The sequence below is a fragment of the Arthrobacter sp. YAF34 genome (genome assembly GCF_052113245.1).
In the GTDB taxonomy this organism is placed as follows: Bacteria; Actinomycetota; Actinomycetes; order Actinomycetales; family Micrococcaceae; genus Arthrobacter.
The window spans coordinates 56,868-114,538 of record NZ_JBFRCV010000008.1 but is presented as its reverse complement, the minus strand read 5'-3'; the positions used below and the strand labels follow the sequence as shown (position 1 = coordinate 114,538).

The 57,671-nt window shown below is 66.6% G+C and carries 43 protein-coding genes (2 of these 43 cut by a window edge); 32 read left to right on the top strand and 11 right to left on the bottom strand.

What is annotated here, in order from left to right:
* Nucleotides 1-876: the 5' portion of an NAD(P)/FAD-dependent oxidoreductase gene (locus AB4Y72_RS11600; protein ID WP_441426311.1), read on the bottom strand. Its footprint begins 375 nt before the window's first position; 876 of the gene's 1,251 nt are visible here — the first part of the coding sequence; the start codon lies at nt 874-876; its stop codon lies beyond the left edge, outside the window.
* Nucleotides 877-1,056: 180 nt separating this feature from the next.
* Here AB4Y72_RS11600 and mnmA point away from each other — a divergent pair, with 180 nt between their 5' ends.
* From mnmA to AB4Y72_RS11565, 7 genes are all read left to right on the top strand, one after another.
* A complete protein-coding gene (mnmA, locus tag AB4Y72_RS11595; RefSeq protein WP_441426310.1) occupies nt 1,057-2,169 on the top strand; it encodes a tRNA 2-thiouridine(34) synthase MnmA in 1,113 nt (370 codons plus the stop codon).
* A 288-nt stretch (nt 2,170-2,457) separates the two neighbouring features.
* The gene (locus AB4Y72_RS11590; protein ID WP_441426309.1) at nt 2,458-4,086 is read left to right on the top strand and encodes an ABC transporter substrate-binding protein; all 1,629 of its coding nucleotides are present in this window, start codon (nt 2,458-2,460) and stop codon (nt 4,084-4,086) included.
* A 133-nt stretch (nt 4,087-4,219) separates the two neighbouring features.
* Nucleotides 4,220-5,311 (top strand): ABC transporter permease, encoded by a 1,092-nt coding sequence (locus AB4Y72_RS11585; RefSeq protein ID WP_441426308.1) that lies wholly within the window; start codon nt 4,220-4,222, stop codon nt 5,309-5,311.
* A 2-nt stretch (nt 5,312-5,313) separates the two neighbouring features.
* Nucleotides 5,314-6,345 (top strand): ABC transporter permease, encoded by a 1,032-nt coding sequence (locus AB4Y72_RS11580; protein ID WP_441426307.1) that lies wholly within the window; start codon nt 5,314-5,316, stop codon nt 6,343-6,345.
* Entirely contained in the window at nt 6,342-8,057 is a 1,716-nt protein-coding gene (locus AB4Y72_RS11575; RefSeq protein WP_441426306.1) for a dipeptide ABC transporter ATP-binding protein, read from the top strand. The genes AB4Y72_RS11580 and AB4Y72_RS11575 overlap by 4 nt, the downstream gene beginning before the upstream one ends.
* Nucleotides 8,058-8,209: 152 nt before the next feature.
* Nucleotides 8,210-8,629 (top strand): chorismate mutase, encoded by a 420-nt coding sequence (locus tag AB4Y72_RS11570; protein WP_441426305.1) that lies wholly within the window; start codon nt 8,210-8,212, stop codon nt 8,627-8,629.
* Nucleotide 8,630: 1 nt separating this feature from the next.
* The gene (locus AB4Y72_RS11565) at nt 8,631-9,674 is read left to right on the top strand and encodes a hypothetical protein (RefSeq protein ID WP_441426304.1); all 1,044 of its coding nucleotides are present in this window, start codon (nt 8,631-8,633) and stop codon (nt 9,672-9,674) included.
* A gap of 49 nt (nt 9,675-9,723) precedes the next feature.
* Here AB4Y72_RS11565 and AB4Y72_RS11560 read toward each other — a convergent pair whose 3' ends face one another.
* Complete coding sequence (locus tag AB4Y72_RS11560; protein WP_441426303.1) at nt 9,724-10,431, bottom strand: DUF4166 domain-containing protein; 708 nt, start codon at nt 10,429-10,431, stop codon at nt 9,724-9,726.
* Between the two features lie 178 nt (nt 10,432-10,609).
* Here AB4Y72_RS11560 and mtrA point away from each other — a divergent pair, with 178 nt between their 5' ends.
* From mtrA to secA, 7 genes are all read left to right on the top strand, one after another.
* Nucleotides 10,610-11,284 (top strand): MtrAB system response regulator MtrA, encoded by a 675-nt coding sequence (gene mtrA, locus AB4Y72_RS11555; protein WP_441426302.1) that lies wholly within the window; start codon nt 10,610-10,612, stop codon nt 11,282-11,284.
* The gene (mtrB, locus tag AB4Y72_RS11550) at nt 11,256-13,340 is read left to right on the top strand and encodes an MtrAB system histidine kinase MtrB (RefSeq protein WP_441426301.1); all 2,085 of its coding nucleotides are present in this window, start codon (nt 11,256-11,258) and stop codon (nt 13,338-13,340) included. The genes mtrA and mtrB overlap by 29 nt, the downstream gene beginning before the upstream one ends.
* A complete protein-coding gene (locus AB4Y72_RS11545; RefSeq protein WP_441426300.1) occupies nt 13,337-15,055 on the top strand; it encodes an LpqB family beta-propeller domain-containing protein in 1,719 nt (572 codons plus the stop codon). The genes mtrB and AB4Y72_RS11545 overlap by 4 nt, the downstream gene beginning before the upstream one ends.
* A gap of 87 nt (nt 15,056-15,142) precedes the next feature.
* Nucleotides 15,143-16,084 carry a ComF family protein gene (locus AB4Y72_RS11540; protein WP_441426299.1) on the top strand — a complete coding sequence of 314 codons (942 nt, stop codon included), beginning with the start codon at nt 15,143-15,145 and terminating at the stop codon, nt 16,082-16,084.
* Nucleotides 16,085-16,227: 143 nt separating this feature from the next.
* Entirely contained in the window at nt 16,228-16,953 is a 726-nt protein-coding gene (gene hpf / locus AB4Y72_RS11535) for a ribosome hibernation-promoting factor, HPF/YfiA family (RefSeq protein ID WP_441426298.1), read from the top strand.
* Nucleotides 16,954-16,985: 32 nt separating this feature from the next.
* Nucleotides 16,986-18,206, top strand: coding sequence for a winged helix-turn-helix domain-containing protein (locus AB4Y72_RS11530; protein ID WP_441426297.1), 1,221 nt, complete (start codon nt 16,986-16,988; stop codon nt 18,204-18,206).
* Between the two features lie 101 nt (nt 18,207-18,307).
* Nucleotides 18,308-21,046, top strand: coding sequence for a preprotein translocase subunit SecA (gene secA, locus AB4Y72_RS11525; RefSeq protein ID WP_441426296.1), 2,739 nt, complete (start codon nt 18,308-18,310; stop codon nt 21,044-21,046).
* A gap of 123 nt (nt 21,047-21,169) precedes the next feature.
* Here the strand turns inward: secA and AB4Y72_RS11520 are convergent, their stop codons facing one another.
* Both AB4Y72_RS11520 and AB4Y72_RS11515 read right to left on the bottom strand, forming a co-directional pair.
* Nucleotides 21,170-21,652, bottom strand: coding sequence for an Rv3235 family protein (locus tag AB4Y72_RS11520; protein ID WP_441426295.1), 483 nt, complete (start codon nt 21,650-21,652; stop codon nt 21,170-21,172).
* A 165-nt stretch (nt 21,653-21,817) separates the two neighbouring features.
* Nucleotides 21,818-22,609: a LysM peptidoglycan-binding domain-containing protein gene (locus tag AB4Y72_RS11515; protein ID WP_441426294.1), complete on the bottom strand. Its 792-nt coding sequence runs from the start codon at nt 22,607-22,609 to the stop codon at nt 21,818-21,820.
* A 221-nt stretch (nt 22,610-22,830) separates the two neighbouring features.
* On the opposite strand from AB4Y72_RS11515, the gene AB4Y72_RS11510 reads away from it, so the two are divergent.
* Nucleotides 22,831-23,400 (top strand): hypothetical protein, encoded by a 570-nt coding sequence (locus tag AB4Y72_RS11510; RefSeq protein ID WP_441426293.1) that lies wholly within the window; start codon nt 22,831-22,833, stop codon nt 23,398-23,400.
* Nucleotides 23,401-23,410: 10 nt separating this feature from the next.
* On the opposite strand, the gene AB4Y72_RS11505 is transcribed toward AB4Y72_RS11510, so the two are convergent.
* Nucleotides 23,411-23,632: a helix-turn-helix domain-containing protein gene (locus AB4Y72_RS11505; RefSeq protein WP_441426292.1), complete on the bottom strand. Its 222-nt coding sequence runs from the start codon at nt 23,630-23,632 to the stop codon at nt 23,411-23,413.
* Nucleotides 23,633-23,782: 150 nt separating this feature from the next.
* On the opposite strand from AB4Y72_RS11505, the gene AB4Y72_RS11500 reads away from it, so the two are divergent.
* From AB4Y72_RS11500 to AB4Y72_RS11485, 4 genes are read left to right on the top strand one after another with little or no spacing between them, the layout of a single operon-like run.
* Nucleotides 23,783-24,427 (top strand): hypothetical protein, encoded by a 645-nt coding sequence (locus tag AB4Y72_RS11500; RefSeq protein ID WP_441426291.1) that lies wholly within the window; start codon nt 23,783-23,785, stop codon nt 24,425-24,427.
* Entirely contained in the window at nt 24,424-25,755 is a 1,332-nt protein-coding gene (locus AB4Y72_RS11495; protein WP_441426290.1) for an AAA family ATPase, read from the top strand. Before AB4Y72_RS11500 ends, AB4Y72_RS11495 begins: the two co-directional genes overlap by 4 nt.
* Before the next feature lie 57 nt (nt 25,756-25,812).
* Nucleotides 25,813-30,678 carry an NAD-glutamate dehydrogenase gene (locus tag AB4Y72_RS11490; RefSeq protein ID WP_441426289.1) on the top strand — a complete coding sequence of 1,622 codons (4,866 nt, stop codon included), beginning with the start codon at nt 25,813-25,815 and terminating at the stop codon, nt 30,676-30,678.
* A 35-nt stretch (nt 30,679-30,713) separates the two neighbouring features.
* The gene (locus tag AB4Y72_RS11485) at nt 30,714-32,183 is read left to right on the top strand and encodes a sensor histidine kinase (RefSeq protein ID WP_441426288.1); all 1,470 of its coding nucleotides are present in this window, start codon (nt 30,714-30,716) and stop codon (nt 32,181-32,183) included.
* A gap of 88 nt (nt 32,184-32,271) precedes the next feature.
* Here the strand turns inward: AB4Y72_RS11485 and AB4Y72_RS11480 are convergent, their stop codons facing one another.
* Nucleotides 32,272-32,520 (bottom strand): WhiB family transcriptional regulator, encoded by a 249-nt coding sequence (locus tag AB4Y72_RS11480; protein ID WP_003804966.1) that lies wholly within the window; start codon nt 32,518-32,520, stop codon nt 32,272-32,274.
* A 255-nt stretch (nt 32,521-32,775) separates the two neighbouring features.
* Here AB4Y72_RS11480 and AB4Y72_RS11475 point away from each other — a divergent pair, with 255 nt between their 5' ends.
* The gene (locus tag AB4Y72_RS11475) at nt 32,776-33,381 is read left to right on the top strand and encodes a hypothetical protein (RefSeq protein ID WP_441426287.1); all 606 of its coding nucleotides are present in this window, start codon (nt 32,776-32,778) and stop codon (nt 33,379-33,381) included.
* Here AB4Y72_RS11475 and AB4Y72_RS11470 read toward each other — a convergent pair.
* On the bottom strand, nt 33,378-37,634 hold the full coding sequence (locus AB4Y72_RS11470) for an FtsK/SpoIIIE domain-containing protein (protein WP_441426286.1): 4,257 nt from the start codon (nt 37,632-37,634) through the stop codon (nt 33,378-33,380). The two genes, AB4Y72_RS11475 and AB4Y72_RS11470, sit on opposite strands and share 4 nt — an antisense overlap.
* Nucleotides 37,635-37,924: 290 nt before the next feature.
* Here AB4Y72_RS11470 and glf point away from each other — a divergent pair, with 290 nt between their 5' ends.
* The 9 genes from glf (at nt 37,925) to AB4Y72_RS11425 (ending at nt 48,016) form a co-directional block, all read left to right on the top strand.
* Nucleotides 37,925-39,112 carry a UDP-galactopyranose mutase gene (gene glf, locus AB4Y72_RS11465; protein ID WP_441426285.1) on the top strand — a complete coding sequence of 396 codons (1,188 nt, stop codon included), beginning with the start codon at nt 37,925-37,927 and terminating at the stop codon, nt 39,110-39,112.
* Nucleotides 39,109-41,127 carry a glycosyltransferase gene (locus AB4Y72_RS11460; RefSeq protein WP_441426284.1) on the top strand — a complete coding sequence of 673 codons (2,019 nt, stop codon included), beginning with the start codon at nt 39,109-39,111 and terminating at the stop codon, nt 41,125-41,127. Before glf ends, AB4Y72_RS11460 begins: the two co-directional genes overlap by 4 nt.
* Nucleotide 41,128: 1 nt before the next feature.
* A complete protein-coding gene (locus AB4Y72_RS11455; protein ID WP_441426283.1) occupies nt 41,129-42,010 on the top strand; it encodes an ABC transporter permease in 882 nt (293 codons plus the stop codon).
* On the top strand, nt 42,011-42,736 hold the full coding sequence (locus AB4Y72_RS11450) for an ABC transporter ATP-binding protein (protein ID WP_441426282.1): 726 nt from the start codon (nt 42,011-42,013) through the stop codon (nt 42,734-42,736).
* Nucleotides 42,737-42,836: 100 nt separating this feature from the next.
* Nucleotides 42,837-44,126, top strand: coding sequence for a nucleotide sugar dehydrogenase (locus AB4Y72_RS11445; RefSeq protein ID WP_441426281.1), 1,290 nt, complete (start codon nt 42,837-42,839; stop codon nt 44,124-44,126).
* Nucleotides 44,127-44,174: 48 nt separating this feature from the next.
* Entirely contained in the window at nt 44,175-44,771 is a 597-nt protein-coding gene (locus AB4Y72_RS11440) for an acyltransferase (RefSeq protein WP_441426280.1), read from the top strand.
* Nucleotides 44,768-45,859 carry a DegT/DnrJ/EryC1/StrS family aminotransferase gene (locus tag AB4Y72_RS11435; RefSeq protein ID WP_441426279.1) on the top strand — a complete coding sequence of 364 codons (1,092 nt, stop codon included), beginning with the start codon at nt 44,768-44,770 and terminating at the stop codon, nt 45,857-45,859. Before AB4Y72_RS11440 ends, AB4Y72_RS11435 begins: the two co-directional genes overlap by 4 nt.
* Nucleotide 45,860: 1 nt before the next feature.
* Nucleotides 45,861-46,856 (top strand): Gfo/Idh/MocA family oxidoreductase, encoded by a 996-nt coding sequence (locus AB4Y72_RS11430; RefSeq protein ID WP_441426278.1) that lies wholly within the window; start codon nt 45,861-45,863, stop codon nt 46,854-46,856.
* Nucleotides 46,853-48,016 carry a glycosyltransferase family 4 protein gene (locus AB4Y72_RS11425; RefSeq protein WP_441426277.1) on the top strand — a complete coding sequence of 388 codons (1,164 nt, stop codon included), beginning with the start codon at nt 46,853-46,855 and terminating at the stop codon, nt 48,014-48,016. Before AB4Y72_RS11430 ends, AB4Y72_RS11425 begins: the two co-directional genes overlap by 4 nt.
* A 75-nt stretch (nt 48,017-48,091) precedes the next feature.
* On the opposite strand, the gene wecB is transcribed toward AB4Y72_RS11425, so the two are convergent.
* The 3 genes from wecB to AB4Y72_RS11410 form a co-directional block, all read right to left on the bottom strand.
* Nucleotides 48,092-49,168, bottom strand: a complete 1,077-nt coding sequence (gene wecB / locus AB4Y72_RS11420; protein WP_441426276.1) for a non-hydrolyzing UDP-N-acetylglucosamine 2-epimerase — start codon at nt 49,166-49,168, stop codon at nt 48,092-48,094.
* A 79-nt stretch (nt 49,169-49,247) separates the two neighbouring features.
* Nucleotides 49,248-51,254: a DUF6541 family protein gene (locus tag AB4Y72_RS11415; protein ID WP_441426275.1), complete on the bottom strand. Its 2,007-nt coding sequence runs from the start codon at nt 51,252-51,254 to the stop codon at nt 49,248-49,250.
* Nucleotides 51,255-51,363: 109 nt separating this feature from the next.
* The gene (locus AB4Y72_RS11410; RefSeq protein WP_441426274.1) at nt 51,364-52,548 is read right to left on the bottom strand and encodes a glycosyltransferase; all 1,185 of its coding nucleotides are present in this window, start codon (nt 52,546-52,548) and stop codon (nt 51,364-51,366) included.
* Nucleotides 52,549-52,588: 40 nt separating this feature from the next.
* On the opposite strand from AB4Y72_RS11410, the gene AB4Y72_RS11405 reads away from it, so the two are divergent.
* The 3 genes from AB4Y72_RS11405 to AB4Y72_RS11395 all read left to right on the top strand — a co-directional run bounded on the left by AB4Y72_RS11405 (nt 52,589) and on the right by AB4Y72_RS11395 (nt 55,915).
* Nucleotides 52,589-53,695, top strand: a complete 1,107-nt coding sequence (locus AB4Y72_RS11405; RefSeq protein WP_441426273.1) for a glycosyltransferase family 2 protein — start codon at nt 52,589-52,591, stop codon at nt 53,693-53,695.
* 74 nt (nt 53,696-53,769) lie between these two features.
* Nucleotides 53,770-54,891 carry a glycosyltransferase gene (locus AB4Y72_RS11400; RefSeq protein ID WP_441426272.1) on the top strand — a complete coding sequence of 374 codons (1,122 nt, stop codon included), beginning with the start codon at nt 53,770-53,772 and terminating at the stop codon, nt 54,889-54,891.
* Between the two features lie 16 nt (nt 54,892-54,907).
* Complete coding sequence (locus tag AB4Y72_RS11395) at nt 54,908-55,915, top strand: glycosyltransferase (RefSeq protein ID WP_441426271.1); 1,008 nt, start codon at nt 54,908-54,910, stop codon at nt 55,913-55,915.
* A 6-nt stretch (nt 55,916-55,921) separates the two neighbouring features.
* Here AB4Y72_RS11395 and AB4Y72_RS11390 read toward each other — a convergent pair whose 3' ends face one another.
* Nucleotides 55,922-57,671, bottom strand: partial view of an ABC transporter ATP-binding protein gene (locus AB4Y72_RS11390; RefSeq protein WP_441426270.1) — the 3' portion only. The gene runs 101 nt beyond the window's last position; only the last 1,750 of its 1,851 coding nucleotides appear in the window; its start codon lies beyond the right edge, outside the window — the gene reads right to left on this strand; the stop codon is at nt 55,922-55,924.

Genomic DNA, 57,671 nt, shown 5'->3' with positions numbered 1-57,671 from the left:
GTGGTGTTCGCCGGTGAACGGGTGCAGGGCATTGGCAACGTCCCCGGCGGCGAAGATCCCGGCGGTCCCCGTGCGCAGCGAGGCATCGGTGAGGATGCCGTTGCGGAGCCCAATGCCGGCCGCCTCCGCCAGCGCCACCTCCGGAACCACCCCCACGGCAACGACCACGTGGTCGGCCGGGAGGAGTTCGCCGGCGTCCGTGCGCACGCCGGTGACCCGTCCGGAGGCGCCCGTGATCTCGGCCGCGGAGGCTGGCAGGCGGAAACGCACGCCGTGGGCCCCGTGCAGGGAGCGGAAGAAGCCGCCCAGTTCGGGGCCGACCGCCGCGGCGAGCGGCACATCCTCGAGCCCCAGCAGGGTGACGGTATTTCCGTAAGTGCTGGCGGCGGCGGCCAGTTCCATCCCGATCCAGCCGGACCCGATCATGACCACATTGAGGCCACCGCCGGCGAGGCGGGCGTGCAGGCGTTCGCTGTCCTCGACCGTCCGGAACGTACTGACGCCGTCGAGTCCGCCGCCGGGCAGTGGGATGCTGCGCGGGCGGGCTCCGGTCGCGAGTAGCAGGGACGCGTACTCCAGGCGGCTGCCGTCAGCCAGGACCACGGCCCGGGCGGCAGTGTCCAGTTCCGTGACCTTGACCCCGAGCCGAAGGTCGACGTCGTTCGCGTCGTACCAATCCCCGGGCACCACCGGCAGGGCGTCATCGCCGGCCTTGCCCAGCAGATATTCCTTTGACAGCGGCGGGCGCAGGTACGGCTGGTGGGACTCGGCGGCCAGCAGCACCACCGGGCCGCCGAAACCCTCCGCCCGCAAGGTTTTGGCTGCGGTGGCACCGGCCAGTCCGCCGCCCACGATCACGATGTTCTCAACGGCCACGTCCGCTCGATTCCCATGCCTGTGCACCTGTTTTTCTAAAACCGCTTGTCCTGACGCTAGAAGGGGAAGGCGCCCCCGTCAAGGCCTTTTGGGGAGGAATCGGCGCGGCGATAGAATGGCGGGGCAGGCATTGTGCTATTTCCGGTGCCTGCGACACCCCGATGCCTAGAGAAAGCCAGTATGCGAGTTCTTGCAGCCATGAGTGGCGGCGTTGATTCAGCCGTTGCCGCCGCCCGCGCCGTCGAGGCGGGACACGACGTCGTCGGGGTCCACCTCGCGCTGTCCCGGATGCCCGGCACCCTGCGAACCGGCAGCCGCGGCTGCTGCACGATCGAGGACTCCCGTGACGCCTGGCGTGCCTGCGACATCCTCGGGATCCCGTACTACGTCTGGGACTTTTCCGAGCGGTTCAAGGAGGATGTCGTCCAGGATTTCATCGACGAATACGCCGCCGGCCGCACACCTAATCCATGCATGCGGTGCAACGAGCGCATCAAATTCGCCGCGCTGCTGGAGAAGGCCATCGCGCTGGGGTTCGATGCTGTCTGCACCGGCCACTACGCCAAGGTCATCACCGACGCCGACGGCAACCCGGAGCTGCACCGCGCCGCGGATTGGGCCAAGGACCAGAGCTATGTGCTCGGCGTGCTGACCCACGAACAGCTCAAGCATTCGATGTTCCCGCTCGCCGAGACCCCGTCTAAGGCTGAGGTCCGCGCGGAAGCGGAGCGCCGCGGCCTCTCGGTGGCTAACAAGCCCGACAGTCATGACATTTGCTTCATTCCCGACGGCGACACCGCCGGCTGGCTCGCCGAGAAGATTGACATGACCACGGGTGACATCGTGGACGAGTCGGGCGCGAAGGTCGGCGAGCACCCCGGTGCCAACGCGTTCACCGTAGGCCAGCGCCGCGGCCTGAAGCTGGGCACCCCGGCCGCGGACGGCAAGCCGCGGTTCGTGCTGGAGATCCGGCCGAAGGAAAACAAGGTAGTGGTGGGCCCGGAGGCGCTCTTGGCGATCGACGAAATCCGCGGCATCAAAGTCTCCTGGGCGGGGCTGCCCATCGCCGAAGTGGCGACCGGTGAGGACTTCGACTGCTACGCCCAGGTCCGTGCCCACGGCGACCCAGTCCCTGCCCGCGCCCACATGGCCGGGGACGGGCTCGTAGTCACCTTGGCGGAGCCGCTGCGCGGCGTGGCCCCCGGCCAGACGGTGGTGCTCTATCAGGGCAGCCGCGTGCTGGGCCAGGCCACGATCGATGCCGCGCGCTCGCTGCAGCGGGCCGCGCTCTAGGCACCGCGACACCGAATCCAGCAAAGGGCCCCGCCGTATGGCGGGGCCCTTTGTCGTGTTGCCGCCGCGACCCCGGCGGCGCGCCGCCCTGCCGAAGATCCGGACGTAAACCTGAAGAAAATGGCAGAATCCTTCGTTTCGTGTAAATTTTGTGTCTCAACTCACAAAATGCAACGTTTCACCGAATGATTGTCTGGTTGAATCTAGGAATCAGCAAAGCGTGCCGCCCGTCGGGTCACTCGTTTCACTTCGGGCTGCGCTAGAACGCATCGAACAGAAAGTTCACAGATGGCAATGAACAAAAAGGCCTGGCAGGGCGTCATCGCGCTGGCCGGGGTTTCCGCCTTTGCACTGACGGCCTGCACGGGGCCGTCCGGCGGCAGTGGCGGGTCATCAGCCGCCGCGACCGGTCCAATCGCCTACGGCACTACGGACAAGGTCACTGCGTTGGATCCGGCGGGCTCGTACGACAACGGTTCATTCATGGTGATGAACCAGGTTTATTCCTTCCTGCTTAACTCGAAGCCTGGCAGCGCCGATCCCGTTCCGGACCTGGCCGAGTCTGCATCCTTCACCTCCCCGACCGAGTACACGGTCAAGCTCAAGCCCGGACTGAAGTGGGCCAACGGGCACACACTGGACTCCAAGGACGTCAAGTTCTCCTTCGACCGGCAGATCAAGATCAATGATCCCGCCGGCCCCGCAAGCCTGCTGGCCAACGTGGCAGGCGTCACGGCGCCCGATGCCAACACCGTGGTCTTCAAACTGAAGCTGGCCAATGACCAGACCTTCGCGCAGATCCTCAGCAGCCCTGCCGCGCCGATCGTGGACGATGAAGTCTTCCCGGCCGACAAGCTGCTTGATGATGACTCGATCGTCAAGGCCAAGGCCTTCTATGGCCAGTACACGATCGACACGTACAAGAAGAACGAGCTGATCAGCTTCAAGGCGTTCCCGGACTACAAGGGAGTCCTTGGCAAGCCGGCCAACGATGCCGCCACGATCAAGTACTACGCGGACCCCACCAACATGAAGCTGGATGTCCAGCAGGGCAACATCGACGTCGCGAACCGGAGCCTGAGCGCCACGGACATCGATGACCTGAAGAAGGACTCCAAGGTCAAGGTCAACGTGGGCCCCGGCGGCGAAATCCGCTACATCACGTTCAACTTCGACACCATGCCGTTCGGTGCCAAGGCCGCGGACGCCAACCCGGCCAAGGCGCTGGCCGTGCGCCAGGCCATCGCCAACCTCGTTGACCGCCAGGCCATCGCGGACCAGGTCTACAAGGGCACCTACCTGCCCCTGTACTCCAACGTTCCCAGCGGCTTCCTCGGAGCCAACGAATCGTTCAAGGACGCTTACGGCGACGCCGGCAAGCCCAGCCTGGACAAGGCCAAAAAGGTCCTGACCGACGCCGGCGTGACGTCCCCCGTGTCGTTGAACCTGCAGTACAACCCGGACCACTACGGCAAGTCCTCCGGCGACGAGTACGCCATGATCAAGGACCAGCTGGAGAAGTCAGGCCTGTTCAAGGTCAACCTGCAGTCCACCGAGTGGGTCACCTACAGCAAGGCCAGCCGCGCTGACGAATACCCGCTGTTCCAGTTTGGCTGGTTCCCGGACTTCAGCGACGCGGACAACTACCTGACGCCGTTCTTCCCGGAGGGCGGCTTCCTGAAGAACCACTACAACAACCCGAAGGTCAACGAGCTGATCAACAAGCAGCTCACCACCGTCGACAAGACTCAGCGCGAGTCCACGATCAAGGATGCCCAGAATGCCCTCGCGAAGGACATCTCCACGCTTCCGTTGCTCCAGGGCGCGCAGGTTGCCATTTCCGGCACCGGTGTCAAGGGTGTCGATAGCACCCTCGATGCCTCCTTCAAGTTCCGTTTGGGAACTGTTTCCAAGTAAGGCTGCACCTGTGCGGTTCTGACCAGCCTGCGAGGCGGGGCGCCCTCGAGGCGCCCCGCCTTTGCTGGTCAGTGCCGCACCTTGCAGTTCACGGGGCCGGCCCATGGCCGCGAAAGCACAACTTTAGGTACCAATGACAACACTGATAGAGGCGCCGCCAAGCGACGCCGACGGACTCCTTCCGTCGAAGAAAAAATCCTCGGGCGGGGGCTTGGGGACCTACATCCTGGTCCGGTTCTTCCTGATCATTCCGACCATTTTCATCCTGGTGACCCTGGTCTTCTTCCTGATGCGGGTCATCGGCGACCCCATCACCGCCGCCCAGGGCGGCAGGCTTCCCCCGGAGGCGCTCGCACAGCGCATCCACGACGCCGGCTACGACCGCCCGATCTTGATCCAGTACCTTGAATACATTGGGCAGGTGGCGACCGGCAACTTCGGCACCACCATCACCGACCGCCGACCCGTTGTTGAAATGCTCGCAACCTTCGGCGCGGCAACCCTTGAATTGGCCATCAATGCCCTCATCGTGGCGCTGCTGGTCGGCATCCCGCTCGGCCTCATCGCCGCCTACAAGCGCGACAAGGCGCCCGACGCCGTCCTGAGGTTCTTCGCGATCCTCTGCTACGCCACCCCGGTGTTCTTCGCCGGCCTGCTGATGAAGCTGACCTTCTCCGTCTGGCTGGGCTGGCTGCCTGTGGCGGGAAGGGCCTCCACGAGGACCGAACTGGCCATGGGAAGCCTGGCCGCGCCGACCGGGATCTATTGGCTCGATGCGCTGCGCAGCGGCAACATGGCTGCGCTCGGCGACATCGGGGCGCACTCGATCCTCCCCGCGGTCACCTTGGGTCTGCTGACGGCAGGGGTCTTCCTCCGGCTGGTCCGCACCAACGTCATCGGCACGCTGGGCAAGGATTACGTGGAGGCCGGCCGGTCCCGCGGCGTCAGTAATTTCCGGCTTGTGACCAAGCATGCCTACAAGCCCGCCCTCATCCCGATCATCACGGTCATGGGGCTCCAGATTGCCCTCCTGCTGGGCGGGGCCGTCCTGACGGAGTCCACCTTTGAGTGGAAGGGCCTCGGCTATCAGCTGGTGCAATACCTGAACTCCCGCGACTTCGTCGCAGTCCAGGGCATCGTCGTTCTGCTGGCAGTCATTGTTGCCATCACGAACTTCATCGTCGACGTCGTCGCAGCCCTGATCGACCCGCGAGTGAGGTACTAGCCATGAATGCAACCACAGTAAGCGCGCGCAAGCAGCCCCTCATCTACCGGCTGCCGGTCATCTCGCACTTCCGGACGAGCGTCGGGCTGCAGCGCGGCATGCTCGTCACCGGCCTGGTGCTGGCTGTCCTCTTCCTGCTGACGGCGGCGTTCGCGCCGGTCATCGCCCCTTACGGCTTTGCCCAGCTCAGCGATGCGTCCGGGACCTTCCCCGCGCAGCAGCCGCCCAGCCCTGCCCACATTTGGGGCACCACGGTGAGCGGCTACGACGTCTTTTCCCGTGTGATCTGGGGCGCCCAGACGGCGTTCGTGGTGATCATCGTCGCCGTCGTGATGTCGATCTTCCTTGGCGTCGCGCTTGGCCTGCTCAGCGGCTACTTTGGCGGCTGGCTGGACCGGACGCTGGTGGTGATCGCCGACGCGATCTACGCTTTCCCGTCGCTCCTGCTGGCCATCGTGATGTCCATCGTCATCAACCACGGCCAGTCCAGCTTCTGGGGCGGCATCGTTGCCTGCTCCGTCTCCATCTCCGTGGTGTTCGTCCCGCAGTACTTCCGCGTCATCCGTGCCGAGACCATCCGGCTGAAGGCAGAGCCGTACGTTGAATCTGCCAAGGTGGTGGGTGCCTCCAGCATCCGCATCATGGGCCGCCACATCTTCAAGAACGCGACCCGCACGCTGCCGCTGATCTTCACGCTGAATGCCTCCGAGGCGATCCTGACCCTCGCCGGGCTCGGCTTCCTGGGGTTCGGCATCGAACCGTCCTCCGCGGCCGAATGGGGCTACGACCTCAACAAGGCCATCGCCGACGCGTCGTCGGGCATCTGGTGGACGGGTGTCTACCCCGGCATGGCGATTGTCCTGACAGTACTTGGGCTGACCCTGGTCGGTGAGAGCATGAACGATCTTAACGATCCACGGCTCAGGGGCCGCAAGAAAGCCGGCAGCAAGAAGGCTACCGGCCCCGCCCCCACCGCCGGCCCCGTTTCCACCGCCGGCGGCCAGGCCCCTGAAGCAGAATCGAGCAGTTCATGACCACCAACATCCGCTCCGTTTCAGACCAGCACGCCACCGGTTCCGGCCCCGTCCTGGATATCGACCACCTCAAGGTGACGTTCGCTACCGACGGCGGCGACGTCTTCGCAGTGAAGGACGTCAGCCTCGAAGTCAACCCCGGTGAGGTTGTCGCCATCGTCGGCGAATCGGGATCCGGCAAGACCGTGACGGCCAAGACCATCCTGGGACTGCTGCCGGAAACGGCTACCAGCCAGGGGGCCGTCCTGATCAACGGCAACAACGTCATCAGCGTCAGCGCGGCCAAACTGCGGCAGATCCGCGGCCGTGACGTCGCCATGGTGTTCCAGGAACCCTCCACCGCCCTCAACCCGGTCTACACCGTGGGCTGGCAGATCGCCGAGGGCATCCGGGCGCATGCCGACATCGAAAGCGGCCACAAGATCTCCGCCAAGGAGGCCAAGACCCGCGCCATCGATGCCCTCCGCAAGGTGGGCATCCCGGATCCGGAAACGCGGGTCAATTACTACCCGCACCAGTTCTCGGGCGGCCAGAAGCAGCGCGTGGTCATTGCCGCCGCGCTGGCACTGAATCCCGGGCTCATCGTCGCCGACGAGCCGACGACCGCCCTGGACGTTACCGTTCAGGCGGAGATCCTGGAACTGTTGCGCGATCTCCGGGACCTGTACGGGACATCGATCGTGCTGATCACCCACAACATGGGCGTCGTCGCCGACCTCGCCGACCGCGTGGTGGTCATGTATCAGGGCGACGTCGTGGAAGAGGCATCCGCACGGGTCCTGTTCGCCGAGCCCAAGCAGGACTACACCAAGAAGCTCCTGGCCGCCGTCCCGCACCTGGGCCGCAACTCCGCATCCGCCGGCATGACGGAACGCGCCCACCAGGGCGGGAAGGTGCTGGTCGAGGCGAAGAACCTGACGATCGAATACCCGGGGAGGCTGGGAACCCCGGCCTTCAAGGCGGTCGACGGCGTCAGCTTCACCGTGTCCGAAGGCGAAGTTTTCGGCCTCGTGGGGGAGTCGGGCTCCGGCAAGACCACCATCGGCCGGGCGATCGCGGGCCTCAACCGCACAACGGGCGGCAGCCTCAAGGTGCTGGGCTACGAAATGCTGAACTTCAAGGAGCGCACCTTCAAACCGCTCCGCAAGGAGATCGGCTTCGTGTTCCAGGACCCGGCGGCCTCGTTCAACCCGCAGCTCACCATCGGCGACTGTGTGGTGGAACCGCTGATCATTCACTCCAACCCGTCGCCGGCGGAGGCGCGCAAGCGGGTCGGCGAGCTGCTCGAATCGGTGCAGCTCCCGGCGTCCTACGCTGACCGGTTCCCGCACGAACTCTCCGGCGGCCAGCGCCAGCGTGCCTCCCTCGCGCGGGCCCTGATCCTGAACCCGAAGCTGCTCATCGCCGATGAGCCGACGTCGGCCCTTGACGTGTCGGTGCAGGCGGTGGTGCTGGAACTGTTCAAGGAGATCCAGAAGGAATTCGGCTTCGCCGCCCTGTTCATCAGCCACGACCTCGCCGTGGTGGACATGCTCTCCCACTGGGTCGGGGTGCTCTACAAGGGCAAGATGGTGGAGCAGGGGCTCGGCAACCAGGTCATGGGCAACCCGCAGCACGACTACACGAAGAAACTCATCGCGTCGCTGCCCGTACCGGATCCCGACGAGCAAGCCAGGCGCCGCGAGGCGTTCCGGGCCGTGCTCCACGGTTAGAGGCCACGGACACTGCCACTGGACATGCCCACCGTTCGCCGCGAACGGTGGGCATGTCCGTCTGGTGGGGCCGGCGGTGAGTGAGCGGCCCGGCGCCTGCAACGGTGCTTAACAGCAGGAGGCATTGGCCGCGGTGCCCCTAGACTGGGTCAATGACCGAGCAGAACCTCCATCTTCCTGAGACCGATTCCTACGACCCGGCAGCAAGCTCCTTGGCCGGTTCCGTGGATCCCGCGGTGATGGCAGAACTGTTGTCGATCCGCTCGAGCATCGACAACATCGATGCCACCCTGGTCTTCCTCCTCGCTGAACGTTTCAAGGCCACCCAAAAGGTCGGCTTCCTCAAAGCCGCGCACAACCTTCCCGCGGGAGATCCCGGCCGTGAAACGGCGCAGATCGCCCGGCTCCGTCGCCTTGCCGCCGAGGCCCACCTGGACCCGGCCTTCGCGGAGAAATTCCTGAACTTCATCATCGGCGAGGTTATCCGGCACCACGAGGCCATCGCCGAGGACCATCAAGCCGCCGTCCAGGCCTCCGGCTCGGCGGACGCCGCCCGCGACGTTGACGCCTAGCATGGCCGGATCAGCTGTACCCGTTCCCGGCCAGGTCACCGCGACGGGCCTCGGCCAGTGGCCCGGCGAGGATCCGGCCGAGGCCGCCCGCATCATCCGCGGTGAACTCGGCAGCCCGCACCTGCCGTTCCTTGCCGAGCTTCCTGACCGCGGCGTCGGCTCCGATGCCCTGGGCCGAACGGCGTCCCTGCTCGTCGAACTCGCCGTCGACGTCCAGCCGCATGGCTGGAGGCTCGTGGACCGTCCCGGCAAGGACCTGCAGCGGGCCAAATCGGCACTCTCCACCGACATCAACATCCTGGCTGACGTGATCGGCGCCGAGGAAACACCCGCTGACGACATCAAGATCCAGCTGCGCGGACCGCTCAGCCTCGCCGCCGGCCTGCACCTCCACAACGGGGAACGGGCCCTGATCGACTACGGCGCCCGCCGGGACATCGCCGCTTCGCTGGCAGCGGGCGTGGACGGCTATCTCAAACGGGTGGCGGCGGCCGCCCCGAGTGCCCGGATCGTGGTCCAGATCGACGAGCCGGAGATTGCCTCCGTGCTGGCCGGCACCATTCCCACCTCGAGCGGTTACCGGACCCTGCGCTCTGTGCCGGGACAGGAAGTCACCGAGTCCTGGCGGCTGGTCATCGACGCGCTCCGCGCCGCGGGCGCCGTCGAAACCGTGGTGGCCGTCTCCGAGGTCGAGGCGCCGTTCGAGCGGATTCTCGCCGCCGGGGCCGACGGCATCGCCGTGCCGCTCCGGGCGCTGACCTCGCGCCAGTGGGAGCAGCTCGCGGGCGCGGTGGAGGACGGCAAGCGGCTCTGGGCCGGCGCGCTGGACGCGGCCGTTCCCTCCGCGGCGCTCCCCAGGGTGGGCGACGTCGTGGAATGCGTGTGGCGGCCGTGGCGGCAGCTGGGGCTTCCGGCGTCGACGCTGGGGGCGCTCCGGGTCACTCCGTCGGAGGGGCTGGCGCGGCACTCGCCCGCGGCGGCGACGGCGGTCCTCACCCGGCTGACCCAGGTGGCCGACGGGCTCAACCAGCTCGCCCTCGGCTAGCGCAGGGGCCGCCGGGGATGCAGGGAATGCTGCATCCCCGTGCTGCCTGTCAGACCCTGCTTTCCCAGCCGTCCGGCCGGGCGTACCCGGGCAGGTAGCCCGGCGCGGCCATCCCGCCGGGGTAGGACTCGAGCCGGTAGTCGAAATGGCCGGCGTAGACCAGGACCAGGCCGAGCTGGGGCTGGATCACCTTGACCTGGATCCGGTGCCGGCCGCCGTCCTGCGGCTCCCACCACTGCTCGGCATAGGCTTTGGCGTCGAGGGCCGCCGGCAGCGGGATCCGGAGCGGGCCCAGGAACAGCCGGGACGCCTCGGACACGCCCCGGAGCCGGCCCTCCGCGGTGACGCTGAGGTTGAGGTCGGTGACGAGACGCCGGAGCCGGCCGACATAATCCACCAGCCCAGGACTGCGTCCGGAGTCATCGAAGCTCGTCGTGTCCTGGAACAGCCGGGTGGTTCCCGGGAAGAAGATCTCGCGTCGGGCCGTCAGACTTGACCTGCCGAAGGGGTCCACATGGGCGTGGTTCTCGATCCGGAAGCCTATGCCCTCGCCGTACTCGGGGAAGAAGGCCTGCTCGCCCGCGCTGAGCCGCAGCAGGGGACGTAGCCAGGCCTGACGGCAGCCGACCACCTCGAACACCCCCTCGCCGACGCCATAGTGGCCGGATCCCGGTGCCAGGGCGAAGTATTCTTGAAGCTGCGGCTGGAGTCGGGAAAAGTCGCTGCCGAGGGCGCGCTCGTAGATGGGGGTGTTCACGGGTTCCTCCTGCGGTCCGGGCCGTTCACGGGGCCTGTCCACAGCATGCAGGACAACGCGGCAATTGTCACAGCGTCCCGTGTACCGGGAGTCTCCGAGGGCGACGGCGGGCCCGCTTGCGCCATGCCGCTGGGCCGCCCGATACGACAAAGCCAATTCAATGGGGGAATATATAACTATGAAGGCACGCATTCTGGTAGTGGATGATGACGAGGCGCTGGCCGAGATGATCGGTATTGTGCTGCGCAACGACGGCTTCGAGGCCGTCTTCTGCGCCGACGGCGGAAAGGCGCTGGACGTGTTCCGGTCCTCGAAGCCGGACCTCGTCCTGCTCGACCTCATGCTTCCGGGCATGGACGGCATTGAGGTCTGCCGCCAGGTCCGTGCCGAGTCTGACGTCCCGATCGTGATGCTGACGGCCAAGGCCGATACCTCGGACGTGGTCCGCGGCCTCGAGTCAGGCGCCGATGACTACGTGCCCAAGCCGTTCAAGCCCGCCGAGCTCGTGGCAAGGGTCCGGGCACGGTTGCGCCCGGGCGACCAGAAGCCCCCGGAAACCCTGCGGATCGCCGACGTCACGATCGACGTCGCCGGCCATCTGGTCAGCCGCGGCAACGACCGGATCTCCCTGACGCCGCTCGAATTCGACCTCCTCGTCGCCCTGGCCCGCAAGCCGTGGCAGGTGTTCACGCGCGAACTGCTCCTCGAACAGGTCTGGGGCTACCGGCACGCCGCCGACACCCGGCTGGTCAATGTCCATGTCCAGCGGCTGAGGTCCAAGATCGAACGGGATCCGGAAGCCCCCGAAGTTGTATTGACGGTACGTGGTGTGGGCTATAAAGCAGGTTCCTAAGCCGGCGGACCGCAGCGTCCCGCAGGACCCAGCCACTGACTCGGCGGCCGACACGGCCGCCGACGCGGCGCCCGGTGTCGTTCTTGATGCACCCCCCGAGCCCCAGCCGCCCGCACCGCAGCCCGCCGCGCCGCACGCGCCCGCCGGCGGGCGCGGACCCTGGCTCCGACTCGCATTCCGGACCCGGCTGTGGGCCAAACGCGCCAGGATCGTCGGTGTCCGGGTCGCGCGGCTGGTCCGCACCGGGGCGCGGCGCCTCGTGCCCGGCATTCGCTACCTGCTCCGAGCCGTGCAGCGGAAATGGCGGCGTTCGCTGCAATTCCGGACCGTGCTCACCACGCTCCTGCTCGCCATCGGTTCGTTCGCGGTTGTGGGCGCCTACCTGTCCAACCAGATCGCCAACAACCTGTTCCAGGAACGGCTCGCGCAGGCCGAATCGGAGACGCGCTACAACGTCAAGCAGGTCCAGGACACGTTCGACGGCGCCCAGGTCACGGACCAGTCCAGCGTCATCACCCTGGTGTACGACACCCTGAACGCCGTCGAAGGCCGCGGGTCGGTCATCCAGCGGCGCTACGTCTTCGAAGCGATGCCGGAGCAGACCAAACCGCGCAACCGTTGGGTCGAATCCCGGGCCTCCGACCAACTCACCATCGGCGTCATCCCCCCGGACCTGCGCAAGGCCGTGCAGGACTCGGGCAAGGACCAGTACTGGGCGTCCACGCAGTTCCCGGTGGGGACCGAGGACCGGCCCGGCATCGCCGTCGGCAACAAGGTGACCTTCAACGGCACCGTCTACGAGCTCTACCTCATCTATGACCTGAACACGGCGCAGAAGACGCTGGATGAGATCCAGAACGTCCTGCTGGCGGGCGGGGCCCTGCTGGTCCTCATGATCGGCGGCGTCGCCTGGTACGTCACGCGCAACGTCGTCAGCCCGGTCAGCCACGCCGCCGTCGTGTCCGAAAAGCTCGCCGCCGGCCAACTGCAGGAGCGCATGGTGGTCAAGGGCGAGGACGAGGTCGCCCGCCTCGGCGCCTCGTTCAACCACATGGCTGCAAGCCTGCAGGAACAAATCACCAAACTGGCCACGCTCTCGCAGATGCAGCAGCGGTTCGTGTCCGACGTGTCCCACGAACTCCGCACGCCGCTGACCACGGTGCGCATGGCCGCGGAGGTCCTCTACGACAGCCGCGAGGATTTCGACCCCATGAACAAACGTTCCGCCGAGCTGCTCTACAACCAGGTGGAACGGTTCCAGTCGCTCCTGGCGGACCTGCTGGAAATCTCCCGCTTTGACGCAGGAGCGGCCACCCTCGACGCCGAACCCACGGACATCGTCCAGCTCGTCTCGCACGTCATGGAGGGAGTGGCGCCCGTCGCCGCCGAATACGGCTCGGCCGTCACCCTCAACGCCCCGGCCGGCAGCATCATCGTTGATATGGACGACCGCAGGATCGACCGCATCTTGCGCAACCTGGTCCTGAACGCGCTCGAACACGGCGAAGGCCGCCCGGTGAACATCTCCGTGGCCGCCAACGACACCGCGGTGGCCGTGGCCGTACGGGACCACGGCATCGGCATGACGCCGGCCGAGGCGGCGCGGGTCTTCGACCGTTTCTGGCGCGCCGATCCCGCCCGCGCCCGCACCACCGGCGGCAGCGGGCTCGGGCTGTCGATCGCCGCGGAAGACTCCAAGCTGCACAACGGCTGGCTGCAGGCCTGGGGGAGCAAGGGCAACGGCTCAAACTTCCGGCTCACCCTCCCGCTGCGCCGGGACGAACCGATCACCAAGTCTCCGCTGCAGCTCGAACCGGTCAACGTCGGGCTCCCGGCGGCAAGCAACCAACGGACCGTCGTGCTGGTGGACCCGCCGCCGGCTGCCGGTGCGCCCGCCGCTGCGGCGCCGGGACCTTCCGACGCCCTGGACGGCCGGACCACTGCTGAGAGTTTCCCCGCTGACGGGTTTACCCGCGACTTTAGCGCCGACGGCGGCAGCGCCTCCGTCGGTGAGCCGGCGGCGCGGCGGGACACCGGGACGGAAGGCAAGGCATGAGCGGTATTTCCGGCAAGTTGACCCGGGCCGGGGCCGCGCTCCTGGCTGTCGTCCTGCTCCTGTTGACCTCGTGCGCCCAGATCCCGCGTTCGGGGCCGGTGGGCAAGAGCACGGACGAGAGCGCGGGCAACCCCAACGCGCCGGTGTTCTTCCCGGCCGCGCCGCGTCCCGGTGCGGGGCCGGAGGCAGTGATCGAAGACTTCTACCTGGCCGGAAGCGGGTATGAGGACGACTACGCCGTCGCCCGGCAGTACCTCACCCAGGCGTCGTCGGTGACGTGGAAGCCGGACCAGCGGGCGCTCGTCTTCCGGAAGGCCACAGTGGTGGCCACCGCCAATGCAAACGTCTTCAACTACCAGCTCGACCTCGCCTATTCGGTAGACGCCGACGGCGTGGCCACGCAACTTCCCGAGGGCACCACCGAGAACATCCCCGTCACGGTGACCCAGGTGGACGGCGAGTGGCGCATCTCCGATCTCCCGGACGGCACGGCCATCCCGGAAGAGACCTTCAAGGTCATCTACGGCGCCTACCCGATCTACTTCTACGACCCGACATTCACGTACGCGGTGCCCGATGTCCGCTGGTTCATCCGGAAGAAGACCGTCAAGGCCATGACGAGTGCCCTGTTGGGCGGGCCGGCCCCTTACCTCAAGGGCGCCGTGGTCAGCGCCTTCCCCTCGGGCATCAAGCTGGCCCGCGAGTCCGTCCCCGTGGTCTCCGGCGCCGCCCAGGTGGACCTGACGGCCAAGGATCTGGTGGAGGCGTCCAACGAGGACCGGCTGCGGATGCAGACGCAGCTGGCCCTGACGTTCCGCAGCCAGCCGGATGTCATCAATGTCGAGCTCCGGGCCAACCAGGACCTGGTGCGCGTCGAGGACAACGGCGCCGTGCTGCCCCCGGTCCGCGACAAAAACGTTCCCGCCTACCAAATTGCCGTCAGCAACAATGACCTGGTCCGGTACGAGAACAACCGGCTGTCGCCGCTGCCGGACATCCGGTCCGTGTCCGCGCTGTCACCGCGGGAGCCGGCGGAATCAACCGAATCACAGACGGTGGCGTTCCTCAATGCCGCCGGTACCACGTTGTACTCGATTGTTCCGGGCCAGGCCGCCAGGGCGCTGACCACCCGGGCGAGCCTCTCCAGGCCATCATTCGGCCGTTACGACTGGGTCTGGACCGCCGGACCGGGTGCTGCCGGCGCCACCGAGGTGGTGGCTTACCGGCCGGTGGGCATGCCGGCGGGCGCCAGCGTGCCCACGGTGACCCTCACGCCGGGCTGGCTTGCCGGCCGGACCGTCAAGGAGTTCCGGATCTCCCGGGACGGTACGCGTGCCCTCGTTATTTCCGAGCAGAACGGCAAGAGTAAGGTCCAGATCACCGGGATCATCCGGAACACGGACGGCACCCCGCGGGACCTCACCGCCCCCATGACGCTCCTGACGCCCCGGAATCCGGACCAGGGGGTCTGGGTGGATGACACCACCGTCGCCGTCATGAAGTCCTCCGCCAGCGACTCGGTCACCCCCGAGCTGTTATCACTGACCTCGGCGCAGCCGCAGCAACTGGCGCCGTGGCCCGGGCTGACCGCACTGAGCGCGGGCAACGGGGCGGCGGAGATTTACGGCCAGTCCGCGGAGGGGATCTTCCAGAGGCTTGGTAACGGCTGGTCGCCGCGGCTCAAGGGCCCCATCGACCCGTCCTTCCCCGGCTGACCGGCGCGGCAAACGCGTTCCACACAGTTGTCCACATAGCGGCCCGCGGGGCTACCGTCACAACGTCCCCGGGTCCACGATCAGAGCATGAAGGACACAGCCCGGCGGGGGCAAGCCGCAGATCCGGACGTGGCCCCGCCCGCGCCGCCAGCAGCCAGGCACCGGGGCAGCTACGTGCGGCCGCTGGCGAGGCTGTCCGACCGGACGGCCTCGGCCGCGGCCGAGGTGCTCGCCCTGGCCATGCCGGTGGACTGCATCTGCTGCGGTGCCGAGGACGCTGTGCTCTGCGGCGCGTGTTCCCGGCAGCTCCGCCTGCTGACCCTGCGGCCGTTCCGGGCCGAACTCCAGGCACCGGCCCTGATGGACATGGACGGGTCCGTCCTGCTTCCCGTCGTGGCCGCGGGGGCCTACCGGGCCGAGTTGGCACAGTGCCTGCTGTCCTTCAAGAGCCACGGTCAGGGCAGACTGGCCGGCGAGCTGGCACGGGGCCTGGTGCGGGCCCTCCACGCCGCCGTCGGGAGGGAGCAGGCCCTGGTCCTTGTCCCCGTGCCCACGAGCGCCGCCGCGTTCCGGAAGCGGGGCTTCAGCCCCGTCCATCTCCTGCTCCGCCGGCTCGTTCGCGCCGATGCCATCCCGGGGTTCACGGTCGCGGACGCACTGCGGAAAACCACGCAGCCCGGACGGTACCGGATGCCCCGGGCAGGGCTCCGGTACCTGGCCGGCGGACAGAAAGGACTGAGCCGGGGTGCCCGCTCCCGGCGCGTGCGCGGATCCATGCGGACCCGGGCCGGCCCGTGGTCTCCGAGCGTCGCGGGACGTCCCTGCATCATCGTCGACGACGTGCTGACGACCGGTGCCACGGTGGCGGAGGCTGCCCGTGCGCTGCGGGCGGCAGGGGCCCTTGTTGGCGGCGCCGTCGTCGTTGCCGCGACACGCCCGCCGGCCACCGCCGACGCCGGCGCCTCCAACCCCGCACTGGCGGGGCCGAACGGCCGGGAGCAAAAAAATAAACCGGAAAAGGATGAATAACAGGTTGCTATGAACTAACGTCGAAGATGGGTACCAAGAACAGATGTACCTGTCGATAGCGGCTCGGAAAGGGGCTCGACTGTCATTCAGATCGGCCCCGGGAAGTACCGCCGTCGTGTCACCGAAGTCATTTGGAGGGCACCATGGAGTTCATGATCAGCGGACGCAACTTGACGGTCTCGGACCGGTTCCGCGAATATGCCGACGACAAGATCTCGAAGATCGCCTCGTTGGGAGACAAGGTCCAGCGGGTAGACGCGAAAGTCACCAAAGAGACCAAAGCCCGCCAGACCGCCGAATCGCTCACGGTTGAGTTGACAGTCCTGGGACGCGGCCCAGTAATCCGCGCAGAAGCGAGTGCCGCCGACAAGTTCGCTGCCTTCGATCTCGCTTACAACAAGCTTCTTGAACGCCTGCGCAGGGCAAGGGACCGCAGAAAGGTCCATCACGGCCGGCACACCCCGAAGTCGGTCACCGAGGCGACGGCAACCCTGGCGCCCGCCAGCCCCAGCGAACCCCTCTACGTCGAGGCGGCGCAGCAGCAGGAGAGCACGGCGCCGGCGGCAGAGAAGTCGCCCTACGAGGTCGAGAACGATATTCCGGCCGGCGATTCGCCTGTTCTGATCCGCCGGAAGGTGTTCCCCGCGGCCCAGCTCACGCTCGATGACGCCGTTGACAACATGGAACTTGTCGGCCACGACTTCTACCTTTTCGTGGACAAGGAGACCAAGGCGCCGTCGGTCGTGTACCGCCGCGACGGCTGGACCTACGGGGTCATCAGCCTGGACCAGACGTGCGAGCCGGGGCATTCGAGTTTGGAAGACAAGATCCTGGCCTATCGTTCCGAGGATGAGGCCGCCAGCGCATAAGCTGGTGCAGACCATCCAACGAAGGGACTGACGTGCAAGCATCGCTGAGCCTGGCCCAGGCGCGGCGGATCGCATTGGCAGCCCAAGGATTGGACAAGGTACGGCCCGCCGGACCCGTCAGCGCACGGGCGGTGGGCCGTACCTTTGCCCGGCTGCACCTGGTGCAGATCGATTCCGTCAATGTGGTGTCCCGCAGCCACTTCCTGCCGTTTTTCTCCCGTCTGGGCAACTATGACCGCACCATCCTGCAGCGGATGGCTGGGACCCACCCGCGCCGGATGATGGAGTACTGGGCCCACGAAGCCTGCTTCATCCTGCCGGCCCACTTCCACGATCTCGTGCAGTGGCAGAACCGCACGTGGGTGGGCGCGCACGCCATGGACCCGGACCTGCGCAACGGAGTCGCCGCCCGGGTGCTGGAAACCTTGGCGGCCGGGAGACCGATGACCGCCGCCGAACTGACTGCGCGGCTTGGCCACGTGGAGGATCGGCAGCGGGACAACTGGGGCTGGAACTGGAACGCCGTGAAGCGGGTGCTGGAGCATCTGTTCGAGGAGGGCCTCGTTTCCGCCTCCTCCCGGACCGAATCTTTCGAACGGCGCTACACCCTCACCGCCCGGGTGTTGCCCGCCCCGGCTGGTGAAACGGCCGCCCCTGAACCGGACGCGGCGGCCGCGATGGACCGGCTGATCGACGCCGCGGCCCGCGCCCACGGGATCGGAACCGTGCGGTGCTTCGCAGACTACTTCCGGACGCCGCAGAAAGCTGCCGCGGCCGCCGTCCAGAACCTCGTGGACGCCGGCCGCCTCCAGCCGGTTACCGTGGCCGGCTGGGACCGGCCCCTGTATCGGCACGCGGAGGCCACGCTCCCGCGCTCAGCCACCGGCCGTGCGCTCCTGAGCCCCTTCGACTCCCTCGTGTTCGAACGCCGCCGGCTCGAAGAGCTGTTCGGCTTCCACTACCGGATTGAGATCTACACCCCTGAGTCCAAGCGGCGGTACGGCTACTATGTCCTGCCGTTCCTGCTGCGCGACGCCATCGTTGCCCGGGTAGACCTCAAAGCGGACCGGGCCGGCGGCCGGCTCCTGGTCAGGACAGCCCATGCGGAACCCGGCGCGCCGGCGGACACCGCCGTCGAACTCGCCGCGGAACTGCAGCTCATGGCAGAGTGGCTGGGACTGGGCGGGGTAGTTGTCTCCCCGACGGGGGACCTTGCGCCGGCGCTCGCCGAAGCCGTGGCTGCCCGGCAATGAGCAGTATCCGCTATGAGGGAACAGGCGCCACCGGCGCTGCGTCTCTCCCGTAGACTAAATCACGCCAGAATTCGGCAGCTTGAGACTGGGAGCAACTTCACGTGGCATCACTTATCGAAAAACTTCTCCGCACAGGTGACAAGAGAACCCTGCGGCAACTGCGGAACTATGCCGATTCCATTAATGCCCTGGAGAGCTCCTTCCAAACCTTCTCGGACGCCGAGCTGCGGGAAGAGACCGACCGTCTGCGTGCCCGCCACCAGGACGGCGAGAAACTGGACGACCTGCTGCCGGAAGCCTTCGCGGCCGTTCGCGAAGCCTCCTCCCGGACCCTGGGCATGCGCCACTTCGACGTCCAGCTCATGGGCGGCGCAGCCCTGCACCTGGGCAACATCGCCGAGATGAAGACCGGTGAAGGTAAGACCCTGGTGGCCACCGCTCCGGCCTACCTCAACGCCCTGACCGGCAAGGGCGTCCATGTCGTCACCGTGAACGACTACCTCGCCGAGTACCAGTCCGATCTCATGGGCCGCGTTTACCGCTTCCTCGGCCTGACCAGCGGCTGCATCCTGTCCAACCAGGACCCCGCCCTGCGCCGCGAGCAGTACGCGGCCGACATCACTTACGGCACCAACAACGAGTTCGGGTTCGATTACCTGCGCGACAACATGGCGTGGGACAGCTCTGAACTCGTCCAGCGCGGCCACCACTTCGCCGTCGTCGACGAAGTGGACTCGATCCTCATCGACGAGGCCCGCACGCCGCTCATCATCTCCGGCCCGGCCCAGGGGGACACCAACCGCTGGTATAGCGAATTCGCCAAGGTGGTCACCCGGCTGCAGCCGGAGACCGACTATGAGGTCGATGAGAAGAAGCGCACCGTCGGCGTCCTTGAGGCCGGCATTGAAAAGGTCGAGGACTACCTCGGCATCCACAACCTCTACGAGTCCGCCAACACCCCGCTGATCGGCTTCCTGAACAACGCCATCAAGGCCAAGGAACTGTTCAAGCGGGACAAGGACTACGTCATCCTCGACGGCGAGGTGCTGATCGTCGATGAGCACACCGGCCGCATCCTCGCCGGCCGCCGCTACAACGAGGGCATGCACCAGGCCATCGAAGCCAAAGAAGGCGTCGAGATCAAGGCCGAGAACCAGACGCTCGCCACCGTCACGCTGCAGAACTACTTCCGCATGTATGACAAGCTCGCTGGCATGACCGGCACGGCCGAGACCGAGGCCGCGGAGTTCATGAGCACCTACAAGCTCGGCGTCGTGGCGATCCCCACCAACCGCGACATGCAGCGGATCGACCAGGCCGACCTGGTCTACAAGAATGAGACCGTCAAGTTCGATGCCGTCGTCAAGGACATCGCCGAACGCCACGAAAAGGGCCAGCCCGTCCTGGTCGGCACCACCAGCGTCGAGAAGAGCGAATACCTCTCCCGGCTGCTGGCCAAGGAAGGCGTCCGGCACGAGGTCCTGAACGCCAAGAACCACGCCCGGGAAGCATCGATCGTGGCCCAGGCCGGCCGCAAGGGCGCCGTCACCGTCGCGACGAATATGGCCGGCCGCGGTACTGACATCATGCTCGGCGGCAACGCGGAGTTCACCGCCGTCGCCGAACTGGCCAAGCGGGGCTTGGACCCGGAGGAAAACTCCGAGGAGTACGAGGCCGCATGGCCCGAGGCGTTCGAGTCTGCCAAGCAGGCGGTCAAGGACGAGCACGAGGAAGTCCTCAACCTGGGCGGCCTCTACGTGCTGGGCACCGAGCGGCACGAGTCCCGGCGCATCGACAACCAGTTGCGCGGCCGCTCCGGACGCCAGGGAGACCCCGGCGAGTCCCGGTTCTACCTCTCGCTCACCGATGACCTGATGCGCCTGTTCAACTCCGGCGCGGCCGAACGGCTCATGAACAGCTCGGTTCCGGACGACGTCGCACTCGAATCCAAGCTCGTCTCGCGCGCCATCGCCTCGGCCCAGGGCCAGGTGGAAGGCCGCAACGCCGAGCAGCGCAAGAACGTGCTGAAGTACGATGACGTCCTCAACCGCCAGCGCGAGGCAATCTACGGTGACCGGCGCCGCATCCTCGAAGGCGATGACCTCCACGAGAAGGTGCAGTACTTCCTGGAAGACACCATCAACGCCTTCATCGACGCGGCCACGGCCGAGGGAACCGGCGACGACTGGGACTTCAACCTCCTGTGGTCCAACCTCAAGACCCTGTACCCGGTGAGCTTCACGCCGCGCGATGTCATCGACGAGGCCGGCGGCAAGTCCCGGGTGACGGTCGACTTCCTGAGGGAAGAAATCCTCTCCGATGCCCGGCTGGTCTACCAGGCCAGGGAGCAGGCGATCGGTTCGGAAAGCATGCGCGAGCTCGAGCGCCGCGTGGTCCTGTCCGTGATCGGGCGGAAGTGGCAGGAGCACCTCTACGAGATGGACTATCTCAAGGAGGGCATCGGGCTGCGTGCCATGGCCCAGCGCGACCCCTTGGTGGAGTACCAGCGCGAGGGCTTCATCATGTTCCAGGCCATGATGGAGGCCATCCGCGAGGAGAGCGTCGGCTTCCTCTTCAACCTCGACGTGGAAGTGACACCGGCCGAGGACGTTGTGGTGGCCGACGCCGCGGGCGAGCACACGGAACACCACGAGCCGCAGATCCATGCTGCCGGACTCGAAGCCCCGGAGAAGCCTGCGCAGCTGCAGTACACCGCGCCCGGCGAGGACGGCGCTGCCGAGACCCGGATCGAGGCGAAGGGCTCCGGCCGTTCGGGGAGCCCGGCCAAGGCCGCGGCGCAGGACATCGGCCGCCGCGCGGCGAAGAAGAAGCGGCGCTAGGCAGCAGGACAAAGCACGGGAGGACCGGAACGATTGTTCCGGTCCTCCCGTGTTTCCGCCCTCCTTTCCCTGGCCGGGGTGGCTCTTGCCCTCCGGGGCCCGCTTCTGCCGTCCGAGCGCTGCTTAGCCGATCTCCAGCACGGTGACCCGCCAGGCCGCCGTGCTGCGTTCCAGCCGCAACGCGACCGCGCGGACCCGTGAGTCCTCGACCACCACAGCGCTGGCCTCGTAGACGTCATCGGATACCCGGCAGGCCCGGACGGACCGGACCGACGGGTTGCGGTGCAGCCGGCCCGCCGTGGGCGAACTCCCGGAGGCAACCCGCCTGGTCAAGGCGGCCCGGTGCTGCAAGGCCGCAAGACAGCGGGGGTCCAGGCGGCGGGAAAGCTGCTGGGCCGGCCGTGTCCCGGCGAGGACTTCGATGGCCGCCTGCACGGTGCTGCGGGATATCGCGCAGATGTCGCGGGCTTCGTCCACCACGCGCAAGGGCGGAGGCGGCGCGGCGGGATGCGTGGCCGGTGCCACACCACCCGACACAACCCGGAGGGCGGGGGCGGACGCGGCTGCGCCCGGTGCAGAGGTGCGGATCCCGGTGGCTGCATTCATGACGGTTCCTTTGCTGGTGGCTGATGCTGGAAAGGGGTATGTGCTGTATGAACTTCTGCGTTGGATGGACTTCTGTGCTGGATGGACTGCTGGGCTGGATAAACTCTCCGGCGGTTGCTGGAGCGTTCCGGTGGCGCAGGGTGCCGGCGTGCGCGTGACGGGTCTTCAGAGTCCAGGCGGGAGGTTAAGCACCTGCCCCGGCCGCAGGAAATGCGGGTTGGCCCCAATAACGTCGCGGTTGCCCGCATACAGCCGCGGCCACTCCCTGGCGATGTCGGCATCGGACGCCAGGGGTCCCAGCGCCGCCGCGGCGATGCTCCACAGTGAATCACCCGACCGGACGGTGACTTCTCGGACTTCTCGGACGTCCCGGCGCCCCCCGGGGGAGTCATTCGGACGCGCATGCCGGGCCGCCAGGGGGCCAGCGTCCACCACCGGGCTAATGGGCTTCCATCGCGGATCCACGGCGGAACGGACGGCGGGATCCTGGGATTCCGGAGCCCGGGTGGGCGCCGGCGCCGGCGCCGGCTCCGGCTCCCGGGTCTGGCCGGCCGACGGCGTCCACGCCGCCGACACCGCCGCTGACACCGCCGGCGGGGCGGCCTGGCCCGGCCCGGGGTCACCGGGCGCGGTGGCGGCCGTTGCCAGCGGGGCGGTCAGCAGCTGGAAACCGACGGCGGCGAGCACCAGCCGGCGCATGAACGCCGGAGTGAAGCGGCCCGTGGCGGCCGCGGCGCCGGTCCTGCCGAGACGGTCGAGCACGGCCGCCGCGACGGCGATGGCGAGCGACAGGACCCACCACGTGACGACGATCAGGCCGGCGGTATTCGCCGCGATTCCCAACTGGTCGTCGAAGGATAGCGACTGCTGGCGTGCGGAGGCTGCGTGCCAGCGGTGGACGAGGAAGCTTCCCGTAGCTGTCAGGAAGACCCCCAGCAGCAGGATCACGGCTGCCATGGCCGCGTCTGCCCGCGCTGCCTGATGTGGTCCGGGACGGGGTCGCTGCGCTGGTGTCCGGTCCATGATCGCTGCCTCCAATGATTCTCAACCGCATTTGAGATGATTTAATGCTGTTTGATGTTATTGAAGGTAGTTTGATCCCAAATGAACGTGTTTGTCTAGACGCAGCTGTTTGTCTGTGGATTGACCGGTGTGCCAGGCGCGCCTACGCTGGCGCAATGCGGTGGGACGCCTTGTTTGAGGACATGGAGGCACAGCTGGCCGCGCGCCGGCAGCTTGATTTTGAGGCGGAAATAGCGGAGCGCGCCCGGGTGGACTCTGCGGGGGTGGAGCTCGCGGACCGGCTCCGCGGGTCCTTGGGACTCAGCATCCGCGTCCACGTGTGTTCAGGAGCGGCGTTCGAGGGGACACTAAGCCACGCCGGCAGCGAAGCGCTGGTCCTCGACGAGCCCCAACATCAGGTACTCGTTCCTTACACCGCGGCGGTGCACTACGGGGGTCTTTCACGGCTGGCGGTCCCCGAACCCTCCAAGGTCCGCCAGCGCCTGGGTCTGGCAAGCGCCTTGCGCGGACTGGCCCGGGACCGGTCGCGGGTGACAATTTTGGTCTCGCGCGGGCCGGTGGAGTCAGGACTCCACGGCGTCATCGACGCAGTGGGCCGGGATTTTCTGGATCTTGCCCTGACCCCGGCGGTCGGGGACCGGCGCCCGGGAAACGTCCGGCCTGCGCTGAGCATTCCTTTTGCCGCCGTGGCGGCGATCAGGTCTGTCGGTGCCGGGGGCGGCTAGGGGCCTTGGGTCAGCTCCGGGCTGACTTCGTCTTGGCCTCTTCGATCATCCGGCTGGCCTCGGCGTAGCGTTCCTGGATGTACTGCTCGAGCATTGCCTCCTCGACCCGCCACTGGCCGCGTCCGCCCACTTGAATCGCCTTGAGCTCACCGCTGCGCACGAGGGCATAGGCGGCCGGGGAGTTGATCTGGAGCTGCTCGGCAACGTCCGCGAGAGTCAGGAATCGGGGCATGTATCCATTTTGCCACCGCTGGCGCCGGTTGCGGCCGTTATCCACAGTTTGGCCGTGTTTGTCCCGGGATCTTCCGCACGGACCGCCCAGGCGTAACAATGGGGGTGCCCGGCATCCGGGAACGGACGGCGACGACAGGGGAGCGGACGCATGAGTGGAAGCGCGGCAACCGGAGGTGCCCGTTTGAAGAAGCCGTCCTGGAAGGACCCGCGGCTCCTGGTGGGAATCCTGCTGGTGCTCGCATCCGTCGTGGGAGTCGTCTCGTTGGTGGGTGCCGCGGACCAGACCACCGAAGCCTACGCGGCTCGCGAACCGATTGCCGTCGGCGAGACGCTGACCGTTGACAAGCTGCACCGGGTCAGAGTGCGGCTAGGTGAGGTGGAACAGCTCTACCTGACCCCGGAGTCCGGCGTGGATGCCGGACTCGTTGCCGTGCAGAGGATCGGGAAGGACCAGTTGCTGCCGCGCGAAAGTGTCGGGCAGTTCGATGGACTGGACCGCAAGCCTGTCGCCGTCACTATCGACGATAGCCTGCCCGCCCAGGCCGTGGCGGGCTCCCGGGTGGACGTCTGGGTGGCTCTGCCGGATAGCCGAAACGGCTTCAGCGAGCCCACCCTGCTCCTCCCCGGCGCGGAAATTGCGCAGATCACCCCGGGCAGCACCGCCCTGGGGTCCTCTCGTTCCGTGGTGGTCATGGTGCTCGTCCCGGATGCCCAGATGCCGAAATTGTTGGGTGCGCAGGCCAACAAGGCGAAGATCGCGGTCGTGTGGAACCCTGGCGGCCCCACACGATGAGCATTCCCGTCGTGACCGTGGGTGACTCCCGCGATGACCTCGTCGACGGCCTGGAGCGCCTGCACGGCCCCGTGTCCGTTGTCCGGCGGTGCGGCGAGCTGGCGGAGCTGTTGGCCGCCTGTCAAAGCGGGCTGGCCCGCGCCGCCGTCGTTGCGGCGGGCAGCGAAGAACTGACCGCCTCGCTGGTGGACCGCCTGTCCGCCGTCGGCGTGGTCGTCGTCGCGCTGACTGACGATCCGGAGGAAGCGGCCCGCCTGCGGACCATCGGCGTGGCAGCAGAAGCCGGTGCCGTTGACGCCGCAGCCCTTGCAGCGCGGATCTCCGCAGCGGTGGCACAGCGGAGCGGCGCCGGAGGCGGCCCGGGGCCCGAGGCGGCCCACGGCGCCCCCTCCGCCGGCGCCAACACACCGGCCGGCCAGGTGGCACGGACCTCCGGAGGGCACGCCGACGGACTTCCCGGCCCTGCCGGGCGGGGGCGGATTATTGCGGTCTGGGGCCCTGCCGGCGCGCCGGGCCGGACTCTCGTGGCCACCAACATCGCCGGTGAACTGGCCGCGGAAGGGCAATCCGTCCTGCTGGTCGACGCCGACAGCTACGGCGCCAGCGTGGCCGCTGTGCTCGGGCTGCTCGATGAGGCTGCCGGGCTGGCCCAGGCCTGCAGGCTGGCAGATCAGGGGCTGCTCGACGCCGACGCCCTGCTCCGGGTCGCCACCACGGTGGCAACCAAGGCCGGGACGTTCCGCGTCCTCACCGGAATCACGCGGGCGGACCGCTGGACCGAACTGCGTGCCGCGGCGCTCACGCTCGTGCTGAAGCGGGCCAGGGAAATCGCTGACGTGACTGTGGTGGACACCGGCTTCTGCCTCGAGGCCGATGAGGAACTCAGCTTTGACAGCGGTGCGCCGCGACGAAACGCTGCAACACTGAGGAGTCTGGAACTGGCCGACACGGTTTTTGCGGTCGGGGCGGCCGACCCCATCGGGATGCCGAGACTGGTCCGCGGCCTTGCCGAACTCCAGTCGGCCGTCCCGCACGCATCCCCGCAGGTGGTCATGAACAAAGTCAGGGCAGCCGCCGTGGGCCGGTCCCCGGAACGCCAGCTCCGGGCGGCGTGGGAGCGATACGGCCCGGCGGAAGCCCTGGTGGCCTTCCTGCCGTCAGACCCGGCGGCAAGCGACGCCGCGTTGCTTGCCGGAGCACTTTTGCTCGAAGCCGCCCCGGAATCCGAGCTGCGCCGTGCCATCGCCAATTTGTGTTGTGCACCTGCCCAGCGAATTCCGAAATCCTTTGTCTTTTCTTCCACAGCACAGCGCCGGGCAAAAGGTTAGGGTCAACGTAAGGGCCGCAAAGAGGCGGCTGTGAACTTCTTTTATGGAGGCGTTTCGATGTCGTCTGGGTCCAGCGTGGAGGATCAACCCGTTTCGATCGGTAGTAGTGAAAGCTACCTCGGGGATTACTACGAGCACCTCGCGGAGGAGGATCTCAAGGCCTATCGCCAGGAGGTCCTGACGGCACGGGCCGAGACCCATCGCCAGATCGCGGCGACGCGGCTGCCGGGCATCGCGAACATCGCCGTCCGCGATGAGGCCGATTGCAGCGTCCTCTACATCGTCACCGATGACATGCCGTTCCTCGTGGACTCCGTCAATGCCGAACTCGTCCGCCAGAACGCCCCCATCCACCTTGTCCTGCACCCGCTTTTCGTGGTCACGCGCAACCGCGAGACCGGCGACATGGTCAAGGTGGCGCGCGTTCCGTCCCACCTGGGCATCTCCAGCGGCGACACAGCGGCCATGCCTAACATCTCCCACCTGATCGCCCAGGGCGACAACGCCTCGCACATGGAATCCTGGATCGCCGTCGAAATCGACCTCGTCGGCGAGGAAAAGCGTGCGGAACTCGTCAAGGGCATCTCCCGGGTTCTCGGCGACGTCCGCGCCGCCGTCGAGGACTGGCCGAAGATGCGCACCAAAGCCCTTGAGATCGCCGCGGACCTGGACAGGATCGCCAACCGGGGGCAGATTGCCGAGCTGCGCCAGGCCCAGGACCTGCTCCGCTGGCTCGATGACGGGAACTTCACCTTCCTGGGCTACCGCGAATACGACCTCGTGAATGAATCCGGTGAAGACGTGCTGGAGCTGCGCGAGGAAAGCGGCCTGGGCCTGCTCCGCGCAGGCACCGACAGCCGCCAGGTCCAGCACCTCACCGAGGCCGGCAGGAAGAAGGCACGCGAAAAGCGCGCCCTGGTCATCACCAAGGCGAACTCGCGTTCCACCGTGCACCGCTCGGCCTACCTGGACTACATCGGCGTCAAGAGCTTCGACGCCGCCGGAAACGTGAACGGCGAACGCCGCTTCATCGGCCTCTTCGCGACGACCGCCTACGCCGGGTCGGTCCGCGATATCCCCGTGGTCCGGGAAAAAGTGGCCGCAGTCCTCGACGAGGCAGGCTTCCCGCCGGACTCGCACTCGGGCAAGGACCTGCTGGGCATCCTTGAAACCTACCCACGCGACGAGCTCTTCCAGATCGAGATCCCGGACCTCTCCGCCATCGCCACCGGCATCCAGCGGCTGCAAGAACGCCGCCGGACGCGGCTGTTCCTCCGCCCTGACATCTACGGCCGGTTCATGTCCGCCGTCGTCTACCTGCCGCGTGACCGCTACACCACCAACGTCCGCCTGCGCATTGAGCAGGAACTGCGGGAGACCTTTAACGCCGTGTCCATCGACTACGAGGCGCGCATGACAGAGTCGGCCCTGGCCCGCCTGTTCTTCCGGATCCGGCTGCCGAAGAACGCCGACGTCAGCAATGTCAACAGCGACGAGCTGGAGAAGCGCCTGGTCCGGGCCGCACGTTCCTGGGGCGAAGGCATCTCCGAAGTTCTGCGCGCCCGCGCCGACGGCGGCTCCAAGGGCGACGGCGCCCAGGAGCTTGCCGCTGTCTGGGCCGAGGCATTCCCCGCGACCTACCGGGTGGACTACGAGATCGAAGATGCGCTGCAGGACATCGACCGCTTCGAAAAGTACGGTGCCGCGGCCGAACGGGCCGGCGAAGCCGTCAAGGAGCAGCCCGGCGTCCACGTGTACCTGCCCGACGGCGCCGGCGCCACCCTGGAGGAGGACGCCCGCGTCAAGCTCTACATGCTGGAACCGAAGAGCCTGAGCCAGATCCTGCCGTACTTCCACAACCTCGGCCTTGAGGTCCTGGACGAGCGACCGTTCGAGATCGAGACCGCGGATCACCGGGACTTCTTCCTGTACGACCTCGGACTGAAGTACCCCGCCGGCGTCGACCCGCGGGCGACCGGCCAGCTGCTGGGCGAATCCTTCGGTGCTGCCGTCACCGGGGTCGTGGAGTCCGACAGCTTCGACCGGCTCGTTCTGCGCGAGGGCATGCACTGGCGCAAGGTGGTGGTGCTGCGCGCCTACGCCAAGTACATGCGGCAGATGGGCAACACCAATTCCTTCGAGTTCATCTCCGACACCCTGCTGGGCAACCCGGACGTGACCCGAGCCCTGACCGGACTGTTCACCGCGCGCTTCGATCCGGCATTGAGCGACGCCGAACGCCAGCTCCGGCAGGAGCAGGTCAACGCCGAACTGGATGCGGCGATCGAGACGGTCGCCACCCTGGACGCTGACCGGGTTTTGCGCACGTTTGCCAACCTGATCCGGGCGACGCTGCGGACCAACTACTTCCAGAACAAGACCCACGTCAGCTTTAAGCTCAGCCCGGCGGCCATTGACGGGCTGCCGTTCCCTCGGCCGATGTACGAGATCTGGGTCTACTCGCCCCGGGTTGAAGGCGTGCACCTGCGCTTTGGCAAGGTGGCCCGCGGCGGGCTCCGCTGGTCGGACCGGCGCGAAGACTTCCGCACCGAAATACTCGGCCTCGTGAAGGCACAGACCGTCAAGAACGCCGTCATCGTCCCCACGGGTGCCAAGGGCGGCTTCTACGCCAAGCAGCTCCCGGACCCCGCGGCCGACCGCAGCGCCTGGATGGCTGAGGGCATCGAGAGCTACAAAACGTTCATCCGCGGCCTGCTGGACATCACGGACAACCTGATTGTGACGCCCGACGGCGAAACAGTCCGGCCGCCGGCCGACGTCGTCCGCCACGACGATGACGACTCTTACCTCGTGGTCGCGGCCGACAAGGGCACCGCCTCCTTCTCCGACATCGCCAACGGACTGGCCGCCGAATACGGTTTCTGGCTTGGCGACGCCTTCGCTTCCGGCGGCTCGGTCGGCTATGACCACAAGGCCATGGGCATCACCGCCCGTGGCGCCTGGGAATCGGTCAAGCGCCACTTCAGCGAACTGGACCTCGACACCCAATCGGAGCCCTTCACCGTGGTGGGCGTCGGCGACATGTCCGGCGACGTGTTCGGTAACGGCATGCTGCTGTCCAAGCACATCCGCCTCCTGGCCGCCTTCGACCACCGGCACATTTTCCTTGACCCCACTCCGGACGAGGCGGCGTCCTACGCCGAGCGCCAGCGGCTTTTCGAACTGCCCCGGTCCTCGTGGGGTGACTACAACAGCGCGCTCATCAGCGAAGGCGGCGGCGTCTTCGCCCGGCAGGCCAAGGTGATCCCCGTGTCCGCGCAGGTCCGCGCGGCCCTCGGACTCCCCGACGGCACCACGGAGCTGAGCCCGCCGGAACTCCTGCGCGCGATCCTGCTGGCCCCGGCCGACCTCCTCTACAACGGCGGCATCGGCACCTACGTCAAGGCAAGCACGGAAACCAACGCCGAGGTCGGCGACAAGGCCAACGACTCCATCCGGGTCGACGGCCGCGACCTGCGGGTCAAGGTGGTCGGGGAAGGCGGAAACCTGGGCATGACCCAGCGCGGGCGCATCGAGGCGGCGCTGCAGGGCGTCATCCTCAACACCGACGCGATCGACAACTCCGCCGGCGTCGACTGCTCCGACCACGAGGTCAACATCAAGATCTTCGTGGACCGGATGGTCGCGGCAGGGAAGCTGGACAGCGCGGAACGGGCATCGTTCCTGTCCTCGATGACCGACGAGGTCGGCCGGCTGGTGCTTGAGGACAACATCGACCAGAACATCCTGCTCCTTAACGACCGCATGCGGGTGTCCGAATGGAGCCCCAGCTACGAACGGCTCATGGACTGGTTGGAAAAGTCGGCAGACCTCAAGCGGGACCTCGAGGCGCTGCCCACCACGGCGTCGCTGCGCGAGCGGCTGGAACAGGGCCAGGGGCTGACGTCTCCGGAGCTGTCGGTCCTCGCCGCCTACGCCAAGATCGAACTTGCCACCGCGCTGCGCGACAGCGACCTCGCCGATGATCCGTGGTTCCGCTCGACGCTGCGCGCTTACTTCCCGAAGCAGCTGCGGGAGAGGTTCGACGAGGAACTGGACACGCACCCGCTGCGCCGCGAAATCATCGCGACCGTTGTGGCCAACGACATGATCAACCTCGGCGGCATCACCTTCGCGTTCCGCGCCATGGAGGAAACGTCGGCCACGGAGTCGGCCGTCGCCAAGGCCTTCGTGGCCCTCCGCGAGGTCTACGAGCTCAACATCATGGTCGCGGAACTCAACGAACTGCCGGCGTCGTTCCCGACCGAACACTGGAGCACCGTCCACCTGGACATCCGGCGGCTTCTGGACCGCGCCGTCCGGTGGCTCCTTGGCCAGGGTTCCACGTCGCGTCCCATCGCCGAGATCGTGGGCGAATTCAAGCCGCTGATGGATCCCATGCGGGCCCGCCTGCTGGACTACCTTCGGGGCGACGACCGGGCGCGGGTGGCCGCGTGGCTGGAGAAGGCGCGCAGCTGGGACCTTCCGGAGGACTTGGCGCACCGCTGGGCGGAGCTGTTCGAGAGCTTCGTTCTCCTGGATATTGCCAAGATCGTCCACGTCAGCGCCGAACCCGTGGCCGAAATTGCCCACGTGTACTACACGGTGTTCAACCGCTTCCACGCGGATTCCCTCCTTGAGCGCATCACCAAGCTGCCGAGGGAGGACCGCTGGCAGGCACTGGCCCGTGCGGCCCTGCGCGACGACCTCTACTCCACCATCTCGGACATGACGACGGCGGTGCTGGGCAGCACGCCCGCCGGGCTTCCCGCAGAGGAACGGCTTGTGGCCTGGGAGGGCCAGAATGTGGAGCAGCTGGGCCGGGCGAAGTCCATGTTCGACGAGGTCAATGCGCTCGAAGCCGATGACATGGCCTCGCTGTCGGTAGCATTGAGGCTCTTGAGGTCAATCGTCCGACGCTAGGGGCAGCTGTCCCCGGCGTCGCAAATGGAGGTGCTGTGGCAATCTTTACGGACCCTATCAGGGAGCATGCTGATTTTGGCCCGGGGGATGCCGAGTGGCTGCACCTTCTGGTCGGCGACTGGCAGATGGTCGCCGACCTCGCGTTCGCCGACCTCGCGCTGTGGTTTCCGCATCCTGAGTTCGGCTACGTGGCTCTCGCCCACGTCCGCCCCTCCACCACGCACACGGTGTTCCATGCCGACTTCGTGGGGGAGGGGATCAGGTCGGACCTGCAGCCGCTGGTCGACAAGGCCTGGCAGAGCCGGGCGATCGAGCGCTCCAACGAGACCAACTGGAGCAGCGACATGGCCCTGCGGGTCGAGGCGGTCCCGATGGTCCGCAACGGCCGCACCCTGGCCATCGTGACCTCCCACATGGACCTCTCCAGTTCACGGATGCCCTCGCGGCTCGAACTTACCTACCGGCAGTGCGCCTACGACCTGCTGCGGATGGGAACCCTGGGCCTGTGGCCGGACTTCGCTTCGCCCACGGGCTCGCGCCGGGGCGCGCCGCGTGTGGGCGACGGCCTAATCAGGCTCGACGCCGAGGGGATCGTCCAGTACGCCAGCCCCAACGGGGTCTCCGCGTTCCGCCGGCTGGGCGACGGCGAATCCCTCGAGGGCCGGTCCCTCGCCGAGGTGACCGCCGGGCTCCTGAAGGACCGGCGCCTGGTCGACGAGACCCTGCCGCTCGTCGTCACCGGCCGGATGCCGTGGCGCAGTGAAATCGAATCACGGGGCGTGAGCCTTTCGTTGCGGGCAATCCCGCTGCGCGACGAGCAGCAGCGGTTCGGCGCGCTGGTCCTGTGCCGCGACGTTTCGGAGCTGCGCCGCAGGGAGATGGAGCTGGTCACCAAGGATGCCACCATCCGCGAGATCCATCACCGGGTGAAGAACAACCTGCAAACCGTCGCGGCCCTCCTGCGGATGCAGTCCCGGCGGATGGTCAGCGACGAGGCCAAGCAGGGGCTCGAGCAGGCCATGCGGCGGGTGGCCACCATCGCCCTGGTACATGAGACGCTCTCCCAGGGCCTGACCCAGAGCGTTGACTTTGACGAGCTCATCGGCCGCCAGTTCCGCCTTTCGGCCGAGGTCGCCTCGCCGTCTCAGCAGGTTAAGACCCAGCGTTCAGGGCTTTTCGGGGACCTGCCAAGCGACTTCGCCACGCCGTTGGCCCTCGTCATCAATGAGCTGGTCACGAACGCCGTCGAGCACGGGCTGGAGGGCCGGACCGGCACCGTCTGGCTGCTCGCAGACCGCTCGGAGACCGAAGACGGGGACGAGCTGCTCACCGTGACGGTGGAGGACGACGGCGTCGGGCTGCCGGATACGCCGTATGTGGAGGGTCTCGGACTGCAGATCGTCCGCACGCTGGTCATGAGCGAACTGGGAGGCACGATCCACTGGCAGGCCAGGGACGGCGGGGGGACGGCAGTCCAGATTGTCCTGAGCCTGACAACCCACTAGCCGCTTAAGCGGACAATGGCCGCGGACCTGGTGGTCCGCGGCCATTGCTGCAGGGTGGTTCGGTGGCGGCCGGCTCCCCGGCGGCGGGTCAGGAAGCGCGCCGGGCCCGTGCAGCGCGGCGCTTGAGGGCGCGGCGCTCGTCCTCGCTCATGCCGCCCCAGACTCCGGCGTCCTGGCCGGACTCCAAAGCCCATTGCAGGCAGGTGTCAACTACGGGGCAGCGCCGGCAGACGCTTTTCGCTTCCTCGATCTGGAGGAGGGCAGGTCCGGTGTTTCCAACGGGGAAGAACAGCTCCGGGTCCTTGTCAAGGCAGGCTGCGCGGTTACGCCAATCCATGCTGATCAGTCACTCCATTCCTGGGAACTCGTTAAATGCCTTTGTGAAATTATTCACTAGAGGCTCCATAAGAAAAGGGCCCATCAGGGGCCCCCTCGGTCATCTGGATTAAGCGTGTCATGTTAACGCTGTGTAAACAAGGGGTAATAGAGGCCGAAATGCCCCGGGACCGTGAGCGATGCATCACATTCAATGGCGGCGTCCTCACATCTAGACGACTATGTCCGGTAGTGTGCCAGTGTGTCAAGGCCCCCTGTGAACCCTGAAGATCCCAGCGAGGATCCCCGCGATAACCCCAGTGAGCGCCCCGGCCAGGATCCGCTTCGGAATGCTGCCGGAGCCCCCGTCGGAGACAAAGGCAGCGACAAAGACGGCGACAAAACAAGAGACAAAGCCGGAGACAAAGCCGCAAACAACGCCCGAGAGAACGCCGCAAACAACGCCGGAGACCCTGCCGGGGCCCCGGTCCGGCCGAGGGCAATCGTCGTCATCGCGGTCGTCGTCGCGCTTGAGGCCGCGGCACTGCTCCTGGCGGCCGTCTGGTACGGCACCCAGCTCCTGACCGGAGCGCCGGTGCTTTCCTTCTGGGGTGCCGTCTTCACGCTGTTCCTGCTGCTGGCGTTCACCGTCTGGCTTTTCGCCGTGGCTCGCTTCCTGCTACGCGGTTTCCGTTGGCCGCGGGCCGGCGCCCTGGTGGCCCAGCTCTTCGCGCTGACCATTGGCTTCCCCACCCTGACTGGCGGTTATCCGCTGGCCGGACTGGCCATGCTGGTGCCGGCTGTGCTCACGATTGTGCTCCTGTTCGACAAACGTGTCATAGCGTTCGCCTCACGGGCAGCCGGGGCCCCGCCGGCCCTTTAGTGGCCCGCCCTGTAGAGTGGTCCGTCCCATGGGGCCGTTTGTCCCGGGGAGATCCGCTGCGGGCCGCCGGTGGTCCGGACCGCGGCGAGCTGCACGGGCGTTGCGCGGCCGTCGGAAATGACGACGGCGCGTCCCGGCGGCGGACTCTGTTCGGCGTCGAACCTCACTCCAAACGGCTCCCCGTCCATGAGCCCACGCGGTCCGATCAGGACCGCGCGCCCCTGGCTGCGCGCGACGGCGGCCAGTGGCACCCGCTGCCAGAAAGTGGGACCGAAATCCGCCGCCACGATTACCCTCCAGCCCAAACTGTGTAGGGCCGCCAGGCGGCTGTTGGCGTCTTGTGAGAGCAGATCGGCGTCGTCTGCGAGCGCTATCGCCGTTCGGTCCAGGGTGCCGGCGATCGCGCTGGCGTGGACCTCGGACCAATAGCGGCCGGGATCCGATCCCTCCGGCGGCACGAGCCAGACGCCGCTTGGGTTCATTCCCGGGAGCGCCGCCAGCAGCGTGCTCTTCCCGGAGGCCGGCCGGCCGAGGACTGCGAGGACGCCGCCGGCCGGCAACGGAACGTCATGCCGCCGGAGTTCGTCTCCTGAGACTCCAATCAGCACCGAGGCAGCCGAAACCTGGCCAGGCGCGCCACCCGGCGCGGCTGCGGGCACGGCATCGGGCGGCGTCACCCTTTGACCGGGCCCGGGGCCGGCTGACTGGGCCAGCACCTCGTCCACGGTCACGAACGAGGGCAGGGCTTCGATCCGGAAAGGCCGGGTCGAGACGGCGCCGTCTGCGCGGCTCCTTTCTCCCCCGACGCATGGTTCCAAGAGCTGGGCCGCGTGACCGGTCGGCAAAGGGCTTGGCACGAAGGGGCCGAAGACGGCTACGCGGCCGGAGACCGGCTCCAGGGCCGGAAGCCGGGGCCACGCAAGGCGGTCCTCCTCGGTGGACCCTGCGGGAAAGAAGATCCGGTTGGGCAGGCCGGCGAAGAACCTGGCGGTCACGAGTTCGCGCTCCCCGGACACGATGACGGTGACTCCGGCCCTGGCGCCGTCCCGCACGATGTCATGGAGGAGGTCCTCGGCCCATGCCAGCGGCCCGGAGCGAAATGCAGAGACCCAGGCGCCCCAGCCGCTGAGGACCAGTACGAGCCGCGGCTGCGGGCCGGCTCCGGACATGCTGAGCCGTGAGGTCACTTCCTCGGCGATGCGCTGCAGCACCCGTGCCGCCCGGCGGAGTTCATGCAGGCCGGCCAGCGCACCGACCCGGGCTGCCGGCGCGGCGGCGCCGAGGACGGCGGCGGCGTCGAGTATGTAAAGGTGCGACTCCATGTTGCCGGCCAGGAGTTGGTCGACGGCGAGGTTCAGGGCCGCGTCGCCGGCCCCGGCGGATACGAGGGCCAAATGCCCGTGCCGAGCAGGACCCCAGCTCAGCTCGGAGACGTTTTGGCGTTCCGGCAGGTCCACTCGTCCCAGCAGAATCTGGTCCCGGTCCTCGGGCCCGGGTTCCGGATACGGCAACACGGGCGGCAGCGGATCGGCCACCGGTCGCCGGGCCGGCCGGCCGCCGAAAGCCCGCCACAGACGCACTGTGACGTCGATGAGCTGCGCCGCACCCTGCGCAGGCGTCAGGGCCGCGCTGGAGGCATAGGGAGCCCCGCCGGTGGGGGAACCCCCGGTCTGGAGGCCCGACGACGACTGCGGCCGGGTCCGGGCCAGCTCGTCCGCGGCCGGGCGCACCGTGACCGCGCCGTTCGTCCGCGTGGCGGTGGCCGGCGTCAGGGTGGCCGTCTGGAACTCCACCGGGGCCTGTGAGCCGCGGATCAGGAACGCCCGTCCGGGACGTGCGATCGGGATCGCCGCGGCGAGCCCAGAGCCCATAATGTCGAACGATTCGAGACTGGACTGCACCCGGAGGGCGACGCAGGTGGTGACGTTGGCCCGGATATCGGCGTTCAGCGCTCCCTGCGGGCGTTGGGTAGCCAGGACGAGATGGATCCCCAGTGACCGGCCGATGGCGGCAATCCTCATAAGTTCGGCAAGGGCGCCGGGCGCTTCGTCAACCAGGACCCGGAACTCGTCGACGACGATGACGAGATAGGGCATTGACTGCCCGGCCGCCGCTGACAACTCGTAGGCCGTGAGATCCGGGGCGCCCACCTCTGCCAGCAGTTCCTCCCTGCGGCGCACCTCGGCCCGCAGCGAGACGAGAGTGCGCTCGATTTCTACGCCGCCCAGATCGGTCACCATGCCGACGCAGTGCGGGAGGCCGGTCAGCGGACCCAGGCCGGAGCCTCCCTTGAAATCTATGAAGAGCAGGTTGACGCGGTCCGGCGGATGGCTGGCCGCGAGGCCGGCGGCCAAGGTTCGCAGAAACTCCGACTTCCCCGATCCGGTGGTCCCGGCGACCAGGAGGTGCGGACCGTCCGCCTTCAGATCTACGCGCACGGCTCCGGTCCTCCCTGCCCCGACCGGCACGGCCAACCCTTCCGTCAAGCCGGTCCCAGTGAAGCCGGTCCCAGTCAAGCCCGTCCGGGACCAGCGCCGGGAGAGGTCCGGCTCGGCGAGGGGAAGAACGTCGGCCATGCTGCAGTGGTGCGGGACGGCCGGCGGGAGAACCTTCGTGTGGTGCGCTGCGGCGGTGAATCTGCGGCAAAAGCGGTCGAAGACGTCCGGCGGGACCAGATCCGCCACGAAGTCCACGGGCGGGGCCCCTGCGGTGAGCAACGAGCTGCGCCGGCCGAGGACAATGCCGGCATGTTCTTCCGGGCACGGTTTTGGCGAACACTCCATCACCCTCCATCCGTTCGCCACGGCCAGGTTCCGGAGCACGTGCCCCGCGCCGGCCGCCTCCGTGGTGCTGGCGGCCGGCGCGTGGCCGGGTCTGTCCCAAAGGATGAGCACTCCGTGGTCGAATCCTTCGCCGGAACCGGCCGCCAGCAGGGCAGCAGTGGCGGCGTCATTTGAGGACAGCATGACGCCGGGCAGGAAGCGCGCCGCCAACGGTAAGGTGCTCGCCGGACCATGCAGGAGCAGGCGCGTGCTCCCGCTGAGGGGATAGGCCGCCAGCTGCAGGATGAAGGAGCGCACCAACCCGGCGGCCGCGGACCCGGGGCCATGGATGGTGACCACGGGCGATGCCGGGTCCAAGGTCAGGGGTACCTGCCCGAGCGGCGGCGGCGAAAAGCCGGAATCGGGCGGCTCCAGCCGGATATTCGCCCCCTGCTCCGACAGCCCGAGGCGCAGCCAGATCCCTGGCGACTCCCGCTGAACTGCCCGGTCCGGCACGGGTGGCCCGTAGGCGGAGCCGATGACCAGGTCCGCCGCGGACGGTGCAGCCTGCCGGCGTCGTTCCCTGTCCTGCACCACGGCGTCCGCCACGGCTGCGGCGAGCGCGCGGCGCTGACGGCGGCCAGACACCACCGGGACAAGGACGGTCGCGGCAGACAGGGCGGTGAAGGCCAGGAACATCCACATGCCGGTGACAAGCGCCATGCCGACGCCGACCAGGAGCGGCAGCGCCGCGGCCAGGACCACAGCAGTCCGGTGGCCGGGGGCACCGGTGCCCCGGACGACCAGCGGTTCGGCAATGCTGGAGCCCGCGAGCCCCGGCAGGAGGTCCGCGGCCGCGCTCGCCGCAGCGCTCGCCGTTGGGGGCAGCCCGAGCAGGAGCGACATTGTGGAGTCACCGCAGCTGATCAGGGAAAGCGTGGTCACCGGGGCCGTCTGCACCATCCGGCCGTCCACCCTGGTTCCGTTGGTACTGCCGAGGTCCACGATCGTGACGTCCGAGTCCGAGACGTCCAGGCACGCGTGCTCCCGGGAAAGCGCGGCATCCGGGATCACAATTTCGGTGCTGCTGCGTCCGATCCGGAACTGACCCCGCCGCAGCGTGACCACCGTGCCCGCGCCGGGACCGCTGTGTACGGCGAGAAGCAACATGGCAGCTTCCCGACGCGCGGGCCCGGAACCGGTGGCTGCTGGGGAGCCCGGCACGGCGGCAGCAGCAAGCACCGCACCGTCGTTAGGCACAGGCCCGTCATCGGGCCCAGCGCCAGCAACAAGCACGGCGCCGTGCACCAGGGGAGGCACGCCAACCGTCATGGCGGCGATCGGGGTTCCCCGGACGAAGAGCGTACCGGTCCCGTACCGCCGGGAAATGGCCGACTCCAGGTCCGCGCCCGGGCACGGATCCGGCACCTCGACGGACAACTCAACGAGCTGCCCGTCCGGCGTCGGAGCGGGCACGCTCGGTACTGGCACACACGGTGCGAGAGTGCAATGGAAGATCATCCGGGCATCCTTTCCAGTCGTCCTCCCGGATTCCACGTTAGGGCTGCTCAAGCCGGAGGGCGGCCCGAAAACGTACCCATGTGGAAAACGCTTCGGAGGGGCATGGGACCGCCGGAATGAGCGGCGCCAGGACCGGCGTTGGCCGTGATCCCGGATCGTGGGCCGGTCCGCGATTCGCCGATCACCGCTGGGTCTCGGGTAGGCTAGACCAGCAGACAATGCGCAACATTGCGCTGCCCGCATTCGAACCAGGAGAGTTTGTGACCGCTGACCTCGTCATCGTAGGGTCGGGCTTTTTCGGCCTGACAATCGCAGAACAGGCCGCCACTGAGCTGGGCTTGAAGGTAGTCGTCATCGACCGCCGGCACCACATTGGCGGCAACGCCTACAGCGAAAAGGAAGAGCGGACCGGCATCGAGGTGCACCGCTACGGTGCCCACCTGTTCCACACGTCCAACGACCGCGTGTGGGAGTACGTGAACCGTTTCACGACGTTCACCAACTACGTCCACAAGGTCTACGGCGTGCACAAGGGCGAGGTCTACTCGCTGCCCATCAACCTGGCCACGATCAACCAGTTCTTCCGGGCCAACCTGACCCCCGGGCAGGCGCAGGAACTGATCAAGGAACAGGCCGGCGAACTGGCGGGCACCGATCCGCAGAATCTGAACGACAAGGGCATCCAGCTGATTGGCCGGCCCCTCTATGAGGCGTTCATCAAGCACTACACCGGCAAGCAGTGGCAGACGGATCCCAAGGACCTGCCCGCGGGCATCATTTCCCGTCTTCCGGTGCGCTACAACTACGACAACCGGTACTTCAACGACAAGTACGAGGGCCTGCCGACCAACGGCTACACGGCGTGGATCGAAAAGATGGCCGAACACCCCAACATCGAGGTCCGGCTCAACACGGACTTCTTCGATGAGTCCCACGAGTACAGCAAGGGCAACGTCGTCGGCAAGATCCCTGTCATCTACACCGGCCCGGTTGACCGCTACTTCGACTACGCCGAAGGCGATCTGTCCTGGCGCACCATCGACTTCGAAGAAGAGGTGCTCGACGTCGGGGACTTCCAGGGCACCTCGGTGGTGAACTACAACGACGAAGACGTCGCATACACCCGCATCATCGAACCGCGCCACTTCCACCCGGAACGTGACTACCAGACGGAGAAGACCGTCATCATGCGCGAATTCTCCCGCGCGGCGGAGAAGGGCGACGAGCCCTACTACCCGATCAACACCGCCGCGGACCGCGAGCGACTGCTCAAGTACCGGGACCTCGCCGCCGCCGAGAAGGACGTCCTCTTCGGCGGGCGCCTCGGCACTTACAAGTACCTGGACATGCACATGGCCATCGGCTCGGCCCTGACCATGTTCGAGAACAAGATCCGGCCGCATTTCGAGGGCGGCGCCAAGATTGAAAGCGGAGGGGTGGACGCATGAGCGTTGACCAACAGGACAACCAGACCGTGACGGCAGAGCCGGCGAACGAAGCCGCCTGGCAGACCATCCAGCGTGTGATCCTCCCGGGCGAGCGGGGGCTCGAGACCCTCCCGCTGTACATGGACTCCGGCGTGGTCAGCAGTGCCACCGACGTGTCGGCGGAAAATTCAGGGTTTGGCCGTTCAGAGACACCGGCCCAGCTCCGCGATTCGACCCGGATGGCGCACGCGGATGACATCACGTCGCGAACCAGTGCCTCCGTGCGGGCCGGCGAGCGAATCTCCTTCGCTACCTATTTCAACGCTTTTGCAGCAAGCTATTGGCGGCGCTGGACCACCGTGGAAGAGGTCCGCCTCAGGGTACGGACCTCCGGCCGCGGTACGGTCAGCATCTATCGCTCCAACGCCCGCGGGTCGCTCCAGCACGTTGAGACCACCCGCGTCGCTGGCGAAGCGCAGACAGAATTCGTTCTGTCTCTGGCTCCCTTCGGCGACGGCGGCTGGTACTGGTTCGACGTCACGGCCGGAACCGAGGGAATGGAGTTTGTCGGAGCCGAATGGCAGACCCAGGCCGAGCGGCGGCAGACCGGTTCGATCACGCTCGAAATCACGACCCTGAACAAGACCGGCTACTGCATCAATAACCTCCGCATCCTCGGACAGCACCCTGAGGCGCTGGAGTACGTCAAGGAAGTTATCGTCGTTGACCAGGGGACCGAAAAGGTGGCCGAAGCCGAGGGCTTCGCCGAGGTCGAGAGTGCGCTCGGCGGCAAGCTCCGCATCATCGACCAGGACAACCTGGGCGGATCCGGCGGCTTCGCGCGCGGCATGTACGAAGCGGTCCAAAACGGCAGCGACTACGTCCTCCTCCTTGACGACGACATCGTCATCGAGGCTGAGAGCCTCATTCGGCTGGGCACCTTCGCGGATTACTGCAAGAAGCCCACCCTGGTCGGCGGGCACATGTTTGACCTTCACGACCGTAACGTCCTGCACACCCTTGGCGAGGTGGTCAACCCGTATTTCATCGGTCCGGCGGAACCCAACCCGAACCAGGAAATGCGCCACAACTTCGCGCAGCGGAACCTGAGGGACACGCCATGGATGCACCGGCGTGTCGACGTCGACTACAACGGCTGGTGGATGTGTCTGATCCCCACCGCGGTAATCCGCGAGATTGGCCTGTCCTTGCCCGTCTTCATCAAGTGGGACGACACCGAGTATGGCGTGCGCGCGAAGGCCGCGGGTTACAACACCGTTTCGCTGCCGGGTTCGGCAGTCTGGCATGTGTCCTGGATCGACAAGGACGACCTGGTCGGCTGGCAGGCCTACTTCCACACCCGGAACCGATTCATCTACGCCTTGCTGCACAGCCCCTATGACTTCGGCGGCGGCCTCGTGGAGAACTCGATCAAGCTGGACCTCAAGCACAACATTTCGATGCAGTACTACACGCTGCAGGGCCGGATTGAGGCCATGAAGGACCTGCTGCAGGGCCCCGGCAACCTGCACAAGATCCTGTCCACCAAGCTCCCCGAGATCCGGTCCATGGCCCAGGAATTCTCGGAAGCACAGTTCAAGCCCAGCTTTGACGACTACCCGTCGGTGAAATCCACCAAGGTTCCCCGCCGCGGCAAGGGCGTATCGGTACCGTCCTACCTGCAGCTGCTGCCGTGGGTGGCAAAGACCGTGGTTCGCCACGTGGGCGTCCCGGTCTCCGAGACCAGCAGGACCCACCCTGAGACCATCGTGGCGCATCAGGACAACAAGTGGTGGAGGGTTTCCCAGTTCGACAGCGCGCTGGTATCCAATGCTGAGGGCACCGCGGTCTCTTGGTACAAGCGCGATCCCCGTCGGGTTCGAAGCCTGCTCACCGAAAGCATCAAGGTGTACGGCGAAGTGCTACGCAAATGGCCGGACCTCAAACAGGAGTACCGCGGCGCCGTCGCCGAGATCACCTCCATGGAAGCATGGAAGAAGACCTTTGAAGAGCACTCTCAGAGCGAAGTGAAATAGGGTGACAACCACGATTTCCGGGGAATTGACCCGCCCGGGTCTCGGCGGTGGATTTCGGGATCTTCGGCAGTCCAGTTTTTTGCTGAAACTGCTGGTCCGCAAGGAACTGAAAGTCCGCTACCGGGGCTCCGTCCTGGGCCTCTTCTGGTCCTATGTGAAGCCCGCCGTGCAGTTTCTCGTGTTCTACGTGGCCTTGGGCGTCTTCCTGGGCCTTGAACGCAGTGCGCGCAACCCGGACGGCCTACCGAACTATGCCGTGTATCTCTTCTCCGGAATCGTGCTGATCAACTTCTTCTCCGAAGCTCTCGGGAATTCCGCCCGATCGATCGTGAACAACGGCAACCTGATCAAGAAGATCTATCTGCCCCGCGAGCTGTTTCCGGTGGCGTCGGTCTGGGTGTCTGCTGTGCATTTCTTCCCCCAGCTGGTTGTCCTCGTGATCGGGTGCCTCTTTGCGGGGTGGCACCCGGACATGCTTCAGCTGTTGGCGGCGGTGGGCGGATTCGCCATTGTGGGCTTCCTGGCAACGGGGCTCGGCCTGCTGTTCGGCGCCGCCAACGTGTATTTCCGTGACTCGGAAAACCTCGTTGACATGCTCCTGATGGTGGCGACCTGGGCGTCGCCCGTCATGTACTCCTGGACCATGGTGCAGTCAAAGCTGGGCCCGGTTTTCTTCGCCGTCTACCAGGCCAACCCCATCACGGTGGGGGTCGAGTTGTTCCACTATGCCTTCTGGTACCCCACAACGGACGGCTCCGCCGCGATGCCGCCGAACCTGTTCAGCCTGTGGCTCCCGATCGGCCTCGTCATTTCGCTGGTGGTCCTGGCCTTGGGGCAACTAACTTTCCGGCGGCTTGAGGGCCGCTTCGCTCAGGAGCTGTAAATGGCAAACGCGATCGAAGTTTCCAATATCAGCAAGGAGTTCGTGCTCCGCCACACCCGTTCCATCAAGGAAGCGGTCGTATGGCTCGTGAAGGGCCGCAAGGGTGATCTTTCCAAGAAGTTCCATGCCCTCAAGGATGTCTCCCTGATGGTGGAAACGGGGGAGACCGTGGCGTTGCTGGGCCTGAACGGTTCCGGCAAGTCCACCCTGTTGAAGCACATCTCCGGCGTCATGCTCCCGGATTCCGGCAGCGTCTACACCCGCGGCCGCGTGGCCGGCCTGATCGAGGTCGGGGCGGGTTTCCATCCTGACCTCTCGGGCCGCGACAACGTGTACCTCAATGGAGCGATCCTGGGGATGACGGAGAAGCAGATCAATGAGCGCTTCGACGCGATCGTGGAATTCTCCGAGATCGGCGAATTCATCGACACGGAAGTCAAGTTCTATTCATCTGGCATGTACCTGCGCCTGGCCTTTTCCGTGGCCGTTCACACCGACCCCGAGGTCTTCCTGATCGATGAAATCCTCGCCGTCGGTGATGAACCGTTCCAGCGCAAGTGCATAGCCAAGATCCAGGAACTCGCAGAAAAGGGCAAGACCCTCGTCGTCGTCAGCCACGACCTGGACCTGGTTTCCCGGATCTGTGCCCGCGGTGTCCTGCTTGAGCACGGAAATGTATTGTTCGATGGGCCGATCAGCGAGGCGGTAAGCCGGCTTCGCAACTAGTCGGCAGACCCGCTGCCGCCGTCGCGGGGCGGCAGCCGCTAGTGTGGAGACTGGTCCTTCGGCCCCGCCATTAGGTATATAGAGAAAAGGCACGAGAATCGTGAAGATTGCTGTAATTGCGTTGGGTAAGATCGGCCTGCCCTTGGCCGTCCAGTTTGCATCCAAGGGCCATGAGGTCGTCGGCGTCGACGTTAACCGGCAGGTTGTCGATCTCATCAACGCCGGAATCGAACCATTTCCCGGCGAAGCCCGGCTGCAGGAACAACTTTCCGAGCTGGTGCCCGCAGGGAAGCTCAGGGCGACCACCGATTACGCGGATGCGGTCCCCGAGGCGGACGTTGTGGTTCTGGTCGTGCCGCTGTTTGTCGACGCGGACGCGAACCCTGATTTCGGATGGATGGACGCGGCGACCGCCGAACTGGCGAAGCACCTGACGCCTGGCACCCTTGTGTCCTACGAAACCACCCTTCCGGTCGGCACCACCCGGACCCGGTGGAAGCCGGCCCTGGAAGCGGCCTCCGGCCTGGTCGAGGGACAGGACTTCCACCTCGTGTTCTCGCCGGAGCGGGTGCTCACCGGCCGGGTGTTCGAGGACCTGCGCAAGTACCCCAAGCTGGTGGGCGGCCTGTCGGAAGAAGGGGCCGCCAAAGCCGTCGAGTTCTACGAGGCCGTGCTCGACTTCGACGACCGGACGGATCTGGCCCGTCCGAATGGCGTCTGGGACCTGGGGTCCGCCGAAGCGTCGGAGATGGCGAAACTGGCGGAAACCACCTACCGCGACGTGAACATTGGCCTCGCCAATCAGTTTGCCCGCTATGCCGCCACGGCCGGCATCGACATCTACCAGGTCATCGAGGCTGCCAACTCCCAGCCCTACAGCCACATCCACACACCCGGAATCGCCGTCGGCGGGCACTGCATCCCCGTCTATCCGCGGCTGTACCTCTGGAATGATCCCGAGGCCACGGTGGTCCGCGCAGCCCGCGCGGCCAACGCCGACATGCCGGCCTACACCATCGGGCTGCTCGAGGGAGCCTACGGCGACCTGACAGGCGCCCGCGTGGTAGTACTCGGCGCGGCCTACCGCGGCGGCGTCAAGGAAACGGCGTTTTCCGGTGTTTTCGACGCCGTCAAGGCCCTCGAACTGCGCGGCGCCGCAGCCCTCGTCCATGACCCGCTGTACACCGACGAGGAACTCCAGAAGCTGGGCTTCCAGCCCTACCACCTCGGGGAACCGGCCGACGCGGCCGTGGTCCAGGCAGACCACGCCGAGTACCGCACGCTGGGACCGGCGGACCTCCCGGGCGTCCGGGTCTTCATCGACGGCCGCAGGGTGAGCAGCCCGGAGGCCTGGGACGGCGTCCAGTACCGCGTCATCGGCAAGGCCTGACCCCGGTAGATCCGCCGATCCCTTCTTCCCTTTGACAGGAGATCCATTATGAACAACATTGCCCCGAGCGCTGATGTTTCGGACCGCGCCGTGTTGGGCGCCGGTACCAAGATCTGGCACCTGGCCCAGGTGCGCGAGGACGCCACCCTGGGAGAAAACTGCATCGTCGGCCGCGGTGCCTATGTAGGCACCGGTGTCCACATCGGCGACAACACCAAAATCCAGAACTACGCCCTGGTCTACGAGCCCGCCAAGCTGGGAAAGGGCGTCTTCATCGGCCCCGCGGTGGTCCTCACGAACGACACCTACCCCCGGTCCGTCAGTCCTGACGGATCGCTGAAGAGCGCGCACGACTGGACCCCCGTGGGCGTCACCATCGAGGACGGCGCCTCCGTCGGCGCCCGAGCCGTCTGCGTGGCGCCGCTGACGATCGGACGCTGGGCGACCATCGCCGCTGGTGCCGTCGTCACGAAGGATGTACCCGCCTTCGCCTTGATGGCCGGGGTCCCGGCCAAACGGCTCGGCTGGGTCGGCAAGGCCGGTTTCCCGCTGCGTGAGGCAGACGGATTCTGGGTGTGCCCCGAGACGGGCGCCAAATATGTTGAAGAAGAAAATTTCCTGAAAGAGGCAGAGGACAACGCATGAGCCTGGACTTTATCCCCGCAGCCAAGCCGATCATCGGCGATGAAGAGCGTGCGGCCGTAGATGCCGTACTCGCCTCCGGAATGCTGGCCCAAGGCAAGCAGGTGGCGGAGTTTGAAACCGAATTCTCCTCGGTGCTCGTCGACGGCCGCGCTGCCGTCGCCGTAAACTCCGGCACCTCCGGCCTCCACCTCGGTCTCCTCGCCGCCGGCGTTGGCCCGGGCGACGAAGTGATCGTGCCATCCTTCACCTTTGCCGCCACCGGCAACGCGGTGGCACTGACCGGCGCGACCCCGGTCTTCGCCGACATCGAGCTGGACCACTACACGCTGGACACGGACCACGTCGCCTCGCTGATCACGGAGAAGACCAAGGGCATCATGCCGGTCCACCTGTACGGGCACCCCTTTGACGTCGAAGGCCTCGGCAAACTTGCCGCGGAGCGGGGCATCGACCTCTACGAGGACGCAGCCCAGGCGCACGGCGCAAGCTTCAACGGCAAAAAAGTGGGCAGCTTCGGCACCTTCGCCATGTTCAGCCTGTATCCGACAAAGAACATGACCTCCGGTGAGGGCGGCATGGTCACGACGTCGGACGCCGCCGTCGAGCAGAAGCTTCGGCTGCTGCGCAACCAGGGCATGGAGAAGCAGTACGAGAACGAAATCGTCGGCTTCAACGCCCGCATGACTGACCTGCACGCCGCCATCGGCCGCGTCCAGCTCACCAAGGTGCTCGGCTGGACCGCGCAGCGGCAGCAGAACGCGGCCTTCCTTGACGCCAACCTGGAAAACGTCGGGGCCCCCGCAGTCAAGGCAGGGGCGGGCCACGTCTACCACCAGTACACGATCCGGGTTTCCGAGGACCGCGACGGGCTGGCCAAGGCGCTGCGGGAAGAGTACAACATCGGAACCGGCGTGTACTACCCGGTCCCGAACCACCGGCTTCCGTCCTTCAACCGGACGGAAGACCTCCCCAACACGGAGACGGCCGCCAAGGAAGTTCTCTCGCTGCCGGTGCACCCCTCCCTGAGCCAGGACGACCTCGAGCGGATCGTCACCGCGGTCAACACCCTGTCCAAGGCCGGTGCCTGAGATGGCAAATCTGCGCGTAGGCCTGATCGGGCTGGGAATGATGGGCCGGCACCATGCCCGGGTCCTTCGGGAGCTGCCCGGCGTCGACCTGGTGGCTGTGGCGGACGCCTACGGCGATCCGCACGGCGTCGCCGGGGGACTGCAGGTGCTGTCCTCGGTGGAGGAGCTCATCGCCCAGGGCCTGGACATGGCGGTGGCCGCCGTCCCCACAGGGATGCACGAGGAAGTCGGGCTGGCACTGGCCGAAGCCGGCGTCCACACCCTCGTCGAGAAGCCGATTGCCGCAAGCGCCGCCGCAGGCCAACGCCTCGTCGATGCTTTTGAGGCCAAGAACCTCGTCGGGGCCGTGGGTCACATCGAGCGTTTCAACCCTGCGCTGCAGTCCCTGCGGAAGAGGATTGAAGCGGGCGAACTCGGCGAGGTTTACCAGATTGCCACCCGCCGGCAGGGTCCGTTCCCGTCGCGCATCGCCGACGTCGGGGTGGTGAAAGACCTGGGCACGCACGATATCGACCTGACCGCCTGGCTGGCCCAAAGCCGCTTCGAGTCGATCTTCGCCCATGTCACCACGCGCAGCGGCCGTCCGCATGAAGACATGGTGGCCGCGACCGGGCAGCTGGAAAACGGTGTCATCACCAATCACCTGGTGAACTGGCTCTCCCCGATGAAGGAGCGCCTCACGATCGTCACCGGCGAAAAAGGCGCCTTCGTGGCCGACACGGTCACGGCGGACCTGACGTTCTTCGAAAACGGCACCGTGGCCACGGAGTGGGACTCCATGGCAGCGTTCCGGGGTGTCTCCGAGGGCAACATGACACGGCTCGCAATCGCCAAACCCGAGCCGCTGCGCACCGAGCACGAGGCATTCCGTGACGCCGTCCTGGGCCTGCGCAACGACGTCGTGACCATGCGCGAAGGCCTCGACACGCTCGTCGTTGCCGAGGCAGTACTGGAGTCCGCGCGCAGCGGGCAGATGGTCAAAGTCGACGCCTCATGACGGTCCGTCCGCGATTGAGGGTCGCGGTCGCCACCCGGCTCTTCACGCCCGAAGTGGGGGCCGCTGCCTTTCGTCTCCAGGCGCTGGTAGATGGGCTGGTTGCCGCGGGGGCCGAGGTTCAGGTCGTGACGACCCGCGCCCCCGGCGGAGCGTCGGCCGGCAGGGTCCCCTTCAAAATCAGCCGCTGGCCCGTGTTGCGGGACCGCGGCGGCAACGTCCGCGGCTATTTCCAGTACTTGAGCTTTGACATACCGGCCTTCTTCCGACTCCTGGTTCAGGGCGCGGATATTGTCGTCTCCGAGCCGCCGCCCACCACCGGGCTGATGGTGGCCCTCAGCAGCCGGCTGCGTCGTCGGCCGTTTGTGTACTACGCGGCGGACGTGTGGAGTGAAGCGCTGTCCGCCACCGACGTGCCCGGCGTCGTCATTGACATCATGCGGCGCGTCGAAGGCTTTGTGCTGCGGCGTGCCGCGTGCGTCATCGCCATCTCCGATGCCGTCGCCGAGCAGGTCGCGAAGTTCGGGGTGCCGGCGGAGCGCCTCCGGGTGGTGCCTAACGGGGTTGACACCTCGGTCTTCAACCCCGACGGGGAGGCCGCGGGCAGTGAGCGGCCTTATTTCGCCTACACCGGGACCATTTCGGAATGGCAGGGGGCCGATGTCTTTGTTCGGGCCCTGCCGATCGTGCAGCGCAAATATCCGGATGCGGAGATCCGCTTTTTCGGGCAAGGCACGGACGAGCAGACCCTCCGGTCCCTGGCGGCCGAGATAGCTCCCGGGAGCGTGGTTTTCGGCGGAGTCGTTCCGCCCCGGCAGGCTGCGGCCTGGCTGCGCGGAGCCGCGGCAGCACTCGTCAGCATCAAGCCGGGGCAAGGCTATGACTTCGCCAAACCGACCAAAATCTATGCGGCCGCAGGGTGCGGGACCCGGGTAATATTTGCGGGCGCGGGCGAGGGGGCAGCGGTGGTGGCTGACAACGCACTCGGCGACGCCGTAGACCACGACCCGGACGCCGTGGCGGCGGCGATGATCGCCGCACTCGAATCCGACGACTCGGACCGCGGGCTCCGCTCGCGGTGGGTGGCGGACCATGCATCCCTCGCGGCAGCAGGACAAGCCGCTGCGGCCGTCGTTGCCACGGTGGCGGAGACGTCCCGGTAAAGACCTCGGAACGCAGCAGAGGCGGCCAACGGAGTTCATGTCTCCCGTTGGCCGCCCCTGACAAGCGTGTGCCCGCTACTTTCCGGCGGACTCCGCGTTGAAGCTCAGCAGCGCGTCCACGATCTTCTCGGCAGCATGTCCGTCGCCGTACGGGGCGGCGTCCGTGGGCTCGGGAGCGGGCCGCTTGACTGTATCGGCCAGGATGGAGAGGTCCTCGCTCACCAGGACGTTCCACCGCGATTCGAGCGTTTCAACCCACTCGGTCTCAGGACGGATCGTCGTGCACGGCACCCGCAGCAGGAAGGCTTCCTTCTGCAGGCCGCCCGAGTCGGTGATGACGCCAGCGCTGTTGACCACGGCGTTGACCAGCTGCGGATAGGCCAGCGGCGGGCATACCCGGATGCTTCCCTGCTCGAGCTTGAGTCCGTGACGTTCGGCGAAACTGACCAGGCGCGGATGGGCCAGCAGGAGGACAGGACGGTCCAGCGAGGCCAAGGACGCAAGGATGGATCCGAGGCGGGCCGGTGAGTCCGTATTGTCCGGCCGGTGGATGGTGCTGACGTAGTACCCCTGCGGAACCACGTCGAGGGGCAGGGGCTCCTTGCGGCTCTCGAGCAAGGCGCAAACCTGGTAGAGGACGTCGGTCATGACGTCGCCGACCAGGACCGTTTTCGCGGCGAGGCCCTCGTTGGCCAAGTGGTCAACAGCAACGCGGGTGGGGGCCAGCAGCAGGTCCGCGGCGTGGTCTGTCAGGACGCGGTTGTGTTCCTCAGGCATGCGCCGGTTGAAGGAACGCAGCCCCGCTTCAAGGTGGGCCAGCGGTATGTGCATCTTGACCGCGGCTATCGCCGCGGCCAACGTGGAGTTCGTGTCGCCGTACACCAGCACGCAGTCTGGTTTGGCCTCCTCCAGAATCTCTTCGAGACCTCCAAGCATGGCCCCAGTTTGCGCGCCGTGCTTGCCGGACCCCACACCGAGGTTGAAATCGGGCGCCGGGATACCCAGGTCGCGGAAGAAAACGTCACTCATGAGTTCGTCATAGTGCTGGCCGGTGTGGGCGATAAGGTGCTCCGCCCGGCCGGCGATGGCTGACGCGATCGGTGCGAGCTTTACAAACTGTGGTCGTGCGCCGACGACGCTGAGAATACGCATTGTCCCAGCTTAGGCGATAGCAGGGGTTGGCCGTGGCGGCCGTGATCCCGCGCACAGGCCGGTGCCTGGCGCAGCATGGTCAGCAGGCGTTGATCTTGAACAGTTTGGCTGCGCCCTGCCGGTCCACGAGTTCGACCTTCGCGCCGGGCCTTGTTAGCACGTCGACAAACGCCGGGTAGGAGTGGGCCTCCACGAAGTTGAACATGTATACGTGGCCGAAATCGAGAATGTAGCGGACATGCTCTTTCTCCGCGAGCTCACAGGTCTCAGTTCCCGGCTGAGCCGTTGTTACGTCCTTCGCAATCTCGCGAAGATCGGCGTCGGGCGGCGGCGACAGATGATACTGGGTGACGTGGCGGCCGGAAATGGCGAAGGCCAACGATCCGCCGTTAGCCGGGTTGACGCCGATGACGGCATCCTTCGGAACGGTCGAATCGAGCCGGGACATCAGGGCGAACTCATCGCTGGATACCGCCCAGCCCGGGGCAAACGAATAGGCTTTTTGGATCTTCGTGGACACCGCGGTCAGTCCTGGGCCTTGGACGTGATCCACCAGGGTGGAGAGAGCGAGCGCAAGGATCGAGGCGGCTGCGACGGCGTACAGGCTCGCGGATCCCCTGAATTCAGCGGATCCGAGCCGGTGGCCGGCGGAACTATTCGGGGCGATGCGCCGAAGCAATCCCCTGACTGCGGAGACCAGACCGTCCGCACCCACTCCGGCAAGAACAATTAGGAACAACGGCACCAAGGCCGCGAGGCGGTAGGGGTCCTGGTACCAGCTGCCGATCGCAAAGTGCCGCAAGCCGCCCTGATCCATGACGACGGCGACGGTATAAAGGGCAGCGGCAATAAGTCCGCAGGCAATGATCCAGCCGCCTCGCCGCCGCCAGATGATGGTGATGATGCCCAGCAGGGCAGCGATGGAGGCGACCATGGTGTCTCCGCCGCCGAGGAGCGTGCCCGTCGCGACGTCGCCTAAAGCCTGCTCCAGAGTCCGGCTGGGCTTCCACGTGTCATAGCTCAGGAGCAGGGCCTGCCAGACGATGAGGAAGGCGGCCGCCGAGGCCAGCCCCCACAAGACAACGAACGCGATTGGCTTGAAGCCGGCTTTCTCGAGGATACGGGCACGCAGCTGGGAGAACCACAGGGCGGCGATGAGCGGGACGGAGAATGCCAAGAGGGCCGTGGCACCATTTGGCTGCGAAAGAAACAACGCCGCAACCGCGATGACCAGGAAGGACCAGAGGCTGACGACGTCCAGGAACCTTTCGCGGCCGACGCGGAACAACCCCACAAGGACGAGCAGCGCCAGGGGCAGCAGGCTATAGGCAAGGGTGTTGGGGTAGAGCGGGCCCCACTGGAGCATTTGGAAGGGGAACATCCAGAAACCGCCGCTCAGGGCGCCAGCCACCACCAGCGGCAGGACGCGGGGGCCGACGACGCCCCGGACCAGCATGATGCAAGAGAAAGGCCACAGGAGCGCGCTCACCGCGACGATCACGGCGTTCTCGCTGACAAAGACGTCGTTATTCGTCAGCTGGGCAACGAGGGCGGCCAGCGAATGCCACACGGACGGATAGATGGCGATCCCGGCATCCGGGCTGAGCATCCGGCCCAGCGTCAGTGACGAGGCGTTGCCGGTTTCGAGGATGTACCGGATCGCATTCAGGTGAAAAATGTTGTCGTACACCTGCGCGAAGTTTCCGGGCTTCCCGATGGCCGGGAGCAGGCGGTTGACGATGAGGGCCGAGCCTGCCGCCATGCCGCCCAGGATTGCCGCCCATTGGACGGCGGGTGCTACCGAGGCTGGTGCGACTGCGGGAACCCTTCCGCCAACGACTCTCCGCAGCAGGAAAGCCAGGCCGGTGCAGACTGCTGTCGTGAGCAGGTAGCTCAAGAGTCCCCAGTCCAGCCGGAGCAGACCTCCCACGACGCCCGCGAGCCCGATGAGTCCGCAGGACGCCAAGGGGGACGTGGCCGCGGAAGCGAAACCCTTGGCGCCCAGTGCCCTGGCCAGCACGAAGCCGGGGAGGAACATCAAGAGTGCGGCCACGGCGATAGCGGGAAACGCCTGCCACCAGTTCACCAATGCTCCTGCCCGCCTGAAATTACCGGCTCGAGTCTAGCAAGCGGGGAGGGGCCTCCGGCGCCCGCGGGCCCCGGCAGCGGGCCCGGCGGTTGCGCGGGATCCCCGCTTAAGACGCGGCGGGCTGGGCGGCGGGCGGTGCCGTGAAAACGCCGGTGATGGCCCGCAGTCTCTCGCTGAGGTAGTGGCGGAGGGTCGAATCGCGGCACAGTGAGTCCTGCAGCCTGGGCGTGAGCAGTTCCCCGGTACGCCCGGAACGCCGGTAGTCAGCCACCGCGGCCCGCAGTTGCCCGAGCTCACCGGCCGAGCCCGCAGCCACGACGAGCGCGGAATCACGCCGGCTGATGCCTGGGATGGACCCGCCGGCAAGGGCCACGGTCCTGTCGGCAATTCCGCGCCAGTACGCGCTTTCCTCGGGATCCCACAACGGGGACCGGTCGGGGGAGTCGGGCGCGTCAGCGCGTCTGAGCAGGGCCCCGACGCCGTGCACCCTCAGGACTTTGTGCATGATGGCGCGCCGTTCCGACGTCGACGCACGCTGCAGCCAGTCCGTGTCAAGCAGGTGTTCCAGCCAGGCGAACTCCTGCCTGAGCGGCCGGATCGAGCTCGTCACGCGGCCCGGGCCGGAGTCATCCGTCTGATGGTATGCAGGCGCGCCAAATGGATAGCAGATGGCTCCGGAACGGAACCACAGCCGCAGCGTAGGTTCAATGTCTTCGCCGGTCAGGATGCCCTCGGTGTAGCCAAACCCCAGGGCGAGCAGGCTCTCCCGGCGCAACAGGCCATAGGGCACGCTGCGGTACGCCAGCCCGTCACGGAGGGGGTGGAGGACCCGGGGCTTTGACGGTCGAATCCGGGGAGCCGCGAGAATGCTGCCCGCAGGTGTCCGCAGCGGTGCGATCACCGCCGCAGCAGTACGCTTCTCGGCCACTTGCCACCAAGCCAGCAGCGAACCCGGTTCCAGATAGTCGTCCGAGTCAAGGAAGCTCAGGTAGGTCGCACTGCTGCGGCCCAGGGCGTAGTTGCGGGGGCCGGCCGGGGACGGCACGCCGTCGTTGTGGGCTAAATAGGTGACACCATCGGTGGCGGCCGGAAAATCAGCAGGAAATCCGAGCTGGGACAGGCTGTCCGCTGCAAGGTTGTGCAGCACCACTGTGACATGCAGGTCGACGCCGCGGAGGGCCAGCGCCGGGCGCTGGTCCATGACGGACGCAATTCCGCGCGCTACCGGCCGCGCGGGATCATGGACCGGGATGACGACTTCGATGCTCTGGTTCACGGGGGCGTACTCCATGGCGTGCTGCGTTTGCTGGGTTCCGCGCTAACCTTACTAGGTGGACAACCAAAGCCAGGATTCCGTGCTGCTCGACGTCGTGATCGCAGTGCACACGCCGGATCGGCCGGTGGAACGCGCAGTGGCCTCTCTGGTTGCCGGCGGGCTGCCCACGGCTCCGAATGGACGGCAGCGCCTGCGGATCAACGTCGTTTGCCACAACACCGAGGTTGATCCCATCCGCGCCCGCGTAGCCGCCGAGCATCGGCCCCTTGTCCGGTTCCTGCAGTACACCGACGGGATCAAGAGCCCCGCCGGTCCTTTTAACCATGGCATCGCCCGGGCCACCGGAAGATGGGTCGCGATTATGGGAAGCGACGATTCGGTGGAGGCAGGCGCATTGGCCCGCTGGGTCGAGAGCGCCGAGGCTGAACGGGCCGACGTCCTCATTGCCCCGATGGCGCATGCGGGCGGCGGCACGATCCGCACGCCGGTGGCGCGCCCGACCCGCCGCGCGGGCCTGGACCCGGTGCGTGACCGTTTGAGCTACCGGACTGCCCCGCTGGGCCTGATGCGGCTGTCGCTGGTTCGCGGCCTCGGCCTGATCTTTCCTACTGAATATGCAACGGGGGAGGACCAGCTCTTCTCCGCGAAGCTATGGTTTTCCGGTGCCCGGATCAGCTACGGGCGCGGTCTTCCGCGCTACCTTGTGCACGACGACGCCCAGCTGAGGGTCACCCAGACGCCCCGTCCGGTGGCGGAGGATCTGGCGTTCGCCACGGATCTGGTGGCCACCGACTGGTTTGGCGGGTTGAAGCAAGCCGCTCGTGAGGCACTCGTGACCAAACTGATACGCGTCCACGTATTTGGGCACGTCATGCTGCGCGCCCAGGCCGGGACCTGGGACGCCACCGACGCATTCCGGATGGCTGCGGTGTTGCAGCAATTGCTTTTCCGGGCCCCGCTAGCCGCCCGGCCGCTGTCCTTGGCTGACAGGGCGCTTCTGGACGCCGTCGCCCGCGAGGAGGCGGACGCCGCCACCATGGCCAGGCTGGCCGCTGCACGGCGGAGCTTCACCAGCCCGTGGACCTGGCTGCCGCGCAGCCTGCCCCATGTCCTGCATCCGGAAGCCCCCTTACGCTTCATGAGTGCGTCGGCACTCGTCTAACCCATCCGCCGAGGACGTTTTCGGCGTCGACCGTCGTGAACGCGGTGCGCCTGTCCACGCCACAGAAGGAACCCATGAAGATTCTCGTCATCGCCACGTGGTACCCGCACGATGAGAACCCTGCCGAGGCACCGTTCAATGCAGACCATGTCGAGGCGATTCGACGTCGGGGGCACCAAGTGCGCGTGCTCCACGTCCGCCTCGGCGCCGGGTTGCCGATGCCGAGCCGCGCATCAGGCGTCTGGGACGGAACCCCAGTGCGCCGCATCCTGGCAGACCCCGCCCACCCGAAAACTCTCCTGCGAGCCCTCCGGACCCTGCATCGTGAAATGGCATGGGCCGACGTCATCCACACGATGGCCTTCTCCAGCATCCTCGTCACCGCTCCGGCCTGGGCCCTGCGTGCCGCGACAGGCCGGGGCCCCGCGTGGGTCCACACCGAGCATTGGAATGGCGTCGTCAACCCCCGCAGCGTATCGCCCCTGTGGGCCAAACTGTCCGGGCTCCGGGCGGTGCTTCGTCTGCCGCACGTGGTCACCGGCGTCACCGGCCAACTCGCCGTCGAAATGCAGAAGTTTGCGCGGCCGCATGCGGCGATGACCATTCCCTGCGTCGTCAAAGGGCCGGCGAAAGTAACGGCCGCAACGTTCGGTCCGGTAATTCGGCTGGTGGCCGTCGGCGGCCTGATCGCTCGAAAGCGCCCCAAAGAGGCCATCGAAACCATCGCCTGGCTGCGGGACCGGGGGACAGAGGCACACCTGACGTGGGTAGGCGAGGGGCCGCTGCGGGAGGAGTGCCAGGACATGCTCGACAGGCTCGCGCTGACGGACCAAGTGCGCTTGGCAGGGTCCGTCAGGCCCGCTGAAGTAGCAGGCCACCTCTCCGCTGCCGACCTCTTCTTCCTGCCCACTGCCCAGGAAAACTTCTTCACCTCGGCTGCCGAGGCACTGGCGGCGGGCCGCGCCGTCGTGGCCACCCGAGTGGGCGGTTTCAGTGACTACGCCAACGATGCCAACAGCCGCCTGGTGGATGACCCCGCTCCTGAGGTACTCGGACAGGCGATCCTCGACGCCCACGCCGCATTCAGTGAAGTCCCGGCAGCGATCATCGCGGATCCCATCCGTGCACGTTTCTCCCCCGATGCCGTCGGGCAACTCTTCGACCGCGCCTATGTGGCGGCGCTGGCACGTGCCTAACGAACGGAGCGAACGCGTGAGCAAGGAACCGAAGGTACTCCAGTTCAACGACTGTGCATTTGTCGCCCGCTCGATGGTGCGCGCGGCGCAAAGGGCCGGTATCACCTGGGACTATCTGCCGCCGGAACAGGTCCGTCCTATGACGGCTGCGCCGGCCAACCCGGTCCTTGCCCGGGCCCGCTTCGCCCCATACGTCGTTCGAAGGGCCGTGAAACTGCTGAGGGCAGACGTTGTTCACGTTCACTACGGAACCAGCGCGCGCCTGCTCCGCGAACGAGGCATGCCGCGGCGTCCCTACGTTTTGACGCTGCACGGGACGGACATCCGGAAACAGTGGCGGGACCCGAGCTTCCACGACGAGATCCAACGGGCCATCGATGGCGCCGCCCACGTGTTTTTCGCCAATAACGACACGGCCGACAACGCCTACGCGGCGCGTCCCGACGCTGAGTTCCTGCCGGCATTGGTCGACGCCGCGACACTGCCGGCGTGGGATCCGGCACCTGAACCCACGATCCTCTTCGTCTCGCGCTGGGATGATGACAAGGGCGTTGAGGACCAGTTGCGATTTGCGCGCGCCCTGCGCGCCGCCGTGGGTCCCAAGACCCGCATGATGGGGCTGAACTGGGGTCCGGGGGCGGGCTCCGCGGCAGACGCGGGCGTGGAACTGCTGGAACGGATGCCGCAGGCTGAATTCCACCGGCTGGTGTCCCGCGCCCACCTCACCATCGGCCAGGCTACAAAGAATTTTGCCACGAGTGAGTTTGAGGCGCTTTGCATGGGGGCGCCGATGGCTGCCCTTGGCCAGAGGCTGCCCAGGCCCGACGACGGTACAACGCCGCCGGTGTTGGAAGGCTCCGAGGACGAGGTATTGGAGCAGGTTGCCGGGGCGCTCCAGGATCCCCGAGCCACCGCCGACCGGCTCGGGGGAGCGGCGTGGGCGCTCCCGCGCTATGACGCAGCCTCATACGTGGCGCGATTGGACACGCTCTACCGCGAGATCGCTACCTCAGCCGGCAATTAGCCGGCGCTAGGACGCCGCGTTCCTGCCGGCCAGCCGCGTGGCGTCGTAGTCACTGACCTCTGCGCCCGATCCGTTCGGAGTGTAGAGACCCGCGAGGGCAGCCTGCTGGGCGAAGTCCGGATTGATACGGATGACCTCGTCGAAGATTCCCTGCGACACGATGGTGCCGTCCTTCATGAAGCAGATCTGGTCGTTATCCCGGATCGTCGAGAGCCGGTGAGCCACGGAGATCACCGTGATCTCGCCGTGCAGTTCGCTAATCGCATTCGCGACGGCGGCTTCCGTGGCCGTGTCCAGCGCGCTGGTAGCCTCGTCGAGTACCAGGACCAAGGGGTCCATGTACAGGGCACGGGCGATGCCCAGGCGCTGGCGCTGTCCGCCTGAGAGGGCCAGGCCCCGCTCGCCCACACGGCCATTGATTCCGCCTGCACGGGTGTTAATGGTGTCCAGGAGTTGGGAGCGTTCCAGTGCGGCGCGAACTTTGTCCTCGTCAATGTCGCTACCCCAGCTCAGGGCCACATTCTGGGCAACGGTTCCATCGAAAATTGCCACGTCCTGCGGCACATAGCCCACGCGCTTGCGCCAATCGGACAGCACATCCTCGAGTGGGACGCCGTCGAGGGTCATGGTGCCTTTGGACGGGGTCAGCAACCCCAGGAAGATATCGATAAGGGTCGACTTGCCAGCTCCCGACTGGCCCACGATTCCCACGGACGAGCCGATGGGCAGCCGGAGGTTGATCTTGGTGACTGCCGGGCCTTCTGCCCCCGGATAGGTGAATTCAACGTCCTTCAGTTCCAGCATCTTCGGCTCGCTGGTGATGGGGGTCTTGCCAAGCTTCTCGGCGTTTTCCCTGAAAACGGCCGCGTCCCTGATGTCGCGCATCACGATCTCGGTGTAGGGAAGGGTCGACTGGATCAGGGTCATCTGCCCTTGGACCGTGGTGAGCGCCGGCACCAGCTTGAAGCCGGCCAGGCCGAAGATCGCGACCGATGACATTGCTGTTTCCATGCCGCCGATCGAGTAGCCAACGGCGCCAATCAGCAGGAAACCGCCGATCAGGGCCATGTCGATCACAAACTTGGGGACCGCGCTGATGAACCTGATGTTGGACCGCGACCGGGCGGCGCGTTCCCGACTGTGCAGGACGATGCCGCCTACCTCTTCCGCCTTGTCGCGGAGGGTGATTTCCTTCAGGGCCGCGAGCATTTCGGCCACCAGGGTGGACATGCGCTGTGCGGCGTCGCGGTTCACCTTTCCTGCCTCATAGGACTTCTTGGAGAGCCACAGGTACAGGAACGCCGCGATGATCCCGAGATAAATGACAGTGGACAAGGCAGTCTGCCAGGATGCAGCGACCAGCACCACCAGGACCGACGCGAATGTCAGGGCCTGGGCCGGCAGCGTTACGGCCGGGAAAAGCACTCCCGACACGGTGTTGGCAATTCCGACGTCGATCATCCGGACAAGCTCAGTAGTGGACCGCTTCATCCGTTCCGTCCAAGGGGCACGGATGTAGCTCTGGAAGAGAATGGAGCCGATCTCAAGCTCATAGTCGGCAAACTTGCGGGTGGACACCCACTGAAGCCAGATGTTGAGCACCGATTTCAGAATCATGACCATGGCCGATGCGACGAGAATCAAGACGCTGACTTCCTGGGTCACGGCCCCAAGAACCGGCAGGGTCATCGTCCCGCCCTTGAGTATCTGGTTCAAGACCAGTGCAAAGACGCCCAGCGCAACGGAATCAATGAGC

Bases quoted from the DNA above. Each gene is read 5' to 3' on its own strand.
- mnmA (WP_441426310.1), top strand. From the start codon at position 1,057: ATGCGAGTTCTTGCAGCCATGAGTGGCGGCGTTGATTCAGCCGTTGCC.
- AB4Y72_RS11590 (WP_441426309.1), top strand. From the start codon at position 2,458: ATGGCAATGAACAAAAAGGCCTGGCAGGGCGTCATCGCGCTGGCCGGG.
- AB4Y72_RS11585 (WP_441426308.1), top strand. From the start codon at position 4,220: ATGACAACACTGATAGAGGCGCCGCCAAGCGACGCCGACGGACTCCTT.
- AB4Y72_RS11580 (WP_441426307.1), top strand. From the start codon at position 5,314: ATGAATGCAACCACAGTAAGCGCGCGCAAGCAGCCCCTCATCTACCGG.
- AB4Y72_RS11575 (WP_441426306.1), top strand. From the start codon at position 6,342: ATGACCACCAACATCCGCTCCGTTTCAGACCAGCACGCCACCGGTTCC.
- AB4Y72_RS11570 (WP_441426305.1), top strand. From the start codon at position 8,210: ATGACCGAGCAGAACCTCCATCTTCCTGAGACCGATTCCTACGACCCG.
- AB4Y72_RS11565 (WP_441426304.1), top strand. From the start codon at position 8,631: ATGGCCGGATCAGCTGTACCCGTTCCCGGCCAGGTCACCGCGACGGGC.
- mtrA (WP_441426302.1), top strand. From the start codon at position 10,610: ATGAAGGCACGCATTCTGGTAGTGGATGATGACGAGGCGCTGGCCGAG.
- AB4Y72_RS11545 (WP_441426300.1), top strand. From the start codon at position 13,337: ATGAGCGGTATTTCCGGCAAGTTGACCCGGGCCGGGGCCGCGCTCCTG.
- AB4Y72_RS11540 (WP_441426299.1), top strand. From the start codon at position 15,143: ATGAAGGACACAGCCCGGCGGGGGCAAGCCGCAGATCCGGACGTGGCC.
- hpf (WP_441426298.1), top strand. From the start codon at position 16,228: ATGGAGTTCATGATCAGCGGACGCAACTTGACGGTCTCGGACCGGTTC.
- AB4Y72_RS11520 (WP_441426295.1), bottom strand. From the start codon at position 21,652: ATGAATGCAGCCACCGGGATCCGCACCTCTGCACCGGGCGCAGCCGCG.
- AB4Y72_RS11515 (WP_441426294.1), bottom strand. From the start codon at position 22,609: ATGGCAGCCGTGATCCTGCTGCTGGGGGTCTTCCTGACAGCTACGGGA.
- AB4Y72_RS11510 (WP_441426293.1), top strand. From the start codon at position 22,831: ATGCGGTGGGACGCCTTGTTTGAGGACATGGAGGCACAGCTGGCCGCG.
- AB4Y72_RS11505 (WP_441426292.1), bottom strand. From the start codon at position 23,632: ATGCCCCGATTCCTGACTCTCGCGGACGTTGCCGAGCAGCTCCAGATC.
- AB4Y72_RS11500 (WP_441426291.1), top strand. From the start codon at position 23,783: ATGAGTGGAAGCGCGGCAACCGGAGGTGCCCGTTTGAAGAAGCCGTCC.
- AB4Y72_RS11495 (WP_441426290.1), top strand. From the start codon at position 24,424: ATGAGCATTCCCGTCGTGACCGTGGGTGACTCCCGCGATGACCTCGTC.
- AB4Y72_RS11490 (WP_441426289.1), top strand. From the start codon at position 25,813: ATGTCGTCTGGGTCCAGCGTGGAGGATCAACCCGTTTCGATCGGTAGT.
- AB4Y72_RS11480 (WP_003804966.1), bottom strand. From the start codon at position 32,520: ATGGATTGGCGTAACCGCGCAGCCTGCCTTGACAAGGACCCGGAGCTG.
- AB4Y72_RS11460 (WP_441426284.1), top strand. From the start codon at position 39,109: ATGAGCGTTGACCAACAGGACAACCAGACCGTGACGGCAGAGCCGGCG.
- AB4Y72_RS11450 (WP_441426282.1), top strand. From the start codon at position 42,011: ATGGCAAACGCGATCGAAGTTTCCAATATCAGCAAGGAGTTCGTGCTC.
- AB4Y72_RS11440 (WP_441426280.1), top strand. From the start codon at position 44,175: ATGAACAACATTGCCCCGAGCGCTGATGTTTCGGACCGCGCCGTGTTG.
- AB4Y72_RS11435 (WP_441426279.1), top strand. From the start codon at position 44,768: ATGAGCCTGGACTTTATCCCCGCAGCCAAGCCGATCATCGGCGATGAA.
- AB4Y72_RS11430 (WP_441426278.1), top strand. From the start codon at position 45,861: ATGGCAAATCTGCGCGTAGGCCTGATCGGGCTGGGAATGATGGGCCGG.
- AB4Y72_RS11425 (WP_441426277.1), top strand. From the start codon at position 46,853: ATGACGGTCCGTCCGCGATTGAGGGTCGCGGTCGCCACCCGGCTCTTC.
- wecB (WP_441426276.1), bottom strand. From the start codon at position 49,168: ATGCGTATTCTCAGCGTCGTCGGCGCACGACCACAGTTTGTAAAGCTC.
- AB4Y72_RS11410 (WP_441426274.1), bottom strand. From the start codon at position 52,548: ATGGAGTACGCCCCCGTGAACCAGAGCATCGAAGTCGTCATCCCGGTC.
- AB4Y72_RS11400 (WP_441426272.1), top strand. From the start codon at position 53,770: ATGAAGATTCTCGTCATCGCCACGTGGTACCCGCACGATGAGAACCCT.